The sequence below is a fragment of the Paenibacillus sp. 79R4 genome, from assembly GCF_013393165.1.
In the GTDB taxonomy this organism is placed as follows: domain Bacteria; phylum Bacillota; class Bacilli; order Paenibacillales; family Paenibacillaceae; genus Fontibacillus.
In genome coordinates, this window is sequence record NZ_QJOT01000009.1 from 172,334 (window position 1) to 230,004 (window position 57,671).

Annotated in this window: 45 protein-coding genes and 3 tRNA genes (2 of these 48 running past the window's edge); 40 read left to right on the forward strand and 8 right to left on the reverse strand. The window is 49.1% G+C overall.

The annotated features are described in order from the left end of the window. A protein-coding gene (locus DMN77_RS14860; RefSeq protein ID WP_179015549.1) for an MBL fold metallo-hydrolase crosses the window boundary here: on the forward strand, window positions 1-603 show its 3' portion. The gene continues 408 nt to the left of window position 1, outside the view; only the last 603 of its 1,011 coding nucleotides appear in the window; its start codon lies off the left edge, out of view; its stop codon occupies window positions 601-603. A 50-nt stretch (window positions 604-653) separates the two neighbouring features. Here the strand turns inward: DMN77_RS14860 and DMN77_RS14865 are convergent, their stop codons facing one another. After that, the gene (locus tag DMN77_RS14865; protein ID WP_068778176.1) at window positions 654-1,223 is read right to left on the reverse strand and encodes a phosphatidylglycerophosphatase A family protein; all 570 of its coding nucleotides are present in this window, start codon (window positions 1,221-1,223) and stop codon (window positions 654-656) included. Window positions 1,224-1,367: 144 nt separating this feature from the next. Here DMN77_RS14865 and DMN77_RS14870 point away from each other — a divergent pair, with 144 nt between their 5' ends. The 4 genes from DMN77_RS14870 to DMN77_RS14885 all read left to right on the forward strand — a co-directional run bounded on the left by DMN77_RS14870 (window position 1,368) and on the right by DMN77_RS14885 (window position 8,433). Beyond that, complete coding sequence (locus DMN77_RS14870; protein WP_179015550.1) at window positions 1,368-2,429, forward strand: GerMN domain-containing protein; 1,062 nt, start codon at window positions 1,368-1,370, stop codon at window positions 2,427-2,429. 334 nt (window positions 2,430-2,763) lie between these two features. Further along, window positions 2,764-3,525 (forward strand): ribonuclease PH, encoded by a 762-nt coding sequence (gene rph, locus DMN77_RS14875; protein ID WP_068778174.1) that lies wholly within the window; start codon window positions 2,764-2,766, stop codon window positions 3,523-3,525. Continuing rightward, entirely contained in the window at window positions 3,525-4,157 is a 633-nt protein-coding gene (locus DMN77_RS14880; RefSeq protein WP_068778173.1) for an XTP/dITP diphosphatase, read from the forward strand. The genes rph and DMN77_RS14880 overlap by 1 nt, the downstream gene beginning before the upstream one ends. 520 nt (window positions 4,158-4,677) lie before the next feature. Continuing rightward, window positions 4,678-8,433 carry a glycosyl hydrolase family 18 protein gene (locus tag DMN77_RS14885; protein WP_256872415.1) on the forward strand — a complete coding sequence of 1,252 codons (3,756 nt, stop codon included), beginning with the start codon at window positions 4,678-4,680 and terminating at the stop codon, window positions 8,431-8,433. A 92-nt stretch (window positions 8,434-8,525) separates the two neighbouring features. Here DMN77_RS14885 and asnB read toward each other — a convergent pair whose 3' ends face one another. Next, window positions 8,526-10,370 (reverse strand): asparagine synthase (glutamine-hydrolyzing), encoded by a 1,845-nt coding sequence (gene asnB, locus DMN77_RS14890; RefSeq protein WP_179015551.1) that lies wholly within the window; start codon window positions 10,368-10,370, stop codon window positions 8,526-8,528. A 154-nt stretch (window positions 10,371-10,524) separates the two neighbouring features. On the opposite strand from asnB, the gene DMN77_RS14895 reads away from it, so the two are divergent. From DMN77_RS14895 to DMN77_RS14915, 5 genes are all read left to right on the forward strand, one after another. Continuing rightward, on the forward strand, window positions 10,525-10,833 hold the full coding sequence (locus DMN77_RS14895; RefSeq protein WP_068778169.1) for a hypothetical protein: 309 nt from the start codon (window positions 10,525-10,527) through the stop codon (window positions 10,831-10,833). Between the two features lie 23 nt (window positions 10,834-10,856). Then, on the forward strand, window positions 10,857-11,237 hold the full coding sequence (locus DMN77_RS14900) for a hypothetical protein (protein WP_179015552.1): 381 nt from the start codon (window positions 10,857-10,859) through the stop codon (window positions 11,235-11,237). A 68-nt stretch (window positions 11,238-11,305) separates the two neighbouring features. Further along, a tRNA-Arg gene (locus DMN77_RS14905) sits at window positions 11,306-11,379 on the forward strand. A gap of 794 nt (window positions 11,380-12,173) precedes the next feature. After that, window positions 12,174-12,854: an N-acetylmannosamine-6-phosphate 2-epimerase gene (locus tag DMN77_RS14910; RefSeq protein WP_179015553.1), complete on the forward strand. Its 681-nt coding sequence runs from the start codon at window positions 12,174-12,176 to the stop codon at window positions 12,852-12,854. A gap of 100 nt (window positions 12,855-12,954) precedes the next feature. Next, on the forward strand, window positions 12,955-13,896 hold the full coding sequence (locus DMN77_RS14915; protein ID WP_179015554.1) for an ROK family protein: 942 nt from the start codon (window positions 12,955-12,957) through the stop codon (window positions 13,894-13,896). A 60-nt stretch (window positions 13,897-13,956) separates the two neighbouring features. On the opposite strand, the gene DMN77_RS14920 is transcribed toward DMN77_RS14915, so the two are convergent. The 4 genes from DMN77_RS14920 to DMN77_RS14935 all read right to left on the reverse strand — a co-directional run bounded on the left by DMN77_RS14920 (window position 13,957) and on the right by DMN77_RS14935 (window position 15,687). Further along, window positions 13,957-14,634 carry a phosphatase PAP2 family protein gene (locus tag DMN77_RS14920; protein ID WP_179015555.1) on the reverse strand — a complete coding sequence of 226 codons (678 nt, stop codon included), beginning with the start codon at window positions 14,632-14,634 and terminating at the stop codon, window positions 13,957-13,959. Between the two features lie 154 nt (window positions 14,635-14,788). Beyond that, window positions 14,789-14,862, reverse strand: a tRNA-Gly gene (locus DMN77_RS14925). A 57-nt stretch (window positions 14,863-14,919) separates the two neighbouring features. Then, window positions 14,920-15,402, reverse strand: coding sequence for a glutathione peroxidase (locus tag DMN77_RS14930; protein WP_068778164.1), 483 nt, complete (start codon window positions 15,400-15,402; stop codon window positions 14,920-14,922). 84 nt (window positions 15,403-15,486) lie between these two features. After that, window positions 15,487-15,687, reverse strand: a complete 201-nt coding sequence (locus DMN77_RS14935) for a DUF6199 family natural product biosynthesis protein (protein WP_068778163.1) — start codon at window positions 15,685-15,687, stop codon at window positions 15,487-15,489. A 227-nt stretch (window positions 15,688-15,914) separates the two neighbouring features. Here DMN77_RS14935 and DMN77_RS14940 point away from each other — a divergent pair, with 227 nt between their 5' ends. From DMN77_RS14940 to DMN77_RS15005, 14 genes are all read left to right on the forward strand, one after another. Then, window positions 15,915-16,610 (forward strand): response regulator transcription factor, encoded by a 696-nt coding sequence (locus DMN77_RS14940; RefSeq protein WP_068778162.1) that lies wholly within the window; start codon window positions 15,915-15,917, stop codon window positions 16,608-16,610. After that, window positions 16,603-17,712 (forward strand): HAMP domain-containing sensor histidine kinase, encoded by a 1,110-nt coding sequence (locus tag DMN77_RS14945; protein WP_179015556.1) that lies wholly within the window; start codon window positions 16,603-16,605, stop codon window positions 17,710-17,712. Before DMN77_RS14940 ends, DMN77_RS14945 begins: the two co-directional genes overlap by 8 nt. Window positions 17,713-17,822: 110 nt before the next feature. After that, entirely contained in the window at window positions 17,823-18,701 is an 879-nt protein-coding gene (locus DMN77_RS14950) for a M15 family metallopeptidase (protein WP_068778160.1), read from the forward strand. 120 nt (window positions 18,702-18,821) lie between these two features. Continuing rightward, window positions 18,822-20,405, forward strand: a complete 1,584-nt coding sequence (locus DMN77_RS14955; RefSeq protein WP_179015557.1) for a multicopper oxidase family protein — start codon at window positions 18,822-18,824, stop codon at window positions 20,403-20,405. Window positions 20,406-20,585: 180 nt separating this feature from the next. Next, window positions 20,586-21,743: a winged helix-turn-helix domain-containing protein gene (locus DMN77_RS14960; protein ID WP_179015558.1), complete on the forward strand. Its 1,158-nt coding sequence runs from the start codon at window positions 20,586-20,588 to the stop codon at window positions 21,741-21,743. A gap of 60 nt (window positions 21,744-21,803) precedes the next feature. Then, window positions 21,804-23,114: an MFS transporter gene (locus tag DMN77_RS14965; protein ID WP_179015559.1), complete on the forward strand. Its 1,311-nt coding sequence runs from the start codon at window positions 21,804-21,806 to the stop codon at window positions 23,112-23,114. 1,790 nt (window positions 23,115-24,904) lie between these two features. Continuing rightward, on the forward strand, window positions 24,905-25,831 hold the full coding sequence (locus tag DMN77_RS14970) for an ABC transporter permease (RefSeq protein WP_068778185.1): 927 nt from the start codon (window positions 24,905-24,907) through the stop codon (window positions 25,829-25,831). Between the two features lie 17 nt (window positions 25,832-25,848). Then, window positions 25,849-26,730: a carbohydrate ABC transporter permease gene (locus DMN77_RS14975; RefSeq protein ID WP_068778156.1), complete on the forward strand. Its 882-nt coding sequence runs from the start codon at window positions 25,849-25,851 to the stop codon at window positions 26,728-26,730. A 164-nt stretch (window positions 26,731-26,894) separates the two neighbouring features. Further along, complete coding sequence (locus tag DMN77_RS14980; protein WP_372775975.1) at window positions 26,895-28,469, forward strand: extracellular solute-binding protein; 1,575 nt, start codon at window positions 26,895-26,897, stop codon at window positions 28,467-28,469. A 77-nt stretch (window positions 28,470-28,546) separates the two neighbouring features. After that, complete coding sequence (locus DMN77_RS14985; RefSeq protein ID WP_179015560.1) at window positions 28,547-29,584, forward strand: response regulator transcription factor; 1,038 nt, start codon at window positions 28,547-28,549, stop codon at window positions 29,582-29,584. Next, window positions 29,584-31,440 carry a sensor histidine kinase gene (locus DMN77_RS14990; RefSeq protein ID WP_179015561.1) on the forward strand — a complete coding sequence of 619 codons (1,857 nt, stop codon included), beginning with the start codon at window positions 29,584-29,586 and terminating at the stop codon, window positions 31,438-31,440. Before DMN77_RS14985 ends, DMN77_RS14990 begins: the two co-directional genes overlap by 1 nt. Further along, window positions 31,437-32,204: an SDR family NAD(P)-dependent oxidoreductase gene (locus tag DMN77_RS14995; protein ID WP_179015562.1), complete on the forward strand. Its 768-nt coding sequence runs from the start codon at window positions 31,437-31,439 to the stop codon at window positions 32,202-32,204. Before DMN77_RS14990 ends, DMN77_RS14995 begins: the two co-directional genes overlap by 4 nt. A 303-nt stretch (window positions 32,205-32,507) precedes the next feature. Beyond that, the gene (locus DMN77_RS15000; protein ID WP_179015563.1) at window positions 32,508-34,814 is read left to right on the forward strand and encodes a DUF4962 domain-containing protein; all 2,307 of its coding nucleotides are present in this window, start codon (window positions 32,508-32,510) and stop codon (window positions 34,812-34,814) included. A gap of 73 nt (window positions 34,815-34,887) precedes the next feature. Further along, the gene (locus DMN77_RS15005) at window positions 34,888-35,205 is read left to right on the forward strand and encodes a cupin domain-containing protein (RefSeq protein ID WP_068778149.1); all 318 of its coding nucleotides are present in this window, start codon (window positions 34,888-34,890) and stop codon (window positions 35,203-35,205) included. Between the two features lie 187 nt (window positions 35,206-35,392). On the opposite strand, the gene DMN77_RS15010 is transcribed toward DMN77_RS15005, so the two are convergent. Then, window positions 35,393-36,853 carry a phospholipase D-like domain-containing protein gene (locus DMN77_RS15010; protein ID WP_179015564.1) on the reverse strand — a complete coding sequence of 487 codons (1,461 nt, stop codon included), beginning with the start codon at window positions 36,851-36,853 and terminating at the stop codon, window positions 35,393-35,395. Between the two features lie 662 nt (window positions 36,854-37,515). Continuing rightward, window positions 37,516-37,589: transfer RNA gene (locus DMN77_RS15015), tRNA-Arg, on the reverse strand. 184 nt (window positions 37,590-37,773) lie between these two features. Here DMN77_RS15015 and DMN77_RS15020 point away from each other — a divergent pair. The 16 genes from DMN77_RS15020 to hemL all read left to right on the forward strand — a co-directional run. Beyond that, window positions 37,774-38,658, forward strand: coding sequence for a hypothetical protein (locus DMN77_RS15020; RefSeq protein ID WP_372775978.1), 885 nt, complete (start codon window positions 37,774-37,776; stop codon window positions 38,656-38,658). A gap of 196 nt (window positions 38,659-38,854) precedes the next feature. Beyond that, complete coding sequence (gene tig, locus DMN77_RS15025; RefSeq protein WP_179015565.1) at window positions 38,855-40,201, forward strand: trigger factor; 1,347 nt, start codon at window positions 38,855-38,857, stop codon at window positions 40,199-40,201. Between the two features lie 283 nt (window positions 40,202-40,484). Then, on the forward strand, window positions 40,485-41,069 hold the full coding sequence (gene clpP / locus DMN77_RS15030; RefSeq protein WP_068778145.1) for an ATP-dependent Clp endopeptidase proteolytic subunit ClpP: 585 nt from the start codon (window positions 40,485-40,487) through the stop codon (window positions 41,067-41,069). 19 nt (window positions 41,070-41,088) lie between these two features. After that, window positions 41,089-42,345, forward strand: a complete 1,257-nt coding sequence (gene clpX, locus DMN77_RS15035; RefSeq protein WP_068778144.1) for an ATP-dependent protease ATP-binding subunit ClpX — start codon at window positions 41,089-41,091, stop codon at window positions 42,343-42,345. 114 nt (window positions 42,346-42,459) lie between these two features. Then, on the forward strand, window positions 42,460-43,605 hold the full coding sequence (ispG, locus tag DMN77_RS15040) for a flavodoxin-dependent (E)-4-hydroxy-3-methylbut-2-enyl-diphosphate synthase (protein ID WP_068778143.1): 1,146 nt from the start codon (window positions 42,460-42,462) through the stop codon (window positions 43,603-43,605). Window positions 43,606-43,838: 233 nt separating this feature from the next. Continuing rightward, window positions 43,839-45,560 (forward strand): ATP-dependent protease LonB, encoded by a 1,722-nt coding sequence (gene lonB / locus DMN77_RS15045; RefSeq protein ID WP_068778142.1) that lies wholly within the window; start codon window positions 43,839-43,841, stop codon window positions 45,558-45,560. Window positions 45,561-45,684: 124 nt separating this feature from the next. Continuing rightward, window positions 45,685-48,021 carry an endopeptidase La gene (lon, locus tag DMN77_RS15050; protein ID WP_068778141.1) on the forward strand — a complete coding sequence of 779 codons (2,337 nt, stop codon included), beginning with the start codon at window positions 45,685-45,687 and terminating at the stop codon, window positions 48,019-48,021. 16 nt (window positions 48,022-48,037) lie between these two features. Further along, window positions 48,038-48,655 carry a ribosome biogenesis GTP-binding protein YihA/YsxC gene (gene yihA, locus DMN77_RS15055; protein ID WP_068778140.1) on the forward strand — a complete coding sequence of 206 codons (618 nt, stop codon included), beginning with the start codon at window positions 48,038-48,040 and terminating at the stop codon, window positions 48,653-48,655. 205 nt (window positions 48,656-48,860) lie between these two features. Beyond that, window positions 48,861-49,448, forward strand: coding sequence for a non-ribosomal peptide synthetase module (locus DMN77_RS15060; protein ID WP_068778139.1), 588 nt, complete (start codon window positions 48,861-48,863; stop codon window positions 49,446-49,448). Window positions 49,449-49,763: 315 nt separating this feature from the next. Continuing rightward, on the forward strand, window positions 49,764-50,162 hold the full coding sequence (speD, locus tag DMN77_RS15065) for an adenosylmethionine decarboxylase (RefSeq protein WP_068778138.1): 399 nt from the start codon (window positions 49,764-49,766) through the stop codon (window positions 50,160-50,162). A 393-nt stretch (window positions 50,163-50,555) separates the two neighbouring features. Then, entirely contained in the window at window positions 50,556-51,947 is a 1,392-nt protein-coding gene (gene hemA, locus DMN77_RS15070; RefSeq protein WP_179015566.1) for a glutamyl-tRNA reductase, read from the forward strand. 579 nt (window positions 51,948-52,526) lie between these two features. Next, the gene (locus tag DMN77_RS15075) at window positions 52,527-53,174 is read left to right on the forward strand and encodes a precorrin-2 dehydrogenase/sirohydrochlorin ferrochelatase family protein (protein ID WP_179015567.1); all 648 of its coding nucleotides are present in this window, start codon (window positions 52,527-52,529) and stop codon (window positions 53,172-53,174) included. A gap of 3 nt (window positions 53,175-53,177) precedes the next feature. Next, window positions 53,178-54,143, forward strand: a complete 966-nt coding sequence (gene hemC / locus DMN77_RS15080; RefSeq protein ID WP_179015568.1) for a hydroxymethylbilane synthase — start codon at window positions 53,178-53,180, stop codon at window positions 54,141-54,143. A gap of 7 nt (window positions 54,144-54,150) precedes the next feature. Next, the gene (gene cobA / locus DMN77_RS15085) at window positions 54,151-55,707 is read left to right on the forward strand and encodes a uroporphyrinogen-III C-methyltransferase (RefSeq protein ID WP_179015569.1); all 1,557 of its coding nucleotides are present in this window, start codon (window positions 54,151-54,153) and stop codon (window positions 55,705-55,707) included. Between the two features lie 29 nt (window positions 55,708-55,736). Then, entirely contained in the window at window positions 55,737-56,741 is a 1,005-nt protein-coding gene (gene hemB / locus DMN77_RS15090) for a porphobilinogen synthase (RefSeq protein ID WP_068778133.1), read from the forward strand. Between the two features lie 46 nt (window positions 56,742-56,787). Further along, window positions 56,788-57,671: the 5' portion of a glutamate-1-semialdehyde 2,1-aminomutase gene (hemL, locus tag DMN77_RS15095; protein WP_068778132.1), read on the forward strand. It continues 418 nt past the right edge of the window; 884 of the gene's 1,302 nt are visible here — the first part of the coding sequence; it begins with the start codon at window positions 56,788-56,790; its stop codon lies off the right edge, out of view.

A 57,671-nucleotide genomic window follows, 5' to 3' on the forward strand; every position in this document is an offset into this window, starting at 1 on the left:
CCGGCGCATATGGAGAGCTTCGTACCTCAGGTCAGTCCATCCGCAGAAGTTACCTATATTCATGAGGGGGATGAGTTTCTTATGGGAGGGCAGCGTTGGCGGGCTATCGAGAGCGCTGGACATGCGCCGGGGCATCTATCCTTTTATGATGTTCGGCGAGGTTTGATGCTGTGTGGAGATGCAGTTCTGCCGCAAATCTCCCCGAACGTAAGCCTGATGCCCGGAAGCGACCCACAGCCGTTGCAATCATTTATAAATTCACTAAGAAAGCTAGGGAAATATGAAGTCGCTCAAGCTTTTCCGGGGCATCGCCGCCCGTTTACACACTTTACTGAGCGGACCGCCATGTTAATCCAACATCACGAGGAACGCCTTGAGACAGTGCAAGCGTTGCTGGCGAAGCAGCCCATGAGCGGATTTGCGGTATGCAGCGCATTGTTCGGAACCGAGCTGGGAATTCATCAGATGCGATTTGCCATGTCAGAGGCGCTTGCTCATTTGATTGAACTGGTAAGACGAGGACAAGCTGTACAGATTTCCGGTGATCGTATAAGTAATGCTTCCTGCGGAGTAATCGAGACTTATTTATTCGCTGAAAAATAAACGAGGCTGCTGGTGAAATCCATCGATTCCACGAGCAGCCTCTTCTTTTCTCATTTATGGTCCTCTTCAATGAAATCCTCGCCATTATCACGCTCTCGTTCCGCTTGCTTGCGGTGGGCAATGCGGCTGCTGGCGGAAGCGGCGATGGCGCCAACGATATCGTCCAGGAAGGTATTGACCGGACCCAGCGATTTATCATTCAACCGCTCCAGAACCCCCGGCTTCAGCTTATCGACATAGCCATAATTGGTGAAGCCGATGCTGCCATAGACGTTGACGATAGAGAAAGCAAGGATTTCGTCCACTCCATACAAGCCCTCATCATTGGAGATCATATCCTGGAGCTCGGGAATCAAGGCTCCCTGTTCAGCAAGAATATCCAGTTGAATACCTGTCAGCACCGCGTTCTGAACCTCTCTCTTGGTCAGCACCTGCTCAACATTATGGATACATTCTTCCATCGTTAGATTCGGATAGTATTTCTGTTGGAGAAATAGAACCAATTCGGCAATTTCCTCCATCGTTACGCCGCGTTTATGCAGCCAGGCTTTGGTGGCGTCAGCGACTTTTTTACTGTTAAGACTATAAGGCGTTTTTGCTTTTGGTTGTTCCAAATTCATCACCTCTACTCCTTGATAGTTCCATCACACAATTGCATGATGCAGTATGTCCAGTTCCCGGAAAAATATAGTTATTTTTCGCAGGGAGGGCTCGTATATATAGTAATACAAACCTTAGTAAATTGTTAGGGAGGAACCCAGGTTATGAAATGGAACCGCCAGATTCGAAATTCGGCTATGGTCAGCGTGCTGGCCCTGCCGATCGTGTTATCAGGCTGCAGCATGTTTGGTACAGGCCCCTCATCGCAGATCGACCCTCCGCCTTCAGATATTGAAGCGCAAATGATGCAAGGAGCTGGCGACGGCCAGACAAGCCTTACGGCAGGAGGAGCAGTATCGACGGTATATTTGCAAAATGATCATGGTCTGCTCGCTCCGATCTCGCTGCATTTGCCGCAGGGAGAGGATGCTGCGGCGAAGACGAAAGCGGCGCTGGAAGCGCTAGTCAGCGAGGGCGCTTACGCCAAGCTGCTTCCCGCCGGCTTCAAGGGTGTGCTTCCGAAGGGTACGGAAGTGAAGGCGGTGACGCTGAAGCCGGAGGAGAAGCTGGCAGTCGTCGAGTTTAGCAAGGAATTCGCTAATTACCCTGCTGTGGATGAGCGGAAAATTGCCGAGGCGTTGACCTGGACCTTGATCGACAATCCCGAGATTCAAAATGTGCAGGTATGGATGGATGGTGCCAAGCTGAACGAAATGCCGGTGGGCGGCATGCCGCTGGACAGACCGCTGAATCGCTCGCTTGGAATCAACCTGCAGCTCGACAATGAGGTTAATCTGTCGCAATCCAGTCCGGTAACGATCTACTTCTCCGCAGCAACGCAGGATGGGACCGCTTATTTCGTTCCGGTCACCCGGTTTGTACCTTATGGCAGCGACTTGGTTGCTTCCGCTGTTGATGAACTGATCAAAGGCCCGCTCAAGGGGGATGGACTCGAGAATGTGTTGACCCAAAATACATCGTTTGATGGGGTTGAACGTTCTGACAACGGGGTAGTCACCGTATCGATCGAGGATGATATGTTTGATCCCGGGGAGAAGCTGCCAGTGCAAATGATGCAATCACTGGTTCTTACGGTAGCGGAGAATTCGGCACAGGACAAGGTCCGGATCTGGTTCAACGGGGAGAAAGAAGTATTCGCAACGGACAATCAGGACTATGGGCAGCCGGTACTGCGGCCGCAGGTAATCAACGATTTACCGCTATAAATGTCTGTTCAAAAAGGCCGGGTTTCGGCACCGGGAAGTTTGATTTGCAGGCAGGGCCTGAGGAACGGAGACTTTTAGAACAGCCTCTATAAAGTGTTAAATACTCGAAGCTTAGGAGGGCACCATACAGGTCCCTCCTTTATTTTGCAATATAGTTCAGGATCTAGTCTGGGGAGGAAGGATTCGCTTCGGATAATCGCCGGATAATTGGTTATGGTAAAGAATGGTCTGAAAATGGAGCTTTCCATAAATGAAGGCGAAAAGATGCTTTTATGTTTGTGTTTTGGTAGAATAGGGAAGCAAACAGACAGCATGAAAAATGTAGGAGGCAATTATGATGAGACCTAACGGACGTGAAGTGAATGAGCGGCGGCCAATGAAATTGACCGTAAACATAAATAAATACGCAGAGGGCTCTGTGTATATTGAGGTCGGTGATACGAAGGTAATCTGTACGGCGACTGTTGATGAGAAGGTTCCCATGTTCATGAAAGGGCAGGGCAAAGGCTGGATTACAGCGGAATATTCGATGCTGCCGAGGGCGACGCAGACCCGTAATCAGCGCGAATCGGCGCGCGGCAAGCTCAGCGGCCGAACGATGGAGATTCAGCGACTGATCGGTCGTTCACTGCGTTCGGTCGTCGATCTTCATGCCCTTGGAGAGCGCTCCGTTACGGTTGACTGCGATGTCATTCAAGCGGATGGCGGTACGCGGACCGCATCGATTACCGGTGCATTTGTCGCGATGGCATTTGCTATCAATAAGCTTGTACAGAAGCATAATCTGCCTGTGTTCCCGATTAAGGATTTCTTGGCTGCTGTCAGCGTCGGGATTGTCGGAGAGAATATGGTATTGGATCTTGAATATGAAGAGGATTCCAAAGCCAAGGTGGATATGAATGTAGTTATGACCGGACAAGGCCAATTTGTTGAAGTGCAGGGAACCGGGGAGGAGAGCCCGTTCTCACGGCGGGAGCTTGACCAGATGCTAGCTCTCGCGGAACAGGGGATCAATGAGATGGTAATGCAGCAGCAGGAAGTCCTGGGGCCCATTGCCTTCAAAATTCGCGGTGATGAGACTGGAGGACAAGCATAGTGGGCCTGGATGGGAATGTAATTATTGTGGCTACCCGTAATCAGGGCAAGGTTCGTGAATTTGCGCATGCGCTTGGATTTCTGAACAAGCCGGTGAAGAGTATGTACGATTTCCCCGATGTGCCGGAGGTCATTGAGGATGGAGAGACGTTTGCGGATAATGCGCGCAAGAAGGCCAAGGAGGTAGGCGACCGGCTTGGGCAGCCTGTACTCGCGGATGACTCCGGCTTGTGTGTGGATCAATTAAACGGAGAACCAGGCGTTTATTCCGCCCGCTATGCCGGGGAAGCGGCTTCGGATGAGGACAACAATGAGAAGCTGCTGAAGGCGCTGGAACGCATCCAGCAGGGTGAGGATACCGATCAGCCGCTGCTGAGCACGGCGAGGTTCGTCTGTCATCTGGCCTTATACGATCCGGCTACCGGTCAATGCATTGAGGCGGAAGGCTCCGTTGAGGGCTGGATTACGGCGGAGCGTGCAGGCTCGGGAGGCTTCGGCTATGATCCGCTGTTCTATCTGCCGGAGTACGAGAAGACGATGGCCGAATTGAGCATTGAAGAGAAGCAGGCGATCAGCCATCGCGGTGCCGCATTAAGACAATTGACGGAGAAGCTGGAACAGCGTTCACGTTAATATATAAATTGACGACGGGGCTTGATTCGAGAGAATATCTTCTTTCGGGTCAGGCTTTTTTGGTTTTGGAAGATTCTTTGATCCGGCCGAAAAGATTGTTGTGTCCTCAATAAATGAAATGAAGTTTGTCACAAAAAGTCGATTTTGTAATTTATTCCCCCTAAATGATATGAATTTATCCCTTCCGTTCTTATCTTTGAGGTCTCATGATTTAATATAACTCATATCACTTCTCAGATACTCTTATCTGCAATCCTCTTAAAGAAACAAAGAGAAGAGGCAATGAATGCAAAGCAGGATTTATGTAAGGAAGGGAGGCGAGGCGTTAATATACCGCCTATGGTAACCGCTTTCAATATGCTGGATTTTGAAAATGATGATACAAACGAGATCATGTGCAGCAGGCAAAGACATTATTCTTTTAAGCGTTATGTAGATCAGACTCTACAATACTTCCAAGAATAACACTTCACTTGAACAAGCACTTATTTTCAAAATTTAGTTAGAGGGGTGACCGGATTTGCTTTTTCGATTTCGTAAAAAGTTTATTAGGGCTGCAATTATTTTTTTAGCCCTCCTCTTGGCCTTTGGGCCATTGCTTGATTCCTCGCAAGTCGATGCTGCCGAGCAGGAACCTACGGATCAAATGATTGAAATTGTCCAGCTTGAAGAGCAAGAACCTTCCGAACCTGTAGTTGAAGAATTAACCCCATCTGAGAACGAAGCTGCAGATGCAGCGTCTGAATTAAGCAGTGATTCAGATTCCGAAGTGAAGTCGGGTCCAACAAATCTCGCGATCGAAGAGTTGTCCCATAACCAGGTCGTATTAAAGTGGGACTTCATCGAAGGCGAAGCTAATGATATCGATATCTGGAATGCTGATACCGGAAGCTATATCACTTGGGGAAACCTCTGGACCAGATCTATTCCGGGTCTTACACCGGAGACTACGTATAGAGTGTATATTACCTGGAATAAAGATAGGCCTTCGAAAGAGTACAAAAGCAATATTCTGGAATTCACAACCCTCCCCGATACGAGTGAATATAAGGATCCTCCTTTGACTCCGCCAAGTTATTTAAGAATAACCGATATAACGAATCAAGATGTAACTTTGAACTGGGGTGCCAGCCCTGAGGCAACGGGCTATGATCTGTATGTGAACGGAGCTTGGAAAACAGGGACCTGGGAGAATACAGCAACTTCCGTCACATATTCTCTAGGTGATCAGATTGAAGCAGGCACCAAGTTCACCTTCACTGTCGGGGCCCAGAAAGCGGGGGTTCTGCCGTCAGTGGACAGCAATGCGGTGACGATCAGCTGGGGGACGCTGGACTCTCCGCAGGATCTGCAAGTGATTACAGCGACTCGTCAGACCGTCTCCTTGGGATGGGCGCCCGTACCGGGAGCGACGTCTTATGATATCTATAGGGATGGCGCCTTCCTGGGCAGCAGCGAGGTTAATCGTTATGTTGCCCGCGGTCTTGTGGAAGGAAAGTCCTACTCTTTTGCCGTGGTGGCCAAAAATAAGCTGTGGGAATCGCCTATGAGCGCTGCGACAACAGCCGTACCAGGCAGTGATTATACTTTAGTGAGCTATTATATGGCCTGGTCTGTATATGAGAGAGAGTATGATCCGGAAGATGTTGATGTATCAAGGATGACTCATATCAACTATGCTTTTGCAGATCTCTGCTGGAAAAAGTCCGGCTCCGGGGGCGCTGAATGTCAGAACGAAGATATTCCCCTCCAGCAGGACTATGTTTTTGACGGTGAGATTATTGTAGGTGATACCGAGGTTGACCTGGATAATTTCGCTAAATTTAGAGCTATCCGAGATGAGCACCCGACTCTGAAGCTGATGGCCTCTGTTGGAGGTTGGTCTTGGTCGAAGAACTTCTCTAATATGGCTGCAGATGAAATTACACGCCGCACGTTTGCCAACTCAGTAGTGAAGTTCCTGAGAGAATATCAGCTGGATGGAATTGATATTGACTGGGAGTACCCGGTTGAAGGGGGAGAAGAATCGAACTCCAGAAGGCCGGAAGACAAGCAAAATTTCACTCTGATGATGTCCGCAGTACGGGAGGCGCTGGATGCGGCCGGGTCTGAGGACGGAAAGTATTATCTGCTGTCCATGGCCTCGGGCCAAGGCGATAACTTTGTTATCAATGCTGATTTTGCCAATTCGGCGGCTTATCTCGATTACATCAACATCATGACCTATGACTACGGCGGCAGCTGGCAGACGATGGCGAACCATAATGCACCGCTGTATTATGACAAGAAACTGCCTGGCTCAAGCGCTCCAAGAAATAATGTACAGGGCGGGCTGCTGGGTCACTTGAACGGCGGTGTGCCGAATTATAAGCTGGTTGTGGGTATTCCTTTTTATGGAAAGGGTTGGGAAGGATGTCCTGCCAACGGTGAATATCAGACTTGCACCAAGTCTTCAACCTCCTTCGGCAGCTGGGAGACGGGAATCTTTGATTATTCCGATCTGGACAGAAATTACGTAAATAAGAATGGCTATGTCCGTTATTGGAATGATGCAGCCAAGGTGGCCTATCTGTACAATCCGGAGAAGCAGATTTTTATTACCTACAATGATGAGAACACCATGTTATATACCGCCTCACTGGTAAAATCGCTCGATATCGCCGGTACGATGAACTGGGATATTAGCGGGGACCGGGACAATAAGCTGGTTAAGGTGTTGAACGAGGCCTTGTCGCTTGAGGGCAAGGTCAATGATCGGGAACTGTCAGCACCCAAGCTGCCGACAGTCGTATCTAAAACCACAAAGTTGGTACAGGTAAAATGGGATGCCGTAGAAGGGGCAACTGCCTATGAGATTTATGTAGATCATCAATTCACAGGTTATTCCGAAACAACAAGCTATACGGTAGGGGGATTAACACCTGCTACCCAATATCAAATTCTTGTTCTGGCGATCGATCGGGATGGCGAGAAGTTCAATAAAGTTTCCGCAGCATCGGAGATTCTGAATGTGAAGACAGATACGGATTCGGGCTCGACCTCTCCATCCGGAGGCGGTTCCAGTTCCGGGGGAGGAACGGCACCCGCACCTCAACCGGAATCCAAAGACAAGGGAGCACTACCGATGAAAGTCGTTAAGGAAGGCGAGAAAGCTATCGTCACTCTTCCCGTTGCAGATACGGTAAAATCGATTAAAAATGCACAGACGACCTCCTTCAAGCTCATTCTTGAGCAAGGATTAAAGCAGGCGGAAATTACCTTGCCGCAAGAGGTGACCGCGGCGCTTGCCGAACTCGACGATTCCAATCTAACCGTCGTCTTGAATGGAATGGAATTCAGCCTCCCAGCGTCCATGTTCCCTAGCGGGACTTCAATTAAGTTGACGTTAGGTGCGATTGATCCTGCGTTAGAGGGAGCATTGCAGGCGCTGCTGGCTGGTAAGAAAACCTATGGTCAGCCTTTTGAGCTCAAGCTAGAGAGTTTATCTGCGGATGGCAAGACAACCGAACCGCTCTCCTTCGGCAATATTTATGTGAGCGGTAAAGTAAGCTTCAATGCAGCGGGCGTAGATACCGGACGCATCGCCGGGGTGGCCTATATACCGGGCAAGGATCATTTGCATGCCGTACCGGCCTTGTTCGGAAAAAATGCCGATTTGATTACGGCTGAGCTGAAATTAAATGCTAACGGAATTTTCACACTGATCGATCATGGGGGCTCCGGCTTCCAAGACAATCTGGACTGGGCTGCTCAAGATATTTCAGCGGCTGTCACGAAGATGATCGCTTCCGGAGATTCGGCTGATCAGTTCGGGGCGAAGCGCAGTATTACGCGTGCCGAAGTGATCGCCATGATTGTCAGAGGGCTGGGGCTTATCCCACAAGAGAACAGTACAGCGCCTTATGCTGACGTAAGTCTGGATTCCTTATTCGCTGAGGAAATTGCTGCAGCGAAGCAGGCAGGCCTGGTCCAGGGGAGATCCGCAGACCGCTTTGATCCGGATGCGGCGATTACCCGTCAGGAACTGGCGGTAATGCTGGCTAATGCGATGAAATACGCTGGTCAGAGCAGTACAGCTAATGTCTCTGTGCTGGCAGGCTTTAAGGATAGCCAAGAGATCGCAGCCTATGCGCAGAGCTCGATGGCCCTGATGGTAGAGCAGAACATTATGAAGGGAGTCTCTGCAACCTCCTTGTCACCTGGTACGAATGTAACGAAAGCACAAATGGCCGTAACAGTCATGAGAATGCTTCGGTCGCTTGGCTTATCGAATTAGTTGAGTATTTTTATAAGAGAGGGACTGTCCGTCCGGCTAAGTTCATGATGAACTCGGCCGGGGACAGTCCCTCTTGAATTTCTTCTCCTTGATTAACGGATGGTGACACGGTAATGCGAGAGCCAGTAATTCACTTGTGTCAGATAGGCGAATAGCTGAGGTCCGGACATCAGCTGGCCGAACCAGGGTAGATTGCTGGACGCTTCTGGCGAGGCGGCGATGGAACGTATTTTATCCGCGTCGATCAGAGGAAGAATCGGCGATGCCGGATTATCGAGAATGTCGAGCATTTGTCCTTTTACTTTGGCTAGATAGTCGGGATGATGCGTCTTTGGATAGGGGCTTTTTTTACGGTAGAGAACGTCCTCGGGAAGAAGGCCTTCAAGCGCTTTGCGCAGAATGCCCTTCTCGCGGCCGCCAACGGTCTTAATCTCCCATGGAATATTCCAGACATATTGGACGAGGCGATGGTCACAGAAGGGAACGCGAACCTCAAGTCCGGCCCCCATGCTCATCCGATCCTTGCGGTCCAGCAGCGTGGGCATGAAGCGGGTAATGTTGAGATATGACATCCGTCTCATCCGGGCTTGGTCTTCAGTTTCCCCGTTTAAATAGGGGACTTCCGCCACGGCCTGGCTGTATCTGTCCGCAACATACTGCTCGGGGCGAATCCAGTCTCTAATTTCAGGGGACAGCAGGCTTGCGCGGAGCTCAGTGGCTACTGACCAAGGGAAGGTGCCGGACTCCAGCAATTCCTTACGATGGAACCAAGGGTATCCGCCGAACACCTCGTCGGCCGCTTCGCCGGAAATCGCAACGGTCGCTCCTTTTTTGATCTCTCTGCAAAATAACAACAGCGAGGCATCGACGTCGGCCATGCCAGGCAGATCGCGAGCCAAAGTAGAGTCCGTCAGGGCGTCAACCAGCTCCGGAGTATCAAAGGTAATCCAGTGATGCTCAGTTCCAAGCTCCTCTACCATTCGCTTGATCCAGGGGGCGTCCGCTCCGGGCTGGAAGCTGTGAGCCTTGAAATATTGGTCATTCCCTTCGTAATCCACCGAATACGTATGCATCTGTCCCTGGCCGCTTCTGCGGTAATAATCGACGGCTAACGCAGTCAGGGCGCTGGAGTCAAGCCCTCCTGACAGGAGGGTGCAGACGGGCACATCGGAGATGAGCTGCCGATCCATTGTGTCCTGCAGCAGCGTGCGGACATGAGCAGCCGTCTCCTCTATGCTGTGTTCATGAGCCTGTGCTTCAAGCTTCCAATACGAGAAGCGGCGCAGTCCCGAGCGGTTGAAGATCATAACCTGTCCGGGCAGCAGTTCCTGGATGTTGCGGTAAACCCCGTGTCCCGGCGTTCGGGCCGGACCGATAACGAATATTTCCGCCAACCCTTCAGGGCCGACCGAGGCCTCGACCTTCGGGTGCTGGAGCACGGCTTTGGGTTCGGAACCGAACACCAGAGTACCGCCTGCTTCGCTATAGAAGAGAGGTTTCACACCGAGGCGATCCCGGGCAAATAATATTTGCTCGCGTACACTATCCCATATGGCAAAAGCAAATATTCCGTTAAGGCGTTCTACCGCATCGGGTCCCCACTCGATATAAGCCTGGAGCAGAACTTCGGTGTCGCAGTTGGTCCTGAAATGGCGTCCGCGTTGCCGCAATTCTTCCTTTAGCTCCGGGGCGTTATAAATTTCACCGTTATATACAATAGTAAAGACCGCCTGTTCCTCCTGGAGGGTCATCGGTTGAGCTCCGTTCTCCGGGTCCATAACACTGAGGCGGCGATGACCGAAGGCGCAGGGACCTGAAATCCATGTGCCTTGTGCATCAGGGCCCCTTGCCTCAAGGCAGGAGGTCATGGATAGAACCAGATCCAGCTCTCCGCTCAGATCCCGGTTCCATTCGATAAAGCCGGTAATTCCGCACATATGTGGTTTCTCCTCTCTATGATGGCTTCCGTTCCCGTTCGTTAAACCGGGCGAAAAGTAATAACACATTATGCCGGAAGGAGGCATAAAATGTCTGTCCCTTACGGAAAACTATGACTAAAATAGATGACCAGGCTTGAAGGGAGCGGAATAAATGGAGAAAAAAACATATTATGTGTCCGTACACGGGCGTTCGGTACTTGATGACCCGCAGGCAACCTCTTATGAATGGGTGATTCAGGCTACGCCGGAGGAGGTTGATGCGATCAGTCATATGCTGGAGCTGCTTGGAGAGAAGGAGGAGAGTACCTTCCTCGCTTATACCTACCCATGGCCGGACAGCCCGGAGGATACGGTGAATAGCAGCTATCAGAGCGTGCTGGACGATTTGTACCGCGAGATTTGCCGTCTTGGCACGGAGGAGACAAGGCAGCTGCTGAGTCGCATAGGATATGAGAATTAAGGAGTCGGGAGGATAAGAATGAAATGTATTATATAAAAGAGGCCAAGGTTACCCGGTTAACAGAAATAGAGGGAGTGGTATGTGCGGAAATCGCAGTGAGTCCCGGTGCGGTAGATGACCCCGAGCTGCTGGTGTATGTATCTCGTTCTGTTGGGAATGGCAGTGAGGCGCAATATGAGATCATCAGAATGCTGTGGAGCGATGCGGGAATGGAGACCGATTGGTTCAACAATGATCTGCATCAGGCATACGGTGTCATTGCTGAGGAGCAGTTCGGGGATGAGGGATGGCCCGAGCCCGCGGTTCAGCGGGAGCAGTTCAAGCAGTTATTGCTTGAATATTCAGGGGTCACCGAAAGCTTGAAAGAGAAGTTTTCTTCCTCCTCAAAATCCCATAAAATGTAATTTAACGTCAAATAAAACCTCTTGAAAAATAAGCCAAATGCGATATAATAAATATCGCATTCTTTTTTGTCCCAGTAGCTCAGCAGGATAGAGCAACGGCCTTCTAAGCCGTCGGTCAGGGGTTCGAATCCCTTCTGGGACGTAGATGTAAAGAGCTCTCCATTATGGAGAGCTCTTTTTTGCGTCCTGTGGGATGGAGAACCCCATGGGTGTACGTTGAAGTGAACCCATTTGCGGACGTGTGAAAGGGAGGGGCAGTCTCGCGCCGTGGAGCGAATCCCCGACAGGGGCGTAGCCTCCGAAGGCCAGTTTATCAGCGTAAGCGCCTGATCGGTCCGCCCATGTCTTGAGCGGATTACTCGGGCATGATTGACAGGCTGATAAGTACGACCACGCTAGTATTAGAATTCCTGCCCCCTGTGCCTTAGGTTAGGGGAGAATACCGGACCGCTTTCGTTCGCCTAGAGAGCTAGATCGTTGGAGGCGTCCAGCCTTTTGCCTATATGCTTTGTTAGCACTAATCGGGACATATTTTTATTTTTTTCCCATCCCTCTGTTTGCCGTTTGCGGGCATCTCCTTTTCAGCATTCTTTGGGTGAGAGTCTCTGGGGGGCGTACGTATTCCCCTAAAATCGTTCTCACTCTTTTTTTGTGCATGGTGTGTGGCTCGTGGGCACGATTATGGCTGTCAAACATATAGGTTATCCAGTTGAACAAAAGTTTGCTCTTTCGGCGCTCTTTACCTAAATCAAGGTTTTTTTGTATTTATGAGGAAGTCGAATCAGTGAATAGGTGTTTACAAAGCTGAGGTACACAACTATAATTGAAGAAAATAACCTTTATTTATTTTATAAAAGGAGATTATATCCTAAAATTAAAGAAGTATTGAAATCCAATCCAAGATAAAGAAAAAATCGGTATAAGGAGAGTTGTACTATGCTGCATTCCATCATTCAATCTCTTAAGGGGGGGCTTATTGTGTCCTGTCAGGCCCTTGAGGGCGAGCCTTTCTATGGTAGCGACTATATGGCACGTTTTGCTATAGCGGCAGAAATGGGCAAAGCGGTAGGAATTAGAGCGAACACGCCACAGGATATCAGGGCCATCAAGCAGGTGAGTCATTTACCTCTAATCGGCCTATGGAAGCAAGATTACAGCGGTTCTGACGTTTACATAACCCCTACGTTGCAAGAGATCGAAGGTGTGATCGCGGCCGGAGCAGATATTGTAGCTATGGATGCAACCTTGCGCCCCAGACCAGGAGGTATGAATCTAGCGGAGATCGTGGAAAAGATCAGGGAGAAACATCAGGTTTTATTAATGGCAGATGTATCCACCGTTGCCGAAGGGGAAGAGGCGGAAAAATTAGGGTTCGATCTCATCTCCACCACTTTGTCTGGTTATACGGACTATAGCCCGCAGGGTGAAGAACCGGATATTCAGTTGGTTGCAGATCTCAGCCGGAAAGTCGGCATTCCTGTGTTAGCTGAGGGAAAGATTTATACTCCTGGGCAGGCATCACAGTGTATCCAAGCAGGGGCTTACGCCGTAGTCATTGGTGGCGCTATTACCAGACCACAATTAATTACAAAGAAATTCACCGATGCTATACGATAATAATAGGTCTTATTAATTTAAACCATTGATATATTATGCACAGCGGGGTTTGCACCATTCAACATTGTATGATGAACCGATAGAGATGGAGGCTGAACGAATGCGGCATACAGAAGAAGTGGCCATCGGTTTGGATATTGGCGGTACGAACATTAAATCAGGAATTGTAAATGCCCGGGGAGAGGTTCTCCATCACTTAAGCCTTCCGACGAAGGCGCATGAAGGCGGAGAGGCATTATTAAGCCGAATTGCTGAAATTACGAAAGAAATGGCGCTTTATTCCGACAGCAGGGGTTGGAAGGTAGCGGGTGTTGGCATTGGCACAGCGGGACAAGTTAATAGGCGTACAGGCGTCGTTATGGGGGCCACAGCCAATTTGCCGGGATGGTCCGGAATGGAGCTTGGCAATCGGCTGCAATCTCTATCCGGCTTGTCCGTAATGGTCGATAATGATGCGAACGCGATGGCTTTCGGGGAAGCATGGGTAGGATCGGGGAGAGGCTGGAAGGATTTCATCTGCATTACCTTGGGTACAGGTATAGGAGGCTGTCTGATTATCGATCATCGGCCATATCCGGGGCGCGACGGGTTTGCCGGAGAGATAGGACATCATGTTATTAGCATTGATGGCTATCCGTGTAATTGTGGCAGAACGGGCTGCTGGGAGCAATATGCTTCTGCAACAGGCTTGATGAGATTGGTGAAGGAGGCCGGGCCGGAAATGGCGGAGATCCATAAGCCGGAAAGGGTATTCGCCTTGGCGCAGAGCGGGAGCGAAGCAGCCATGCACGTTCTTGAGCAGTATACGCGTTATATTGCGGCAGGGTTAGCCAATATGGTCCATATCTTTAATCCGGAAGGAATCGTCATTGGAGGGGCCATTACCGGTCAAGGAGACTTCTTGCTGAAGCCCGTCCGTGATCAGCTATCGCTGCAATTGCTCCCCGTGTTCAGGGAGAGAGCAGAGGAGATTGAAGTTGTTGCGGCATCTTTGGGGGATCATGGCGGAGTCGTTGGAGCTGTCGCAGGTTATTTTATTTAAAATCATACAAAGAATCAAAAAGCTCTCCCAATAGCGGAGAGCTTTTTCTGTATCTGACAATTAGGCATTGATCCCGCGCTGATGCACCTGTCCTTTGGAAGAACGACTGCGATATAAGCTGGGGAGCCGGAACAATACCAGAATATAAAATTCAACAAGGGCGATACCTGCGATCGCATCGGCAAGGACATGCTGCTTGATAAGCAGGGTAGAAGCGATAATGATCAAGGACATGCCGCTGATAAGAAGCGTATTTACACGGTTGCGAGCCGGACTGGTCCAGATCAACCGCATCACCATATAACTGGAGAAGCAATGAATGCTTGGAAAGCAGTTAAACGGCAAATCACGATTATAGATATATTTTACAATTAGACTGAACGGGTCATTTCCGGTGATGGTTGGCCGGGGCACCGTAGTCTGAAACATTAAGTAAATGACGTAACATGATAAGGCCGAGATCGTGTACAGCAGCAAGGAGCGGTAATACGACTTACGGTCTTTGAAGAAGAAATAAACAATACATACATAGATAAAAAATATCCAGATTCCATAAGGAAGCGCAAAATACTTAACGAATGGAGTCGCCTGATCAAATGAGGTGCCAAGGTAGTAGACCTGCGCTTTCGGGCGATTTACAAGTTTGTACAGAGCGCCAAGCACTGGAAAAATCAGCATGAGCAACAAAGGCAGCCAGCCTCTCCATTTCTCTGGAAGCCGCTCAATCAACTTATTCACATCATCAAAGCCTTTCTGTGGGATAGTATGCTTAGAAAGCATGCTACCTATTGTACATCGGTCCGTTACTTACTTCAACCTTTTTATTAGGATATTATTGTAAAAACAACCAAAAGGCCCCTGGATCATCCAGAGGCCTAACCTTGTATAAATATGGAGCGGGTGAAGGGAATCGAACCCTCGCCTCAAGCTTGGGAAGCTGGCATTCTACCATTGAACTACACCCGCATTCAGCATTATTTATTATAATCCTATGCAGCGGGAAGATCAAGGGGGAAGCTCAGCTTATTGCTCCAGCAGTTGCTCAATATCAGATCGGATCGCCTCAGGCTCGGTGCGGGCGCTGTACTGCTTCATTATATTGCCGCTGCGGTCGATCAAAAATTTTACGAAATTCCATTCGATGTCTCCAGTACGGTAAGGCTCGGGTGTATGCTCCACAAGGTATTGATAGAGGGGATGCGCATGCTCGCCTTTTACATCAATCTTGCTGAATAACGGGAAGGTCACCTGATAATTAGTCTCGCAGAAAGATTTAATTTCTTCTTCTGTACCGGGTTCTTGTCCAGCAAATTGATTGCAGGGAAATCCCAGAACAGCAAAGCCTCTTTCCGCGTATTCCGTGTATAGCTCCTGCAGCCCCTGATAATGGGGGGTCAGGCCGCAGCCGCTTGCCGTATTGACGATCAACAGCACCTTTCCCCGATAAGGCTCCAGGGTTGTGATTTCGCCGGAAATGGTTCGTACCTCATAATCGTATATGCTCATGATCGCGCCTCCTATATTTTCATCTTATTGTCAGTTTAACCCAATACAGCTGAGAATGCCAAAATGATATAGGAGGCGGACAGGTTAGGAGGAGCAGCTGACTGCGATCATGGCAAGGCCGATCAAAGACAGCAAAATGCCGCCAATGCGCTGAGTTACAAGTGCAGCTTGGCTGGGAGCATGATCTCTATACCTCCATCCGTAAGACAGATACCAGGCCGAGCCCGGAAAGAGAGCGGACATGGCCCCCAGAGCGATACATAGGACTGCGATTATCCAATTCATTTCTTCTCCACCTTTGCGGTGTTGTAAATAGGCGCTATTGCTACATCATATTCACCGTCCTTTGGATGTTCGCTTCCAAAAGCGATTATTTTCAGATATGGAAGAAGGCATCTGCGTGTCCGCGTATAATGCGCCATGTAAATGGACCTTGCCAGCCCTTAATCTTGAATAAGCCGGAGAAATCATAGAGAATAGTAGGAGATGTAAATTGATGAGGGAGTGGAATAGTGGAACGTATATCGATTCTGGTGGCCGATGACGAGGTAGAGATTGCCGATCTGATCTCGATTCATCTGGAGAAGGAAGGCTACCATGTCATCACAGCCTATAATGGACTGGAAGCGATGCAGGTCATTCAGTCGCAGCCGATCGATCTGCTCATATTGGATATCATGATGCCGAAGCTGGACGGCTATGAGGTAACGCGCCAGGTACGCGAACAATACAACATGCCGATCATCTTTTTAAGTGCGAAGACATCCGATTTCGATAAGGTGCACGGTCTGGTGATCGGAGCCGATGATTATATGACGAAGCCGTTTACACCAATCGAATTGGTGGCCCGTGCTAACGCGCAGCTGCGCAGATACACGAAGCTGAACCAGCCCCGGGTAGAGCAATCTGCCGTGCTTGAATTCGGTGGGCTAGTGATCTCTGTCGACCGCCGAACTATAACCCTATATGGCGAGGATATCGTCGTCACACCGAAGGAATTTGATATTTTGTATTTACTGGCCAGTCACCCGAAAAAGGTATTCAGCGTGGAAAATATTTTTGAACAGGTATGGGGCGAGGCCTATTTTGAGGGCAGTAATACAGTTATGGTTCATATTCGTACCCTGCGGAAGAAGCTGATGGAAGATAAGCAAAAAGACAAGTGGATCAAAACGGTATGGGGGGTAGGGTATTCATTCAATGGCTAGAATCAAACGCAGTTTCCGTTCTAAGATGCTGATGTTGTTTGCGGCCAGCATGGGGTTGTCTGGAGCCATCACCTATACCATCTATAAGATTCTGCAAATTTATTATCGCAATAACGTACGGCTTGAGGATTCCATGGCCTATTATCGTAAATGGATCCGGAGCATCGGTGATGTCAACTTTTTCCTGATCCTTTTTATACCGCTTTCCATTCTATTTTTTTATTTGCTCTCAAGACCATATTCGATCTACTTCAGACAAATTTCCGAGGGGATCAATCATCTTGCCCGTGGCGATTTCAAACAGCGCGTCCAGATTTCAACCCAAGATGAATTAGGAGCTATTGCGGAGGACATTAATTTAGCCAGTGAGCAGCTTAGACAAGCCGTTGAAAGAGGGGATTTCACGGAGAGCAGCAAGGATCAGCTGGTCGTCAACCTGGCGCATGATTTGCGTACACCGCTCACATCGGTCCTGGGATATCTCGATTTAATCTTGAAGGAAGAGCAGTTAACACAGGAGCAGGTCAGGCATTACTTAATGATTGCTTTTACCAAATCCCAACGTCTGGAGAAGCTGATTGACGAGCTGTTCGAAATCACGCGGATGAACTACGGGATGCTGAGGCTTAAGAAGACGCCGATCAATATTAATGAACTGCTGATTCAGCTAAGTGAGGAATTGTATCCCGTCTTTGAGAAGAATGATTTAACGGTCCGGCTAAATATTGCTACACCGCTTGCTATGATTGGGGATGGAGATTTGCTGGCTCGCGTATTTGAGAATCTCCTGACCAATGCAAGCCGATACGGAACGGACGGCCAGTACGTAGATATTAACGGTTATATAGAGAGCGAAGATACGATTATCGTCCAAATTGTAAATTACGGGGATATAATCCCTGCTGAAGATATGCCGCATCTCTTTGATATGTTCTTTCATGGAGATAAAGCCCGCTCGCACCAAGAGGACAGCAAAGGACTTGGCTTATTTATCGCCAGAAATATCGTGGACCAGCATCAGGGAACGATTACTGCGGAGAGCAGCTTGACTAGAACCGTGTTTGAGGTGCGCTTGCCGCTAGAGAGTAAAGCGATTGAATAACTTCGGATATGCGGAAAATTTAAGAAATATTTTAAGAATACCCTAATCTTTATTTTATAAGTTCCTTCTATTCTTAATGGGCAAGCAGATTTCAAGGAGGAAGCCAGAGAATGAAGAAGAGGGTATTTGTTGTACTATTCATGCTAGGGTTATGCTATCTACTCATTAAAATAGAGCCGGTCTTGAAAGATAATGTGAAGATCCAAAGTCTTAGACAAACGTATAATTCTGATTCGTCCCAGCATCTTGTGTCTCAGACCACGAGTCAAATACAAGTTGAAAGAAGCCAAATATATCAAGGAAATCTGCTTCTGGTTAATAGGCAATTTGCAGTCCGAAAGGAAAGTGTCAGAACAGATATTGTTAATTTATTCGATTCCCCTGACTTGATGCAGGGTTTCGGGGTGTATGATCGCAACATTCGTCTGTCCGAAGAAGTGGCAAAGAGGTTTGTGGATATGGTCGCGGCTGCGTCTAAGGATGGAGTTAACCATTTTCTGATCAGCAGTGGCTATCGCGATTTCGAGCAGCAGGACGTATTATATGAAGAAATGGGTTCGGAGTTTGCCTTGCCCGCGGGGAATAGTGAGCATAATTTAGGATTATCACTGGATGTTGGATCGACTCAATCGAAGATGTCCGAGGCCGCTGAGGGACGATGGATTGAGAAGAACGCTTGGAAATACGGATTCATTTTGCGTTATCCGAAGGACAAGATCGATATTACCGGTATCGAATATGAGCCGTGGCATATTCGTTATGTTGGCCTGCCTCATAGCGCTATTATGTATGAAAAGGGCCTTGTATTGGAGGAGTATATCAGCTTCTTGCAGGAGGAAGGAAGGATCTCCGCCGAGGTCGATGGCAAAAAGTATACGATAACCTACTATCCGGAGTCCCATAACAAGACGGTTGAACTTCCAGGGAGTAAGCAGTATGAGCTCTCCGGCGATAATGAGGGCGGACTTATTATGACGGTGCACGAGTAATGATTGTAAATTGAAATTATTTAAAATAAACAATTAAAAGTTAAACTTCCTCCATTATTTCCACACATTTTCTGGGTAAAGTAACATTTATCAGGATATCCAGAGTGGAGGATTGGAAGGATGAAAAATAAATTGAAAATCGGGTTGGCGATTGGAGCGATCAGCATCGTGGCGGTGGGCTGTGCCAAGTTTGAGGCTACGGAAACTGCCAGCCAGCCTGTGGCCAGTCTGTCAACTTCAACTAGGGCAACGCCGGTTGTCGGCGGCAAGGAGTACACGATTACAGCAAAAGCCAGCCATCTGCAGGTGTCCGCAGATAAAACTCTGCCGGTATGGACGTTTAACAATTCTGTGCCGGGTCCACAAATCCGTGTGAAGGTCGGTGACAACGTCAAGATTAAGCTGCAGAATGAACTCGAGGAGCCCGTCTCTATTCATTGGCACGGTTATCCTGTACCGAATGGAATGGATGGAATCCCTGGGGTCACACAAGATGCAGTTGTACCGGGCAAAACCTTTACCTATGAGTTCAAGGCCACGATCCCGGGCACGTATTGGTACCACTCCCATCAGGACAGCGTTAATCAATTGGATCGAGGACTCTACGGCTCGTTCATTGTGGAGGGGCCAGACGAAGCTTACGACCGTGACTATACACTTGTACTGGATGAGTGGATGGGCGCTGACGGCATGGAGCCGGGTAGCCAACATGCAAACCACGCGAATAACGGCGGGATGGAAGGCATGGATCATGGAAGCATGGATATGGGCGATATGGAAGGCATGGATCACAGTCAAATGGATATGGGGGACATGCGTGGAATGGGGCATGACATGAGCATGTATGATCTCTATACCATCAACGGCAAGACAGGTGACGCGATTGATAAACTGACAGTCAAACAGGGCGAGAGGGTTCGAATTCGCTTGATCAATGCCGGTTATCTGACACATACGATGCATCTGCACGGCCATGAGTTTAAGATTGTCGCCTCTGATGGACAACCTGTGAACAGCCCAGCGGTGATTACCGATCAAGGAATTGCAATTGCTCCGGGTGAGAGATATGACCTTGAATTTACTGCGAACAATCCGGGGAACTGGCTGCTGGAGGAGCACGGTAATGAAGCTCGAATGTTGAATATGAGAGCGGTCATCGCTTATGAGGGCGCGGAGAATAAGCAGACAGACGCCTCTAATGCCTCAGAGGAATTGCCTCAATTCGATCTGCTTAAGTACGGTAAACAAGCGGAGACTCGCTTCTCTCTGGATCAATCCTTTGATCAGGAGGTTTTACTGAAGTTAAATACGGAGATGAAGGATGGCGAGATGGTCTATACCATTAATGGCAAAGTATTTCCTGATACTGACCCGATCCGGGTCGATAGAGGGGGGAAGGTCAAGGTCACTTTTATCAACCAATCCTCAAAAGACGATCATCCGATGCATTTGCATGGCCACTTCTTTCAAGTGCTTAGCAAAAATGGGCAGCCGCTTGAAGGAGCTCCCGTGATCAAGGATACTTTAAATGTGAAGCCGGGCGAGAAATATGTAGTTGCCTTTGAGGCGGATAACCCAGGGGACTGGATGTTCCACTGTCATGATCTGCACCATGCTTCGGCGGGAATGATGACTGATCTGAAGTATAACGGTTATCAGAGCGGATACACACCTGATCCGAATGTAGATAATAAACCGGAATAAAGCAATATGATCTGAATGGATGGAACGCCGCTTGTGCTTGAGGTACGAGCGGTTTTTTTGTCTTTGCAGGAGGCTATAAATTCGCACTGTAGGTTGAGGGACGTTTCTTAAACGTGCTTTAATAGGAATAAGAAGAATATGAGACGATCTTGTACTGAGAAAGAAAGGAGGAGGAGCTGGATGGCCGCGCTTGAATTTGACCCTCGTGATTATTCCGTCAGCTTTCAAGCGGAGAACATTCATCTACTGGCAAAAGAGTATGCGCTGCTGCAGTTTCTGTACCGGAATCGCGGTCAGCTCTTCAGCCGGGAACAGCTGCTCGATCAGGTGTGGCCGATGGAATATCCGGGGGAACGCACCGTGGATGATCATGTATACCGGCTCCGTAAAAAACTGAAGGCATGGAGTGGGAAGGTGCAGCTCCATACGGTTCGAGGGCTGGGATACCGGCTTACGCTTGAAGAATCGCCGGGACTTGCAGTCCCCTCCTTGACAGATAACGGAGTTAAGCAGCAGATTGGACAACTGCTCGACACTTATCTCAGACTGGGGCAGAGCCAATCGATGCAGGCCCTTGTCAATCAGCAGGAAATGCTTGGCGTGAGTATCGATCCCATGCACCAAATGTTCCTGAAGTTTGTTCGGGCAGATCTGGACTGGTTCCTGGCGAGCGACGTTGAAGACTGTGGAAAACTATATTGGCTGTTGAATTTTTATTGTGTTTTTTACCTCGAACCGGAAAAATGCTTGGATTATTATGAACGGACCATTGATTTAGAGATATTGCCATTTGAAATGCATCGGGAGCTGAAAATACTAAATATTCTTGGCCTATATGCCAGAAACGGACGGGTCGAAGAGGATCTGCGGCGTGTGCAGGAGGCATATCGCGCTGTAGAAGAAGAAAATGGCGAACTGGATATTTTCAAAATTCATATTGCAACATCGGAGATGCAAATTCATTTGCACGCAGGCCATATCGCCGAGGCGGAACGCTGCTCATCGCAGATTGAAGAAATGCTGGTGCAGACCCCTTATTTGCGGGAAATCGGAGCTTACTACAGCTTGAAAGGCAGATTGCTGCTTCTTCAGGATCGGCGCCAAGAGGCCGTAGCCGCCTTGGAGTACGGTCTGAAAGCGGCTGAGACCGCGCATAATATCCCGTTGCTTATCGGGGTGGTCGTAGGCATGCATCATTTTTTACAGACGACATATACGGATGCCAAACTGCTTAAGGTATTCCAAGCCCGATATGATGAATTGGGAAGGACCTATAAACTCACAGTACATAAGCGACCCATCGAGCAGATGATCGAACGGATATTGGATGCTGTCTGATATTCCTCTGATATTTCTCCGTTAGAGTGGATTTAAATCTTGATAGCGGAGGAATTATACATGTCTACAGCAACATCTGTCTCAATCGGCTCGCAGGCCTCTGTCTGGCGCAATCGCATCTTTACAAAAATGTACTCGGCTTATGCTATTTCATCCTTTGGCGACTGGTTTGATGCCTTTGCCATTGAGATTCTGGTCGCATTCCGCTGGCGCGCTGATCCGCTCATGATCGCTCTGATCCCGGTAATGCTCGCGCTTCCTGGAATTCTGTTCGGTTCATTTGCCGGCGTCATCGCTGACCGGTGGAAGAAGGTTAATCTCATGATGCTGGCCGATGCAGCCGAGGCGCTGCTTACCATATCGCTGCTCTTTGCCCCCGGTATGTACTGGCTGCTGCCTTTGCTTGCACTTCGGGCCACCATGGGAGTGTTCCGTGTTCCTGCGCATCAGGCGTTAACGCGACAGGTTGTCAGAGAGGATCAACTGCTCAAGGCGACTTCGTACAATGGGCTTGTCAATCAATTCTCCAAAATTATCGGCCCGCTTCTTGGGGCGGTAGCCTTGACGGTGATCTCACCGCAATTATGCATTCTGGTGAATGCTGTGACGCGCTTAGTCTCTTGTATACTGCTGTTCACATTGCGGCATATCGACCAAAACGATCAGGCCGAGAAGTACGAGAAAGCTGAAAAAACAGGGTCTAATGAAGGGGATAAGCCAGGATTTATCTCATTATGGAAGCAGGGTTGGGCGGCGATCGTCAAGACCCGGGCTCTTTATAGCAGCTTTATTGTGAATCTGCTTATCATGCTGATCATTCTGATGGTTGATTTTCAATTTCCAACATTGTACCGGGAGATTGCTCCCTATAACGAATCCCTGCTGGGCTGGGTGCTGGCAGCTACCGGAGTTGGAGCGTTTATTACCATTTTGCTGCTGAACCGACTTGGCAAAGTGAGCTATGGGCTTGGCATCGGAGGAGGGGCTGCACTGATCGGGGGTGCCCTTGGAAGCATGGGGCTGCTGACCGCAGGCTCGCAGGAGATATGGAGTATTATACTGGGTTTTGTAATTGGTATCGGCAACGGGCTTTGTATCGTAACTTATAATTATCTGCTGCAGAAGGAAACACCTGAGGGCATGACCGGCCGGATTTTTGGCATTCAAAACATGTCCACCAGCACACTGATGATCGGTGCGCCTTTAATCGGCGGTTTATTGATTCGCAACATGGGAGTCAGCAGTGTGTTTTTCTGGTTAGGGCTGGTGATCCTCCTCATCGGCATTATAAGTTTGGCTATGCGGCGGGTTTTGTGGCCAGTAGAGCTTCAGTCCGTCCAGCGGCAGGAGATAGGCGAGGTATCCGGTTAACCGGGGTTCAAAGAGGATGAATCGCTCTGAATAAAGCCTGCTTTAAGAGGAGTCAGTCTGGTCATTCAATGTTTAACGGAAACGCGGATTGTTGCTCGGTCCGTTAACAGCGGCCATTGAATCTGACGAAATTACAGAACGCTATCTCGTCAGTAACAGTATGAACTTGAATTTATCATAATCTCGGATCGCTGTGCAGAATGTTTTTTCGCCAAAACCAGTGGCAATATGAATCTAACGAAACTACAGAACGCTATCTCGTCAGTAACAGCAGAAGCCTGAATTTACTATAACCCCAGATCGCCACGCAAAATGCTATTCCGTCAAAACCAGTGTCAATTGAATCTAACGAAACTACAGAACGCTATTTCGTCAGTAACAGCAGAAGCCTGAATTTACTATAACCCCAGATCGCCACGCAGAATGTTATTCCGTCAAAACAGTGGCAATGGATTCTAACGAAACTACAGAACGCTATTTCGTCAGTAACAGCAACAATTTGAAATTACCATAACCGCAGATCGCCATGCAGAATGTTATTCCGTCAAAACAGCGGCAATGGATTCTAACGAAACTACAGAACGCTATTTCCCTCAAAACAGCAGCAATCTAGATCTAACGAAACTACAGATTGTTATTTAAGAGAAATCCCGTCTCAAACCCCCAATTTGACCTAAATAACGATCCCCAGTTTCGTTAAAATTTTTTTGGGCCCAATTTAGGGGAAATAGCGATATAGTGTTTCGTTAGAGTAGTGTTTCGGCTGGATTTGCCAATGATTCACCAGTGATCCATCAATGATCAACCTCTCTGCGCTACAAGGCCAATCGGTCTTGCAGCGTTTTTCCGTCAGTAACGTTAACATAGCCGTAGATTGCTGTGCAGAATGAAAACCAGCGGCAATATGAATCTAACGAAACTACAGAACGCTATTTCCCTCAAAACAGCAGCAATTTAGATCTAACGAAACTACAGAGCGTTATTTAAGAGAAATCCCGTCTCAGACCCCCGATTTGACCTAAATAACGATCCCCAGTTTCGTTAAAGTTTTTTGGGGCTCAATTTAGGGGAAATAGCGATATGGTGTTTCGTTAGAGTCGTGTTTCGGCTGGATTTGCCAATGATTCACCAATGATCCATCAATGATCAACCTATCTGCGCTGCAGGGCCAATCGGTCCTGCGGCGTTTTTCCGTCAGTAACGTTAACATAGCCGTAGATTGCTGTGCAGAATGAAAACCAGCGGCAATATGAATCTAACGAAACTACAGAACGCTATTTCCCTCAAAACAGCAGCAATCTAGATCTAACGAAACTACAGAGCGTTATTTAAGAGAAATCCCGTCTCAAACCCCCAATTTGACCTAAATAACGATCCCCAGTTTCGTTAAATTTTTTATCGGCTCCATTTAGGGGAAATAGCGATATGGTGTTTCGTTAGAGTCGTGTTTCGGCTGGATTTGCCAATGATTCACCAATGATTCACCAATGATCCATCAATGATCAACCTCTCTGCGCTGCAGGGCCAATCGGTCCTGCGGCGTTTTTCTTTCCGCACCGCGCGCAGCTCCCAGCGCGCGGTGCTTCGCTGCATGACGGCGTCGGTTGACCACATGTTATGAACAACGATTGGGCGTGCAAAAAAACACCTTAAAAAATCACCAGACCACAGCATATGACACCATGCAGTGTCGCCCTTCTCGGCAGTACTATTAAGAAAAGCCAGAAAGGAGGCAAAGAAGACTAGTGATGCATAACAAAATGGACACAGCGGCAAGATTGCCCGCGGGCATGGCGCCCAGACCAGGCAAGGAAGGCAGCACATGGCGCTTGATATGGAAGTATAAGGCGCTTTATCTGATTTCCATTCCCAGCATCCTTTATTTTCTGATCTTCAAATATATTCCGCTGGGCGGCTCAATCATTGCATTCCAGGAATATAACATTTTCAAAGGCTTCGGCGGCAGCGAGTGGGTGGGGTTTGCTCATTTTGCCGAAATGTTCAGGCATTATGATTTTTTGCGGATTTTAAAAAATACGGTGCTGATCGGGTTATATGATCTCGTTTTTGCTTTTCCCGCACCGATTATTTTGGCGCTCCTGCTTAATGAGCTGCGGCTGGTGATGTTCAAACGAGTGGTACAAACCGTGGTATATATGCCGCATTTTCTCTCTTGGGTAGTCATCGCCGGTATGTCAGTAGCGATTTTATCGCCGGCAACGGGAATTTTAAATCAGCTGCTGGGCTGGTTTGGTCTCGATCCTCTATATTTTCTCGGAGACAATAAATATATCCGCGGCGTCCTTATCGGATCCGGAGTTTGGCGCGATACCGGCTATGGCACCATTCTATATTTAGCAGCCTTGGCGGGGATCAATCCGGAACTGTATGAAGCAGCGCAGATCGACGGGGCCAACCGCTGGAAGCAAACGCTAAGAATTACCCTGCCAGCACTGCTGCCGACAATCATGATTTTATTTTTGCTTCATATCGGGAAATTTCTCGACTTCGGGTTTGAACGGGTATGGGTGTTCCTGAATGCGCTGAATACCGAAAGTGGGGAAATTCTGGATACTTATATTTACCGGGCGGGGCTTCTATCGCAGCAGTATAGCTATACGACAGCAGTGGGCATTTTCAAGTCGCTTGTGGGACTGACGCTGGTAATGACCGGGAACTTCTTCAGCCGGAAAACGACGGGCGAGAGCCTGTATTGATAGGGAGGGAGAACAGAATGCATCCGAAATTGTCAACAAGCTATAAACTATTCAATATATTGAATATCCTGTTCTTGACTCTGATCGGGCTGATGATGTTTCTGCCGTTTCTGAATGTCCTCGCCCAGTCGTTCAGCTCATCCAGCGCCATTACCGAGGGGAAGGTCAGCTTCTGGCCAATAGAGTTCACCCTGATCAATTACGATTATGTATTCAATGATGCCTCAATCTGGCGGGCGTTTGGAGTATCGGTGTTCGTGACTATAGTTGGTACGATGATCAATCTGATCGCCACAGCGACGCTGGCTTATCCGGTATCGCGGCAGGAATATGTGGGCCGAAGGGTGATTGTACTCATGGTCCTGGTGACGATGATATTCAGCGCACCGTTGATTCCGAACTTCCTGCTAATCAAAAATCTACATTTAATGAATACGCCATGGGCATTAATTCTTCCCGGCGCGATCAGCGCCTTTAACTTCTTCGTCATGCATTCTTTCTTCAAGCAGCTGCCGCCGGAAATTATCGACTCCGCACGAATCGACGGCTGCGGCGAGCTGGGCATCATGATCCGCATGGTGACGCCGTTGTCCAAGCCGGTGATGGCTTCGCTTGGCATCTTCTATGCGGTCAGCCATTGGAATGCTTATATGGGGGCGCTCTACTATATTGATCAGCCCAAATGGTGGCCGCTGCAGGTCAAGCTGAAGCGGATGTTCGAGACGGATGACATCAGCATTGATCCGGGAGCCTCGCAATTCAGCGACCTGGCCCATACCTCGCCTGAGGGAATCAAGATGGCCACGATCATTATCGCGACGCTGCCGATCATTATGATCTACCCATTTTTGCAAAGGCATTTTGTGAAAGGGCTTACAATAGGAGCGGTAAAAGCATGATTTGTGCTGGACTTTATAAACTCTCATTTTCTATAATCTTAAAAAATGACAGGTAAACATGAAGTAGCAACCTCACGCTTGCTAGAATTTTAAGGATACAATTTTCTTACAAAATGAAGCTACCCGCAAATGTAAATTCAATTATCGGGAAAGAGGGGATCGGTTTGAAGAAGTGGGCAAGCTTGATGTTAACCTGTATGTTCGCCATCAGCTTATTGGCAGGATGCGGGGGGAAAGAGGAAGCGAAGGAGCAGGCTCCGGGAACTGCCGAGCAGCAGGGCGAATCGGGGGAAGCGGTGACGAAATTCTCAATATCGCTGCGGACGCTTAATTTCGGGTATGTGGAGCAATCGCCGGACATCAATGCGGATAAATGGGTGAAACGGCTGGAGGAGCTAACCAATACCGATATGGACATCCGCCTCGTGCCGCATAAGGAATATGAGCAGAAGATGGCGCAGATGTTCGCCACCAATGATATTCCGGACGTAGTGCAGGGTGGGGGCGGCACGACCGGGAAAGAAATGGCCGGCTCTGTGGAGGCGGGGGTTTTTATGCCGCTGGACGATCTTCTGAAGGAGTACGGTCCGAATCTGCTTAAGAAAATTCCGCAAGAAGCATGGAATCGGATGAGCTATCAAGGTAAAATCTATGGTATCCCGGAGTGGCTGGGCAACCCTTCCCGCCGCGCTACATGGATCCGTAAGGATCTGCTCGACAAGACGGGATTGCCTGTACCCGAGACGGTGGACGATTATTTGAATGTAATGCGCGCCTTCAAGGATTTGGGGGTGGAAAATCCGTATATGGGACGGCAGGATTTCAAATATGCCGATACGTTTTTCGGAGCTTATGATGTGTTTCCGTATCTGAGTCAGTTTGAGGAGGTAGATGGCAAGATACAGCCGAAATTCCTCGACGCAGACAATATGATGAAAGCGCTATCTACTTATAAAACGATGTTTGACGAAGGGCTGATCAATAAGGAGTTCGCCACCATTAATCCGACGACATTCAAGAATACGATCCTGGCCGGTAAAGCGGGCATTTGGTCCATGAATGCCAATGAGCTGATCCAGTGGCAGACGCAGCTGAAGGAGAGTGTGCCGGAGGCCGAGCTTGCCATCATCGCTTCTCCGGTCGGACCGGACGGCAAGGGCGGATATTATCTTTATGGCGATGTGGCCCGCTCCTACTTTATTAACGCGAAATATGAGCATCCGGAGAAGATTATTCAGTTCTTCGATTGGATGGTATCCGATGAAGCCGAGCAGTTCTTCACCTTCGGAGTTGAAGGGGAAGATTACACGATGGATGGAGACAAAATTAATTATAAACAGCCCACCGATGTTCAGGCCGTTGACGAAGAGCGTTATCGCCAGGCATTTCTGTGGATGGTCCAAGATACAACCTACAATAAAGGCTCATTAAGCCTGACGGAGGAAGGCAGAAATCTGATGAGCGTGTTCGACAACACGCTGGCTAATGAGGGCCGGGACGGAATTGAATTCGATCCGCGGCTAGAAGCGTTAAAGAAGAATCCGGATATTACACCGCTATCCGATACACCTCCGCCATTGCTCATTACCCATATGGTGAAGATGGTGTACGGCCAGGAGCCGATCGAGAATTGGCCTAAAGTTATTGAGGAATGGAAGTCCAAAGGGGGAAATGACGTCCTTAAGGAAGCGAATGACCGTTATCAGTCCAAAGAAGGTGTATTCCTGCCGAGAAAGTAGACGTGAATCGCCTCGCAGACGGTTATCTGGCTAACTGCTAAGCAAAATCCGAAATCGAAAGGAGCTGCTACTTAAGCATGTACCGAATTCTGATTGTGGACGATGAACCTATGATTCTAAAAGGGTTGACGGTATTTTTGCAGCAGTCCGGGATAGATATCGCTTCGATCCGCCAGGCCGCGAACGGTGAGGAGGCGCTTGCCGCGATTCAGGAGGAGCTCCCCGATTTTGTGTTTACCGATATCCGGATGCCGGTGATGGATGGTCTGGCATTGTGCGCACAGATTGAGGAGATGAATGTACCGATTCAGACGGTGGTCATCTCGGGTTACGGTGATTTTACGTATGCGCAGACCTGCATCAGTTACGGGGTCAAGGAATATTTGCTTAAACCAATCAGTAAGCGAGATTTGCAGGATACGCTGCGCAAGCTTGTACAGCGATCGGAAGCCGCCAAGACCGCTTCTTCGTATCTGTCTGTTGCCAAAGCCGATGAATGGATCCAGGAGATGGAGCAAGCGGTTTATTATTTGAACCAGGAACGAGTGGAGGAGCTTCTGCGAATCCGGGAACAGGAAATGGGCTCCTATCAATGGCCGGATGCGGAGCGGACCAAGATGCTGGCAGAGCTCCACGCCCTGCTGGAGAAGAAATTAAAGGCCCGGGATGTAAACATTCTGCTGCCTCCGTTCAAACCTGAGCAAGGTATGTTGTTCCCCACGGCCTATCGCTATTTTGTCGATGGAATCCGGGAAACCGTATGCTTTTTACAGAAACGGCGGAAGGGGAAGCTAAAAGACCCGATTGAAGAAGTGAAGAAATATATCGAGCAAAATCTGGGCAGTGAAATATCCCTGGAGGAGGCTGCCGAGCTGCTTGGGCTTCATCCGAATTATTTCAGCGTCATGTTCAAACAGATGACCGGCGAGACCTTCGTACAGTACCGGACAAAACGGCGAATGGAGCATGCCAAGCGAATGCTGGGCGAAGAGCGGTATCGAATTACGGATATTTCCTATGCGGTTGGGTATGCCGATCACTCCAACTTCACCAAGACCTTCAAAAAATACGAAGGCATCTCACCTTCGGAATATCGTCAGAAGCTGGGAATCTGATGCCGCGTTTTTTTCGCAGAAGCATATCCAACCGTATTTTCGGTTATTTCATGATTCTGATCGTTGTCTCTTTATCGGTGGTCGGCACCATTACCTATTTCCAATCCTCCAAGCTTCTGGATCGTCAGCTCGAACGGTATCTGTCACAAATGATCACTCATGCGGCCTATCACACGGACCTATATTTGCAGACGTTTGATAATGCCAGCAAGACGATTCTATCGAGCAGCGATGTCCTGAAGTTCATGGAGATGGACCCGGACGATGGCTATCAATATTACGAGCTGTCGCAGAAAATCCAGAGCGAAGTTTTCGATTCGGCTTTTATAGTGTACCCGCAGATCGAGCTGATCTATATCATTAATCAGGATGGCAAAGCGATCACAACCAAAGATATGATCCAGAGCGAAGTGAAGGATTATAAATCCTATTATGAGTTGATAGAACAAAGTCTCCCGGAAAATGGCATGGGAGCGCTTATTAATTCGGCGTCAGTTGCCCCGGAGGATGAGCAGTATATTACCTTTGTGCGGCGGGTACGCGGCATCGTATCGCATAAGCCGAGGGGAATCCTCGGCATGAAGCTGAATACGCGGGAGATCTCCAAGCTGTGGGGCCAGATGGATCTGGGGGAGCAAGGTTATTCCTTCATTATTGATGCGAAGGGGAACTTCGTTGACAAACCACATCAGGTAGAGGCCGATGAATATATGGACGAAGTGATTAAACAAAGACTGTTGGCGGGAGAGGATACCTTTACCGAGCGGATTGGCGGACAGAATCGGATGTACGTCTCGCAGCAGCTGCAGGCCGCCGATTGGCGTATGGTCATATCCGTACCGGTCAGCGAACTGCGCCAGCCGATTATGAATATTCGCTATACGACCGTTATTGCCGGGGCGGTCACCCTGCTCGTTGCGCTTTGGATCGCCGGTCGATTTGGCAAGTCGCTGGTGCAGCCGCTGAGGAAGCTGGTACGAAATATGCGTCTGATGGAAAAGGGGGAATGGCAAACGATCGATCCAGGCGATCGTGAGGATGAGTTCGGTTATTTGATTCACAACTATAACAAAATGCTGACCCGGCTGTCGGATATGATCGAGCAGGTCTATGAAGCCGAGCTAAAATCCCAGAAAGCTGAGCTGAGCGTGCAGCGGATCGCCTTGGAGCAGCATAAGGCGGAATTCCAGGCGCTGCAGCTGCAAATTAATCCCCATTTTCTCTACAACACGCTGGAAACGATTAAATGCTATGCGGTAGTACAGGACTCCGAGGAGATTATGGAGATGGTCGAGGCCATGGCGTCGATGCTGCGTTATGCCATTCAGACGAGTCTGACGGAGATCACGGTCGTTGATGAGCTGAAGCATGTGCTGAATTATATGAAAATTTTACAGTATCGCACGCAGAGGCAATTTGAGCTGGAGGTAGATATACCGCCCCATCTGCTGCTTCATAAAATGGTGCGCCTCACCTTACAGCCGTTGATCGAAAATGTGTTTCAGCACGCTTTCCCGAACGGAATTCAAAAACATCACTTCATCGGGATTCGCGGATATACGGAAGGAGATCGCTTCATCCTGGCCGTAGCTGATAACGGGGTAGGGATATCCGTGGATCAGCTGCATGCGGTCAGGGAGAAGCTGCGCTTGAACCAGTTGGCCGAAGCTGATTCGCAGACGACGTATCATCAAGGCGGACTGGGGCTGATGAATGTGCATCGCCGGATTCAGATGGTATATGGGGAGACGTATGGCTTATCAATCGATAGTCTCATAGGTCAGGGAACGAAGATTATAATGTCGCTGCCATCGGATGGCAGCATCGTCTGCAGATATGAGGAGGGTACGGGATGATGATTCAGTTGCAAGGGAAAATCGCTTTGGTCACCGGCGCAAGTGCCGGAATCGGACGGCAGATAGCTGAGACGCTGGCCGCGTCGGGAGCGGCTGTTGCTGTGCATTATCGCAAGGGCAAAGAGGAGGCCGAGGCCGCAGCCGCGAGCATTATTCAGGCCGGCGGCCGCGCGGTGGCATGTTATGCCGATTTGACAAAGCTAGAGGATATGACCTCTTTGGTTTATGAGGCACAGGAGCGGCTTGGCGGAACGGTAGATATTCTAGTAAACAATGCCGGAGATTTGATCAAGCGCATATTAAATGGTGAGATGACCGAGGAGCATTATAGCCGCGTCATGGATGTGAATTTCAAGTCCTGCGTGTTCATGAGCAAGCTTGTGATTTCAGGGATGCAGTCCAAGGGCGCAGGGAAAATCATTCATTTGACCTCGGTAGCAGCGCATGACGGGGGTGGTCCCGGAGCCTCGATCTATGCAGCGAGTAAAGCTGCGGTCATGGCTTATGCCAAAGGCCTGGCTAAAGGGCTTGCTCCGAACGGCATTCAAGTGAATTGTATCTCGCCGGGATTTATCGGACGGACGGCGTTTCATGCTACGCATACCTCCGATCAGGGGAGAGAGGCAACCGTGGCGAAAATTCCGCTTGGCCGGGAAGGAGCGCCTCAGGATGTGGCGAATGCAGCCTTGTATCTGGCTTCATCCCTATCCGATTATCTGACAGGAGAGACGATCGAGGTTAATGGTGGATTATTTATGCGCTAGCTGTTGAACTCATTTGTACGGATGAAGGCAGCCAGGTGAAATGTTCTCGCGATCGCTGTCTGTTACAGATTTTCTTTATGAAGTATTTGCATCCAATAAGGCAGAAATCCGTTCACAAAGGCGAAGCCCGCTTCGCTTCGAAGCAGCTTTCTTACAGCAAGCTTGCTGCTTCTTCTGAATCACTTCACCTGGGATCAATCTCCAAAGTGGTTCTTCTTTTGAAGATTGTACCCGCTTGCCTATTTTCGCTCTGCCAGCAGTTCAACATATATCAATAATAAGAGGATGGAGGCATGCTTTCTGATGAGCACCACGAATGCGTTGTACCAGCCTTTAAGTGGAGATTTGACGGTTCAATACCAGCCCGACGAAGAGACGGAAATCTATGAGAATCCGCCGCGGTTCACCTGGATTCCCGCCAAGCTGGAAGAGGATAGATATATGCTGGAGATTTCCGCGGCTCCGGATTTTAGCCAGGAGCACACTCGCTCGTATGGACCGGTTTCCTATAATTTTTTCACCCCTGATGCAGCGCTATCGCCGGGGGATTATTATTGGCGTTATGCGCTGATAGAGAGCACGGGCGAGCGGTCTGACTGGAGCCAGGTACGGAGGTTTATGGTTCCTGTCGGGCTGCCGGAGACCCCTCTGGCTTCACGGGTCGACCGATATGTACAGGCTCAGACTGCACATCCTAGGTTATGGCTTCAGGCTCATCAGCTGGAAGCTTTTCGTGAAAGGATAGAGCATAACGCAGCGGACGCTGGCTGGTCTGAGTTTTACGAACGGTCCGTGTTGCCCTGGGTCAGCCGGGATTTAATCGCGGAGCCGAAGCCATATCCGGGCAATCAGCGGACGGCTGCGCTGTGGCGTCAGAGCTATCTGGATTGCCAGGAGGTTCTGTATGCGATTCGGCATTTGAGTATTGCTGCTGTCGTGCTGAAGGACGAAGAACTATTTGATCAGGCTAAACGCTGGCTGCTGCATGCCGCTTCTTGGGATCCCGATGGCCCAACCAGCCGCGATTATAACGATGAGGCTGCCTTCCGCATCGCCGGTGCGCTTGCCTGGGGGTATGACTGGCTCTTTGAAGAGCTGTCGGAGGATGAGCGGGGACTTGTGCGGAATCAACTCCTGCGCCGCGCCCGTCAGGTTGCTGTACATGTGATAGAACGCTCCAAAATCCATCATGTGCCTTATGACAGCCACGCTGTCCGCTCTCTTTCGTCGGTGCTGATTCCTTGCTGCATCGCTTTATTGGATGATGAGCCCGAGGTGAGGGAGTGGCTCGATTATACGGTAGAGTATTACTATACGCTGTTCTCTCCTTGGGGAGGAAAAGATGGCGGTTGGGCCGAAGGCCCGCATTATTGGACTACAGGCATGGCTTATCTGACTGAAGCGCTCGATTTGCTGAGAAACTTTACCGGGCTGGACGTATTCCGGCGGCCCTTTTTTCAGCGTACGGGAGATTTTCCGCTATACTGCTACAGCCCCGTCACATCGACCCGTGCTTCATTCGGTGATAATTCTTCGCTGGGGGACGGCTTCATCAAGAAAGCGGGCTATAACATGCGCCAGTATGCGGGGGTGACCGGCAACGGTTGGTATCAATGGTATTATGAACAGCTCAAGGATCGGAACCCGGAAGCGGATAAAATGTTTTATAACTATGGTTGGTGGGATTTCCACTTCGACGAGCTGTTGTATCGCTATAACTATCCGATAGTTCAAGCGGTAGAGCCTGAGGGGATTGAGCCGGTCAAATGGTTCCGAGATATCGGCTGGGTAGCGCTACATCATCGGATGCATAATCCTGAGGAGCAAATCACGCTGATTGCCAAGAGCAGTCGTTACGGCTCTGTTAGCCATAGCCACGGTGATCAAGGGGCATTCCTGCTGCATGCCTTCGGCGAGCCGCTGGCGATAGAGAGCGGGTATTATATTGCTTTTAACAGCTCGATGCATGTGAAGTGGCGCAGACAGACGCATTCCAAGAACGCCATCCTGATCGATAATCAAGGCCAGTTTGCAGATATGAATAAGCCGCTGAATATTGCTGCCCGGGGCGAAGTGGAGGACGCCTTTCACCACAAAGACTATTGCTATGTGCGGATGAATCCGACACCAGCTTATCTTGAGCACGTACCCTATTTAAAACAATATAAAAGGGAAATTTATTTTGTGCAGAACGCTTATTTCGTGATCGTCGATTCGATAGATTTGGAGCAGCCAGGACGTGTAGAGTGGCTCTTTCACACGCTCTATGAGATGGAGCTGAAGGGTCAGGCATTTCATGTTCATGGGTGCAAGGCGGATATGGAGGGCCGCTTTGTGTTCAGCTCTGCAGGGGATTTAACCTTGACCCAGTCTGACGAGTTTACAGGTGTTGATTCGGCGGAAATTGAAGGGCTTGCCAGGCACTGGCATTTGCGTGCCGAGACGCCGCCTGCGGCCTCGCACCGGATCGCTACATTGCTTGTACCGAAGCGGCATAGTGAACGCGGAAAATATGTGTCCTACTTTATGGATGACCAAGGCTTCAGCTACAATCTTTATTTTACGGATCAGGGGCAGACGCAGAAAATAGAGATCGGCAAGGCTTTTTGATAGGAATGGTTAAAAACAGGCTGAAATTATTGTCCTAGGTCCAAGGAATTACGCATGGAGAGGAGGAGCGGAGATGAGCAATATCGGAAAATGGGAGAATGCCGAGCCTGGTGTCACACGCAAAATTATGCAGCCCGGTGCTGCATTGATGATGATGGAGGTTCATTTCGAAGCGGGGGCAGAAGGATATGAGCATGCGCATCCGCATGAGCAGATGTCCTACTGCCTGAAGGGCAAGGTTGAGTTTACGATTGATGGAGAGAAGAGGGTTATTGCGGCCGGGGAAACCATGGTTATTCCGGGTGGAGCCAGACATGGCGCCAAAGCCTTGGAGCCAAGCGCGCTGCTGGACTGCTTTACACCAGTACGGGAGGATTTAGTCAGAAGGTAGCAGGTTCCAGGGTAGAAAGCGGTATATCTATCGTGTCATGCTTGAAGTTGCTTAGCCGTGGTCTTGTCATATGACAGCCATCAACCGAGACGACATTCACCAAATAATAAATTCGTTAGCCTGCACAGAGGTAATATGTATAGAAATATGAATAGAAGAGGGGGCGCCTGCCCCCTTGTTTTATTTTTTATAGTAAAAACTTATACAGCCAAGATATTTTCTGCAGCGGGTAGGAGATCCATTTTTTGTACCACGGGATGTCTCTTGGGGGGATTTGCGAGCTATCGGAATAGCCATTCTTTTTGTCGTATACCAGAGAAGCGGTTTGGTAAGCACTCATATGATCTTCAAGCCGATCATGGAACTGACGACCGTGAACCACCAGCATGACCTCGGTATTAATATAGGTGCTTCTTAGATCCAGATTGTAGGAGCCGACCAAGGATAGATCGTCATCAATTATATAGGATTTTCCGTGTAAGGAATGATCGCCTTGATATTCATAGATTTGATCAAAGGTATCTGCCAGAGCCGTCCGTGAGGCCAGGTAACTGGAATAAGCAAGCACATTTGGTGAAGAAGCCTGTGAGTTCGTGAGCAGACTGAATTGCTCAATTTTATTTCCAACCTGCCTCAAGGTATTTTCCATGGTCCGATTCAAGACGGTGTAAGGGCTTTGGATAGTCACTTTATGATCGGCGTTCAGGATTAGTTCACTGAGTTGATACCATAGAAGGGGTTCTTTTTTCAGCGTATGGCTTGGATTGTGGATGAAGCTGATTTTTGCTGTAGGTACGGTGATCTTCTCCGCATTAATATGCTCGGATACAAGATAAGGTTTGTTCTCGATGAAATGCTGATAAGTTTCAACCAATCTCTCCGTCTGCAGCTGTCCAGCAGCGGTTTGCACCGCTGATAATTTGCCGTAAGTATGCTTAGAGGTGTTCAGGCCCCATATTTCCCCAAAATACAGTTTTACCCGTGGAATGACGCTTTGAGCTGAATCAGATGTTCCGGCAGCCGTGTTGTAGACCAGTACGTCCCGATCCAGACTGTATGACTTGTTGTATCCTTCCATCTCAAAGTATTTGTCTCCGATATTCCGTCCGCCAAGCAACACAAACGTATCATCCACGATGATGTATTTGTCATGCAGCCTCCCATTGAAGGTCCATGGTTTAAGCAATTGCACGGGATTATAAAATTTCAACTCAACATTTGGATTCTGCACCAATGCATAGGCCGTTGTTTTCGCTTGGCTTGTCAGGTGATGGGCAACTCCGTCAATCAGAAAGCGGACTTTAACTCCACGGTTCGCAGCATCAAGCAGAGCGCCGAAGAAGACTTGGGTGCTGTCGCCCCAATGGGTGGAGTAATACGATACATCTAGGCTGCTTTGAGCGGCATGAATCAGGCCAACACGCGCTTCCAGCCCGGCCTCTCCCATCTCCATAATTCCTGCTCTGTCCACTGAAGGGGCTTCAGAGCCGTAAAAGGATGCTGAATCAAAGCTGTCCTTAAACTGTTGGTTTACTTCAGGGAAAAAAGCATAAGGTATGAGGCCGAATGCGACTATATAGAGCAAGTACAGCGTCAGACCGACCAGTCCGTATTTTAGCGTCCGTCGCTGCCATGTTTTCTTTTTCATAGTAACCTGCCTTTCTTGATTACGATCTTCCCGGTCGGGAAATACAGTTTCTTACCCCCTAGTGGAGTTGAGATAGCTTTGCCCTCCAACATAGCTTTGAATCAGGGGACTGACTTGTCACGGACATCCGTGATGTTAATATGCAAAAAAACAGTCGTTATTTTAAGTGTTACCTGATCCTTTTCAATGCTGAAAACCACTGCCGAAAAGGGTGTTTTATCAGATAACATGCGGCTATGTGTGGCCTGTGAAAATTCATAACGATCAAAAATACCATTCCAGGGGCCGCTGTAACCATTACAACCCTTTGCATTACATGCACCGCTAATTTAATTTTCCGAAGTCTATTCGGTAATCTCTTCTATAGAGCAAAGCGCCTCTTAAGGCGATGATCTCATTCGTAATGGACGCCAGTTGAAAAGTTTCTGTTCAGCATAAATGACGATAGGGTGTTTTGTTAGAGGCGGTCTGCCTAGTTTTAGTTATACTTCAGATCGCAAGCGGCTATTCGTGTCGCGCGTCGATAGATCAATAGAGAGTTAACCGCAAATGTGGCTGGTGGCTCGTACTCTTACTATTAGAATCGCTTGGGCTATGTAGATGGGGTTCTCATTGCAAAGAACGCAAAAAAGTCCAGTTCATTGAACTGGACTTCTTCTATACGTCCCAGAAGGGATTCGAACCCCTGACCGACGGCTTAGAAGGCCGTTGCTCTATCCTGCTGAGCTACTGGGACAAAACAAAGCAAGCAAAAAGTATCATAACATATCGAGGGCGAGTTAGGCAACAATAGATTTTAGGCGGATTTTGAGGCTAATTTTTTGCCCTGTACAAAGTCTATGCTATAATTTCAAATAAATTGCTTCGGAAGAAAGGGGGCTGCTGCTATTAACAACTTACGGCCCGATGAAAAGGATAATGTGTTTCTATTCCCGAAAACTTTGGATTATTACCAAATTGAACTGACCAGGATGCTGGAACGGGAACAATACAAAGAGGCAGCAGGCCTTCTGCGTTTTTTACTGCAGTGTCAAGGAATGGAACAGAGGAACTATGATGAGTGGCAGGCTTTGCTGGACTGGCTGATCAGCGCTTTTCCAGGATTGCAGGAAGAATCATTGGAGGCTGAGGAGGCCGGCTTCTCCGACCAGGCCGAAGAGGACATGGCCAGACAGCATGTTCAGGCCAAAGCGGCCGAGGACAAGCAGTATGCTGCCAAGCTGCTTCAGACCGTAACAGGCCAGCCGTTGTCGGAACAGACCTTCTTAGCGCTGGATCAACTCTCTTATCTGGAGTCGTCCGAAGTGGATGAAGTTCTCGTTCAATGGCTTGGACGCCAGAAGCTGCATCCCTTGCTGCAATATAGAGTGCTGCAAACACTTCGACGCAGAGGCAAGACCGGGCACGTTGCATTCCTGCGCACAGGAGAGCGGGTTGAGATCGATGTGGAATCCGTGCCGTTAAGACCGGAGGATTTTCCGTCATCGATTCAGAGCATTTTGGAGCGGGTTGGCAACCAGACCCAGGTTCATGACCCCACGCTTTTTTATTTCGCCCAGGAGCTGTGGTTCCAGTTCGTAATGGCTATTTACGGGACTTTGGATTATCGTTCCATGCTGGCCGAAGAGGATGATATGATCGATATTTGGGCCGCCGCTTTGCATCAGATCGTATCGGATACCCTGCCGGGCGGTCAGGATGATGAGGAGATTCGTGCTTTATATGGGATCACGGATCATTTAAGGCTGCGCTTTGAACAGGCGTATCGTTCGATGCGCCAGTTTGCAAGTTTCGGGTTGAAATAAGCCAAGTTGATTGGGGTGCGGTGGCGATCCTTTCCAGGCTTTTGCAGGCTCTTGTAAAAAGATACATTGTTGTTTATAATGGAATGGTTATTCTGAACGTGGAATAAGGACAGCTATACTGGAACCTTGATAGCTGCTTTATCGCGATTCGGTTTCAGTACTTTAGTATATATGAATTTTGGAGGGGAAGGCATAAATGAAAGCAACTTGGGAGAAAATAGAAAAAAACCTCGGCGTTCTCGAGGTTGAAGTTGAGGCAGAACGCGTAGCCTCTGCATTGGATAAAGCTTTTCAAAAAGTAGTGAAGAAGATCAACGTACCTGGATTCCGTAAAGGTAAAGTGCCTCGGTCGATCTTTGAAGCTCGTTTTGGTGTAGAAAGCTTGTACCAAGATGCAATCGATATTTTACTTCCAGAAGTGTACACAGAAGCGATCGATGAAACTAACATTTTCCCGGTGGATCGTCCAGAAGTAGACGTAGAGCAATTTGAAAAGGGACAACCTTTCAAGTTCAAAGCAAAAGTAACGGTTAAACCTGAAGTTACTCTTGGCGATTACAAGGGAGTCGAAGTAGCAGCGATCAACATTGAAGTTAGTGAAGAAGAGCTGAACGAAGAGCTTACTCGTATGCAGGAACGTCATGCTGAATTGGTTGTTATCGATGAAGAAGCAGCACAAAATGGCGACGTTACAGTTATCGACTTTGAAGGTACCGTTGATGGAGTTCCTTTCGAAGGCGGCAAAGGCGAGCGCTATTCGCTTGAGCTTGGAAGCAACTCGTTCATTCCTGGCTTTGAAGACCAAGTTGTTGGTATGGCAACTGGCGACTTCAAGGATGTAACGGTTACTTTCCCTGAGACTTACCATGCAGAAGAGCTTGCTGGTAAGGAAGCAGTATTCAAAGTGAAATTGCATGAAATCAAACGTAAACAACTGCCTGAGCTTGACGATGAATTCGCTAAGGACGTTAGTGAATTTGATACGCTTGACGAGTACAAGGAAGATTTGAAGAAGCAAATCGCCGCTCGTAAAGAGAACGAAAGCAAGGCAGCTCGTGAATCAGCTGTTGTAGAAGCTGTTGGAGCTAACGCTGAGGTTGAGATTCCTGAAGCTATGGTTCAAACAGAAGTACAAAACATGGTTCGCGACTTCGACAACCGTCTTCGCGCTCAAGGTATGAACCTTGACCTGTTCTTGAACTTCTCCGGCCAAACGATCGAAGACCTGCAAGGACAAATGAAAGCTGACGCTGAGAAGCGCGTTCGCAACAATCTCGTTCTTGAGCAAATCGCTAAGGCTGAGAAGATTGAAGCAACTGAAGAAGAAATCACTAAGGAGCTTGCGGACATGTCCGATGCATACAAACGCTCCCCAGAAGAAATCCGCAACATTCTTGCAGCAAACGGTGCTTTGAACAGCTTGAACGAAGAGGTGCTCTTGCGCAAGACGATCGAATTCCTGCTTGCTAACAGCAAGGAAGTTCCTGCTGAGAAACTGGCTGCAAAGTCAGAAGCTAAAGAAGAAGCGGCGCAAGAAAACTAAGGCGAATATCGATTCCCTTGGGCATCCAGATAACGGCGATCCTTCGTCGTAACATAACAGCGCAACCTTTAAATGTTAAGGCACGTATATTAAATGCGTGCCTTAATTTTTCACCTTTTTGTAATACATTTATTTCCAGTTGCTTTTAGACGAGCTCCAGGGTATATATTCCCTTTCAGAGGTCATAAACTGTATCGTGTGAAAAATGACATAGACCTTTGAACGTGATAAAATACTTGATGAGAGCAGCAAAGAAAATTGAAAAAGAAATGAGGTTGGTCGCATGAGTCTGGTTCCAATGGTCGTTGAACAAACAAATCGGGGTGAACGGTCTTACGATATTTACTCAAGACTGCTCAAGGATCGCATCATTTTTCTCAGCAGCGCGATAGATGATGAAGTTGCCAATCTCGTGATTGCCCAATTGCTGTTTTTGACAGCGGAAGATCCTGAGAAGGACATCCATCTGTACATTAACTCGCCCGGTGGGTCAGTTACGGCCGGAATGGGTATATATGATACAATGCAATATATCAAGCCTGACGTCTCCACGATCTGTGTGGGAATGGCTGCAAGCATGGGTTCATTGTTGCTTACGGCAGGCGCGCCTGGCAAGCGCTTTGCGCTGCCGAACAGCGAGGTAATGATTCATCAGCCGCTTGGAGGAGTTCGAGGTCAAGCCACTGATATCAAAATACATGCTGACTGGATTATTAAGACCAGAGAGAAGTTGAATCAGATCTATGTGGATCGTACGGGTCAACCCCTGGACAAAATTCAGCGCGACACGGACCGCGATTTCTTCATGAGCGCGGAAGAAGCGAAGGCTTACGGGATTATTGATAAGGTGATTTATCAAGCCCATTAAACGTTAAAGGGGTGTTTACATGTTTAAATTCAACGATGAGAAAGGGCAGTTGAAATGTTCTTTCTGCGGCAAATCGCAGGATCAGGTTCGTAAGCTCGTTGCCGGACCTGGCGTTTATATATGTGATGAATGTATTGAACTCTGCACGGAGATCGTTGAGGAAGAATTGGGACATGAAGAGGAATTGGACCTCAAAGAGATCCCAAAACCAAGAGAAATTCGTGAAATCCTTGATCAGTATGTAATCGGTCAAGAGCAAGCGAAGAAATCTCTATCGGTAGCGGTATACAATCACTACAAGCGTGTTAACACGCAAAGCAAGATTGAAGATGTAGAGCTGCAGAAGAGTAACATTCTGCTTCTCGGACCTACAGGTTCCGGTAAAACTTTGCTTGCACAGACCATGGCCAAAATTTTGAACGTTCCGTTTGCCATTGCAGACGCTACTTCATTGACTGAAGCCGGTTATGTTGGTGAAGATGTAGAGAATATTCTGCTCAAGCTGATCCAGGCTGCTGATTATGATGTGGAGAAGGCAGAACGCGGAATTATTTATATCGATGAGATCGATAAAGTAGCGCGCAAATCCGAGAATCCATCGATCACTCGCGATGTATCCGGGGAAGGTGTGCAGCAAGCGCTCTTGAAAATTCTTGAGGGCACGGTTGCTTCTGTTCCGCCGCAAGGTGGACGCAAGCATCCGCATCAGGAATTCATCCAGATTGATACCACGAATATCCTGTTTATTTGCGGCGGGGCCTTCGATGGTCTTGAGCAAATGATCAAACGCCGGATTGGCAAGAAGGTTATCGGTTTTAATGCGGCTAGTGAAGGTCAAAAGGACCTGAAGCCGGGCGAATATTTGTCCATGGTATTGCCTGAGGACCTGCTTAAATTCGGGTTGATTCCAGAGTTTGTCGGCCGTTTACCGGTTATTTCAACTTTGGAGCCGCTCGATGAGAGCTCTTTGGTTCGCATCCTTTCCGAGCCGAAGAATGCCCTTGTGAAGCAGTATCAGAAGCTGCTGGAGCTAGACAACGTGAATCTGAGTTTCGAACCGAAGGCTCTGGAAGCGATCGCGCGTGAAGCCATTAAGCGCAATACCGGTGCGCGCGGACTGCGGGCAATCATTGAAGGCATCATGCTGGACGTGATGTATGAGGTTCCGTCGAGAGATGATGTTGAGGATTGCGTTATTACTGAGCAGGTCGTAGAAGAGAAGACGATTCCTGAACTCGGAGCGAAGAAGAACAAGAAGCAAGAAGAGAGTGCATAATCAGAATAATATAGCGCCTACGCGCTGCTAAATAAAAGTCAATTCCTCCACCTTTGTAATTCGGGCGCGTCCCTTAACAGGGGTGGAGCTTTGACGTTATGGGAGAGACGTGAAATGACATTCTTGAGACAAGATACACGTCCGGTCAAAGTAGGCAATTTGACGATCGGCGGTAGCGACGAAGTAATCATTCAGAGTATGTGCACAACCAAGACGGCCGATGTTGCTGCAACGGTAGCCGAGATTCTCCGTCTCGAGGAAGCTGGCTGCCAAATGGTGCGCGTAACCGTTAATAATGAGGAAGCGGCGGCTGCCATCAAGGAGATCAAGAAGCAGATTCATATTCCTCTGGTTGCTGATATTCATTTCAATTACAAGCTTGCGCTTCAAGCTATAGAGAACGGAATTGATAAGGTTCGTATTAATCCCGGCAATATCGGGCGACGCGAGAAGGTTGAAGCGGTTGTAAATGCCTGTAAGGAGAAGGGGATCCCCATTCGTATCGGCGTAAATGCCGGATCGCTGGAGCAGCATTTGCTTGATAAGTATGGCTATCCGACACCGGAGGCTATGGTGGAGAGTGCGCTGTATCATATTGGAATTCTGGAGGAGCTGGATTTCCACGACATCATCGTATCCTTGAAGGCTTCGGATGTGCCTATGGCGATTGAGGCTTATACGAAGGCGGCTGAAGTCATTCCGTATCCACTGCATCTGGGGATCACAGAAGCGGGTACCTTGTTCGCAGGGACCGTAAAAAGTGCAGCCGGGATCGGCGCTTTGCTCTCGCGGGGAATCGGATCGACGATGCGGATTTCGCTTAGTGCGGACCCGGTGGAAGAAGTCAAGGTAGCCCGTGAGCTACTGAAGTCGTTTGGTCTTATTGCCAATGCGCCTACACTTGTGTCCTGCCCAACCTGCGGACGACTGGATATTGACTTGTTCAGTATTGCTAACGAAGTGGAAGAATATCTCTCGAACCTGAAGGTGCCTATTAAGGTGTCGGTGCTGGGTTGTGCGGTCAATGGTCCGGGTGAAGCTCGGGAGGCGGATATCGGGATCGCCGGAGCGCGCGGGGAAGGTCTGCTGTTCCGTTACGGGGAGATGGTTCGCAAGGTTCCAGAGGCGGAATTAGTCACCGAGCTGAAAAAGGAGATCGACCATATCGCTAAGGTGTTTGAAGAGACAGGGGAGATTCCTGGACGCAAGGAACATCAGGCGAAGATCGCAGCTAAAATGAAAGAAAACGCCGGTGTATAAAATTAAATAAAGTCGCTGATTAGCCGTAAGCTGCAGGATTGCAGCTTACGGTTTTTGCTTTTAGTGACATTTTAAAGCTGATCTGCGTTTTATGACTGAGCGAAAGGGCAATACTACCCTTATAATGTAAGTTCAGCAAGTCCGGTTTCAGCTGCCGAGAAGGTCGGCTGAATCTTGGAATGACTTATTGAACTACCTCATGTATCAGTCGAAGTGTGGGAGGCTTACGAATTATGGAACTAAGTGTCATTCTGATGTCCGTGCAAATGTTTTTTGCGGTAGTGATCGGGTTATACTTCTGGAATCAGCTGCGCAGCCAGAAGGGCAATCGCAGTGCGGTTGACCGCGAGTCGCGGAAAGAGATGGAGAAGCTGCGCAAGCTGCGGGCGATTTCGTTAACAAAGCCGCTGGCTGAACGGACAAGGCCTGCTTCATTAGGTGATATTGTCGGTCAGAAGGACGGGCTTCGCGCGCTGAAAGCGGCGCTGTGCAGTGCGAATCCGCAGCATGTGATTATCTACGGGCCGCCTGGAGTTGGCAAGACGGCTGCGGCTCGCGTTGTGATGGAAGAGGCCAAGAAGAATCCTGTCTCTCCCTTCAAAGTGGATGCTAAGTTTTTTGAAATTGATGCGACTATCGCCCGGTTTGATGAACGTGGCATTGCTGATCCGCTGATCGGTTCGGTTCATGATCCGATCTACCAGGGAGCCGGCGCTATGGGAGTAGCTGGGATTCCCCAGCCTAAGCCGGGAGCAGTGACAAAGGCGCATGGCGGAATTTTGTTCATAGACGAGATTGGTGAATTACATTCGATGCAGATGAATAAACTGCTAAAAGTACTAGAGGATCGCAAGGTGTATTTAGAGAGTGCCTATTACAGCTCTGAGGATTCGAATACACCCGCTTATATCCATGATATTTTTCAAAATGGGCTGCCTGCGGATTTCAGGCTGGTTGGAGCAACGACCCGTTCACCGCAAGAGATCCCGCCAGCGCTTAGATCCCGTTGTATGGAAATTTATTTCCGTCCGCTTCTCCCTGAGGAGATTGCGCAAATAGCTGACGATGCGATCAAGCGAATCGGCTTCCAGCCTTGTCCTGAGGCAGTTGAGGTAATTACGAAATACGCGACGAACGGGCGCGAAGCGGTGAATATGGTACAGCTGGCGGTGGGACTGGCGTTGACGGAGAAGCGGGATCATTTGCTGGCCTCTGACTTAGAGTGGGTGGCAACCAGCAGCCAGCTATCGCCAAGACCCGAACGGAAGATTCCAACCCGCTCCGAGGTAGGGGTTGTAAATGGTCTGGCTGTTTACGGGCCAAACCAGGGCACTCTGCTGGAGATCGAGGCGACCGCAATACCGGTGGAGAAAGGGCAAGGCAACTTCACGATCACAGGGGTTGTGGATGAAGAGGAGCTTGGCGGCGGAAGCCGAACACTGCGCCGCAAGAGCATGGCCAAAGGCTCGGTCGAGAATGTCCTGACGGTTATGAAACGAATCGGCCTTGATATTAGCAAGTATGATATTCATATCAACTTCCCCGGAGGAACACCGATCGATGGTCCATCTGCAGGGCTTGCTATTGCCACGGCTGTCGCTTCGGCCATCAAATCGATCCCGGTCGATCATCGGATTGCGATGACCGGGGAACTGGGGATCTACGGCAACGCCAAGCCGGTTGGCGGTGTGGTGGCCAAGGTAGAGGCTGCTTTCCAGGCAGGTGCAACGACCGTTCTGATTCCGAAAGAAAATTGGCAGTCTTTATTTGAAGGTTTGGATGGGCTGAGAGTCATACCAGTTGAATCAATTAACGAGGTGTTCCAGCATGTATTCGGGCCAGAAATGCAGAAGGATCTGGGGCTTATATCCGAGGAAGAGGAGATCTTCGCTCCTGTACCAACGCCAGCTCCATTCCTTCATGCCGAGTCGCCTTCTTCGAACACTTCCATGTAAATGAGTTTATGCGACACTCCTCTTGGCGGCTGCCTTTGTGCAGCCGTTCTTCATTGGTGTTTTCATGTAACATTTGCTAAAATATGAATGATATCTTACGAGAACGACTGGAGGTGCGAAAGCGATGGGACCTCATAAAAACAAAGGCCGTCGTTTTCCTCTATTGCCTTTGCGCGGTTTGCTCGTCTATCCAAGCATGGTATTGCATTTGGATGTAGGACGGGAGAAATCCGTAAAGGCGTTAGAAAAAGCGATGGTTGACGACAATTTGATTCTCCTATGTTCTCAATCTGAAGTGAACATTGAAGAACCAACGCAAGAAGATATATTTCGAATCGGCACAGTAGCAAAGGTCCGGCAAATGCTGAAGCTCCCGAACGGAACAATCAGGGTTCTGGTTGAAGGTATGGAACGTGCTGAGGTTATGGAATATTTGGATAATGAGGAGTATTACGAGGTCATCGCGGTCGAGAGACCGGAAATCGAGCCTGAGGAGCCTGAAGTGGATGCTTTAATGCGTACGGTGCTGACTCAATTCGAACATTATATTAACTTATCCAAGAAAGTAACACCCGAGACGCTAGCGGCGGTTTCCGATATTGAAGAAGCCGGACGGCTGGCTGACGTTATTACGAGCCACCTGTCGCTCAAAATCAAGGATAAGCAGGAAATCCTCGAGACGATCGATGTAAGAGAGCGTCTGGAGAAGCTGCTCGATATTCTGAATAATGAGCGCGAAGTGCTTGAGCTTGAACGGAAGATCAGCCAGCGTGTCAAGAAGCAGATGGAGAAGACGCAGAAGGAATATTATCTGCGGGAGCAGATGAAGGCGATCCAGAAGGAGCTTGGCGAGAAGGAAGGCCGTGCCGGAGAGGTCGAGGAGCTTCGCTCTCAACTGGAAGAGAAATCTCTGCCGGAAGCGGTTCGAGAGAAGATTCTCAAGGAGATAGATCGCCTGGAGAAAATGCCGATCAGCTCTGCGGAGGGCGGAGTAATCCGCAATTACGTCGACTGGCTGTTGAGCCTTCCTTGGGATCAACAGAGTGAAGATGATCTGGATCTGGCCAAGGCAGAGCAGGTGCTTGATGAGGATCATTACGGTCTGGATAAGCCGAAAGAGCGGGTGCTTGAATATTTGGCGGTGCAAAAGCTCGTCAAGAAGCTGAAAGGCCCGATTCTATGTCTTGTTGGTCCGCCAGGGGTCGGGAAGACCTCGCTCGCTCGTTCGATCGCCCGATCGCTCGGACGCCAATTTGTACGCGTCTCGCTCGGCGGCGTGCGCGATGAAGCGGAAATTCGCGGACATAGAAGAACCTACGTAGGTGCTATGCCGGGCAGGATCATTCAAGGAATGAAGACGGCGGGTACGTTAAATCCGGTGTTCCTGCTTGATGAGATCGATAAGATGGCCTCGGATTTCCGTGGCGATCCGTCAGCCGCTCTGTTGGAAGTACTCGATCCGGAACAAAATAATACGTTCAGCGATCATTTCATCGAGGTTCCCTTCGATCTGTCCAACGTGATGTTTATTACGACAGCTAATGCTGCTCATAATATTCCGCGGCCGCTGCTCGACCGGATGGAGATGCTGTTTATTCCGGGTTATACGGAGCTTGAGAAGCTGCAAATTGCTACGCGTTATCTTCTGCCGAAACAGAAGCGCGAGCATGGGCTAGACCCGGAGCAACTGAAGATGGATGAGTCCGCATTACTGAAGACGATCCGTGAATATACACGGGAGTCCGGAGTGCGGAATCTGGAGCAGCAGGTAGCGGCTTTGTGCCGTAAGGCGGCCAAGAAAATCGTCTCCGAGGGAATTGAATGCCTGGAGATTACGGAGAATCAGATTAAGGATTATTTGGGGATTCCCAAATTCCGCTATGGTGTAGCCGAGCTGGAGGATCAGATCGGCATGGTGACCGGTTTGGCCTGGACCGAGGTTGGCGGAGAGACGCTGCTGATCGAAGTTACGGTTGTTCCGGGCAGCGGCAAGCTGATTCTGACCGGGAAGCTGGGCGATGTGATGAAGGAATCGGCACAAGCGGCCTTTAGTTATACCCGTTCCAAAGCGGAGGAGCTGGGGATTCCGGCTGACTTCCATGAGAAGAATGATGTTCATATCCATATCCCGGAGGGGGCGATTCCCAAGGATGGACCTTCAGCGGGAATTACGATTGCCACAGCTCTGATCTCAGCTCTGACCGGGCGTCATGTCTCCAAGGATATCGCGATGACCGGCGAGATTACTTTACGGGGCCGGGTTCTGCCAATCGGTGGGTTGAAGGAGAAGTCATTAGCGGCTCACCGGGCCGGTTACAAAAAAATATTGCTGCCAAAGGATAATGAACGCGACTTGCGCGATATCCCGGACAGTGTGAAAGAAGATATTGAATTTGTGCCTGTGGCGCATATGGACCAGGTTTTGAGGCATGCGCTCGTTGAACAAAGCGGGTTGCAATAGAGAGGAATTTGAATGAATGAAAGTTACGAATGCAGAATTTGTGATTAGCGCTGTGGGCCCGAGTGGTTACCCTCAGGACGCCTTGCCAGAGATTGCTCTGGCAGGGCGTTCCAACGTGGGCAAATCATCGCTTATTAACAAGATGATTAATCGCAAGAATTTGGCCCGAACAAGTTCGACGCCAGGGAAAACTCAGCATCTGAATTATTATCGGATCAATAATGAGCTCTACTTCGTTGACTTGCCGGGATATGGCTATGCCAAAGTCTCCAAGACTCAGCGTCAGGTATGGGGGGCTATGATCGAGAAGTATTTGCTTGAGCGTGAGACGCTGCGTCTGATCATCCTGGTGATCGATCTGAGGCATCCGCCTAGCAAGGATGACGAGATGATGTATGACTGGCTCAAGCATTATGATTCGCCGGTGTGCGTCGTCGCCACAAAAGCGGACAAGATCCCGCGTTCCCGTTGGCAGAAGCATATCAAGGTCATCAAGGAAGCGCTAGTTATGCGCGGCGGCGATAAACTGATTATGTTCTCCTCAGAGACGGGGATCGGCAAGGACGAGCTATGGGCGCATATTGCCGGGTTTACCCGTCCGAACGAGCCTGAGGCAGAGAATATCGAAGAATAAACGAAAGCCGTTTTCAACGGATTAAGAAGGGATTCGGAGAACACTCGGTAGGAAAGTGAGAATGCTGGGGGATTTTTGCAGTAAAAAACTGCTTATTCCGTTTTTTTCTGAAAAATGGCTGGAATTCACGGTTTAATAGCTGAGCAAATTCTTCAACGAGTAGTGTATAATTATTATAATCGTTAAAAGAATTGAGGAGATTTTTATGGCTCAGCGGTTAGCCACAGAATATGTCAATGCCAGTTTGCGTTTGTCAGAAGCTCAGATGTCACAGTTTGTTCATAAGGTTTATGATCCCCATGTCCGTCAGAAAGTGAAAGTGCTTGAGAACGGAAGCCACGAGGTTGTACTTGAGGATGACGGGGGTGAAGAAGTCTGTTTGCCTTTTGACCGTAGGGACGGTTATTATGTCTGTGAACTGTCTTTCCGCTTGGAACAACCACATTTAACGAACGTAATGAGACTTTTGTTCTCTGCTTTCAAAGGTTCTGGCCTGGTAACCAGAGTATATAGTGGATTCATGATGATGTATTATTATCAGGAAGGCCGCGTTCGCAAGATCGTGGAATATTCCCGGGACTCTTATAAGCTCGTGTTCGAGCATAAGGATACGGCGGGTAGGCTGCAGCGACTGTACCACAACAATGATGTGGAGCAGGAGATCAGTGGTATTCAAGAGAGCATCAATGCTTTGCTTGATTCGCGTTTTGCAGCGAATGATCCCGTGGTGGTTAATCAAATTGACGATCAGCTTCGCGAGCATTCACGTCGATTGTTCGTCCTGGAAGCCTAGAGCTTTCAAGGGGTAGGATCATCTTTTTGACCTAGTCACCAACAGAACTGCAATCACATAAATTACTATTGTAGGCTACCCTTTAGTTAGGGTAGCCTTTTTGCTGGCATGAACTGGGCACAGCTGTAAAAAAAAGTGTTGCAATTGTCTACAATAGATGTTATTTTTAATCTCGTTGAAAACAATATAGGAACCAGGATTCACTCAGGACATGGAGATGTTGCGAGACATTTTTCCCTCGAGCAGTGAATGACGTAGGTCCTAGCGGATGAAATTTTTTCAAACATTTTATTCCTAGGAAGGGGGAACCGGAAGATGGATTATTCAACTTTCGGAAGACACGTTGCTGTTGATACTTGGGGAGTAGATTTTGAGTTGCTGAATAATGCTGAGCTTCTTCAGGAGTATATGGTGGAAGCAGCCGAAGCTTGCGGTGCTACCGTGTTATCCATGCAATCCAGGCAGTTCGAGCCTCAAGGTGCTACAGTACTTGTATTACTGTCGGAGAGCCATCTCTCGATTCACACGTATCCTGAGAGAGGGTTTGCTGCAATTGATTGTTACACTTGTGGTGAATGGGTTGATCCACAATTAGCTGTCGATTACCTGGTGTCCGTTTTGAAGCCGGAGAAGACCTTTGCCAAGAAATTGGTTCGCGGCATGGGCGAGATGGAAGTAGCCACACCTGAGATCAATAAAGTAGAATTCGTCTAAAGATAAATTTAATCCTGTTCTATAAAAGCCAGAAATGGGAAATATAGAATAACCATGGGACATTTCCATGGTTATTTGTTTATTTGTGGAAATTCATAAATAATTCAAAAATCTCTGCTTATTTTGCCGAGTAACAGACTGGCCCTGTGATATAATTAACATTGTTTGTGTTGGAATCATGCTTTAGGTAGGAGTTCAAAAAGGTCGATTTAACAGCACCGAGAGGGTTAAAGGAAGCTGGGACTGAGAAGTGGAACGTACCTTTTGGGTACATGAGCAACAGAAATCCCGATAAATTCAAACCTCGATGCCGAGTTATTTCATGATTCACTTTAAGATCCAAGTGGACCTTTTGAATATCCTCTTAAGTCTTGTGGAGGCAGGTGAACTTCTATGCACATTGTCGTTGTCGGACTAAATTATCGGACGGCACCTGTGGAGGTCAGAGAACGTTTTGCATTTTCAGAACAGGATATGCCGCAGGCGCTGCTGGAATTAACACGTACCAAAAGTGTGATGGAAGGAGTAATTCTTGCGACCTGCAACCGCACGGAAGTCTATGTAGTTGTTGATCGGCTGCATATGTGCGGATATTATATCCGTAGTTTTATGGAGAAATGGTTTGGTATTCCACGCGAGGAATTTACCAAGCATTTATATATGTATGAAGAGGAGCAAGCGGTTCGTCATTTGTTCAGGGTAGCCAGCGGGCTGGATTCCATGGTGCTTGGGGAGACGCAAATTCTTGGCCAGGTACGCAGTGCGTTTTTGCTTGCACAAGGGGAGAAGGCTACCGGTAAATGGTTTAATATGTTGTTCAAACAAGCGATTACTCTTAGTAAACGTGCTCATTCAGAGACGGCGATTGGCGAGAGTGCGGTCTCGATTAGCTATGCGGCTGTGGAGCTCGGCAAGCGTGTATTTGGCAGCTTCTCCGGGAAGCGGGTTCTGATCCTTGGCGCCGGAAAAATGAGCGAATTGACAGCGAAGCATTTAAGCGGCGGGGGAACGGAAGAGGTGCTCGTTGCAAACCGAACCTTTACTCGGGCGCAAGAGCTGGCTAGTAAGTTTGACGGAACGCCATGCACAATGCAGGAGGCGATGCGGCGACTATCTGAAGTGGATATTCTGATCAGCTCCACCGGGGCAGAAGGATATGTGCTTACTTCCGCGCAGGTAACCAAGAGCATGGGGCTTCGTCCGGATCGTCCGTTGTTCATTATTGATATTGCTGTACCGCGTGATATCGAGCCGTCGATTGGCGAGCTTCCGAATGTGTTCCTCTATGATATTGATGATCTGGAGGGAATCGTTGAGAGCAATATGGAAATGCGCCGCGGAGAGGCCATCCTTATCGAGCGGATGATCGAAGAGGAGATTGCTGCTTTTACCGGCTGGTTGCAAACCCTGGGCGTTCAGCCTGTTATTCGAGCGCTGCAAGAGAAATCGTCTGCGATTCATGCAAGCACATTGGACAGCTTGTTCAACAAGCTGCCTGACCTGGGTGAACGGGAACGCAAAGTAATTGCCCGTCTAACGAAGAGCATCGTGAATCAGATGATGCATGATCCAATTAAACGGATCAAGGAAATGAGCGGGGAGGAGAACGGTCTGGCGGCGCTGGATATGTTTACCAAGATATTTGCTCTGGAGGAGCAGCTTGAGGAGCAGAGCGCATCTATGGAGGCGTTGGCTGTGGAAGCCCCGGTTCCGGAGCCGATTGCAGTTGGCGTGGAAGTTAGTCCGGATAAGGTGCCTGTTCCGATGATGAAGGCTTCGGTCTGAATATTTTATCCGTTTAAAGTTTGTATCTAGAAAGTCTTATTTCAGCACGGAAGCATATGGTTCTGATGCGCGTTTCTCCAAAACGCTTCAGTTGCTTGAAGCCAGGGATAAGGCGCGATACGTTTTTATGAAAAACGGCTTCGTAGACCTGTGTTTGTAGCAGCAACATGAGTACCTGAGATGTTTTTGGGATAAACATGACCTCGTTAGTATTCGCTTAGCTTGTAGCTCGGCTGAATTCAAGACTCAACGGTTGATCAAGCTGCCCGTGCTGCTTCGTGATCAGAGGGGAACTTGTTAAATAACCTCTTAAAGAATGCTATGCCCTGAGGCCACTGCTTTGATTCTGATTGCCACCGCACCATTTGCAGGCAGGAAGGTCAGGCGGATCGGCAACGGGGCTTGTTTTTTTATTAAAGAACATTTACAGGTTGAGTCTTCGTACTCAAAAGCTCGATGGCAAAATACGACAGGGTAGGGTATCCTATACTCATTATTATATTTTACGTTGCGAGTTCAAAAAAACTGAACTCGACTATTGATTGGCTTGTTAAAAGCGGACTCGGGAGTGGGTGTTGGATGACGCATTATGTCCCTGTTATGCTTGATCTTCAAGGCCGCAAATGTATTCTGGTGGGCGGAGGGCTTGTTGCAGAGCGGAAGGCGGCGGCACTACAGCCCGCTGAAGCCGAGATCCAGGTCATCAGCCCTAAGCTAACCCCTAAGCTCCTTCGAGCTTGGCAACAAGGGCAGATTAGCTGGAATGCGCGCTGTTATAAGCAAGGTGACTTGCAGGGAGCTTTTATGGTTTTTGCCGTAACGGATCAATTGTCTGTTAACGATCAGGTTGCCGCTGAAGCCCATAAGCTGGGAATTATGGTTAACCACGCTGGGGAAGGTGCCCGGGGATCATTTATTACGCCTAGCTCCTTCAGGCGAGGAGAACTGATCGTTGCTGTATCTACTTCCGGTGCGGCGCCAGAGGCGGCCAAGAGAATAAGCGCCGAGATCGAAGAGCAGTTCGGAGATGAGTACGAGGAGTATATCCGTTTTTTGTCATGGGCCAGACTGGTGATTAAGAGGCGAGTGATTGATGTCGCTCAAAGGAAGCGATTATTTCAGAAGTTGGCTACGATCGATGTTTTGAAGGGAATAAGGACCGGTGATTTTTCGCTAAGCAGTGAGGAAGAACTGTTGTCTTGGATAAATGTTCAGCAGGAGGAGTAGGGAATGACGAAGCGTACGATAGTTGTCGGAACAAGACAAAGCCAATTAGCTCTAACCCAGACGGGACAGGTTATCGATGCCTTGGAGAAGCTCTGCGCGCAGCATGGGCTCCCGTTCCAGTTTGAAATTCGCAAGATCGTGACGAAGGGTGACCGTATTTTAGATGTGACTCTGTCCAAAGTAGGCGGTAAAGGCTTATTTGTCAAAGAGATCGAGCAGGCTATGCTCGAGAAGGAGATTGACTTAGCGGTACATAGCATGAAGGATATGCCTTCCGAGCTGCCGGAGGGGCTCATCAATGGGGCCATTCCGCAGCGGGTTGAACCCAGGGATGCATTAATCTCCAAAGAGGGGCTCTCCCTGGAGGAACTGCCGCATGGCGCTAAGGTAGGTACTAGCAGCTTGCGTCGTTCCAGTCAGCTTCGTGCGAAGCGCCCCGATTTACAGCTGGAGTCGATTCGTGGAAATATTGATTCCCGTCTGCGCAAGCTGGGGACAGAAGGTTTCGACGCGATTATTCTAGCAGCGGCCGGGCTCACACGGATGGGCTGGGAAGATCGGATTTCATCATTGCTGCCGGTTGATATCTGTCTTCCGGCGGTTGGACAAGGAGCTCTTGGACTAGAGTGCCGTGAAGATGATGAGGAACTTAAAGCTCTGTTGTCTTTGTATAACGATCGCCTGACTTCCCTTACCGTTACTGCGGAACGGCGCTTCCTCGCTGTATTGAACGGCGGCTGCCAGGTACCGATTGGAGCCTTTGCAGTGTGGAATGGAGCGGCTGATGGTAAGGCGGCTGGCCCGGGAACAGGATCGATTACTCTGACTGGAATGGTCGGTGCGCCTGACGGAAGCCTGATTCTAAAAGAAAGCCTTACCGGAGACGACCCGGTTCAGCTTGGGGAAGATGTAGCACAGAAATTGATTTCACAAGGTGCAGATCGAATATTGGCTGCGGTCAGGGAGTGATGGAGAAGTGGCTGGAGCTGGTAAAGTATATTTAGTTGGCGCAGGCCCAGGCGATGCGCGCTTAATTACGCTGAAGGGGCTGGAGTGCCTGGAAAAAGCGGACGCAGTCGTATATGATCGACTGGCCAATCCGAGCCTCTTGACCCGGGCGAAGCGCGGCGCCGAGAAGATTTATGTAGGCAAGACGGTGAATCGACACACGATGAAGCAGGAGGAAATTAATCAACTGCTTGTTGATCTCGCGCTGTCGGGCAAGATCGTCGTTCGTCTCAAGGGCGGAGACCCGACGATCTTTGGCCGCGTTGGTGAAGAAGCCGGATTGCTGCGGCAACACCGGATTCCGTATGAGATTGTTCCGGGCATAACCGCGGCAATTGCTGTCCCTGCATATGCTGGTATTCCCGTTACCCACCGAGATATTGCCTCATCCTTATCGATCATTACCGGGCATGAGAGCCAAGACAAGCTGGACCTATCGATTGATTGGGCCAAGCTGACCCAGGCTACGGGGACGCTCGTCTTTATGATGGGACTGGCCAAAATCGGCCATATATCCGCACAGCTAATCAACCACGGCAGACCGCCGGAGACGCCGGTGGCTCTTATTCGCTGGGGGACCCGCGCGGAGCAGGCCGTTTTGATCGGCACGCTGGAAGATATCGAACAGAAGGTACTGGCGGCGAAATTTGAATCACCCGCTGTAATCGTCGTCGGCGAGGCGGTCCGGCAGCGCGAGCTGCTGAAGTGGGCCGAGGATATGCCTCTGTTCGGCGCGAGGTTCCTGGTCACCCGTTCCCGCTCCCAAGCAAGCGAATTAGTGAAGCAAATCGAGGAGCTGGGCGGAGAAACCTATGAATTCCCGGTCATTGAGACGGTGATGCCGAATCCGGAATATTTACATGCAACGGCTAAGGATCTGGAGGATCTGGAGCAGTATGATTGGGTATTCTTCACAAGCGTCAATGGGGTAGAGTATTTCTTCAGGCATCTGGACAGACTTGGGAAAGACATTCGCGCATTGCACGCCGCCCGCATTGCCGCGGTGGGTCCAGCGACCAAGGAAGCGCTGCGCCGTTACGGAATTGCTGCTGAGGAGCTGCCTGGCCATTTTCAGGCTGAAGGTTTGTTCGAAGCTTTTGATCAGCAATTGCTGGCCGGTCAGAAAGTGCTTCTTGCCCGTGGCAATCTGGCGCGCTCCTGGCTGGCTGAGGTGCTTCAGAACAGAGGACTTAACGTGACGGATGCGGTTATGTATGAGACGGTACCAACCGCGGATGAAGACGATGAATTGCTTAAGCTGCTGGAGCAGGGCGGAATTCATGCCGTTACCTTTACCAGCTCGTCGACGGTGACCAATTTGCTGTCGGCTTTGAGCAGGATGGGGGTGCCTGACCCTGTTCAGGCCCTTGCAGGCGCTGCAATTTGCTGTATCGGTCCAGTTACTGCAAAGACGGCAGCGCAAGCTGGATTAAACGTGGCGGTGACCGCTGAGGAGTCCACGATTCCAAGTCTGGTGACCGGGTTATGTGCCTGGAAGCAAGCTCAAAATTTATACAACCGTTAACCATCTTATAGAACTAGGAGGAATTATATATGGCTTTTCCAATTGTAAGACATCGCCGTTTGCGTCAATCTGCGGGCATTCGTGGCCTCGTGCGTGAGACGGTATTAACTGTGGATGATTTCATTCAACCGATCTTTGTCGTTCCTGGCAGCGGCATTAAGAAAGAAATAACCTCAATGCCTGGGGTATATCAATTTTCGCTGGATACGTTGGAGCAAGAGGTTAAGGAAATTGCCGAACTGGGAATCCGTGCGGTATTGCTGTTCGGTATACCGGAGTCCAAGGACAGTGTGGGCTCGGGAGCCTATGCCGAGGACGGCATCGTGCAGCAGGCTACGCGCAAGATCAAATCGTTGTATCCGGATCTGCTTGTTGTGGCTGATACTTGCTTATGCGAGTTCACAGATCACGGGCATTGCGGCATGGTGCATACGTATGAGCGCGACGGCCATGTATGCGGCGATGTGCTGAATGATGAATCGCTGGAATTGCTGGTTCGCACGGCGGTCTCGCAAGCGGGGGCAGGAGCTGACATTATCGCTCCATCTAACATGATGGACGGCTATGTTGCAGCGATCCGCGCCGGATTGGATGAAGCTGGCTTCAGCCAGGTGCCGATTATGGCATATTCCGTGAAATATGCTTCCGCATTCTACGGTCCATTCCGTGAGGCTGCTGATTCAGCTCCACAGTTCGGTGACCGCAAGACGTATCAGATGGACCCGGCTAATGTTCGGGAAGCATTGCGCGAGGCCGAGTCTGATGTGCTGGAGGGAGCGGATATGCTGATGGTGAAGCCGGCTCTGGCTTTCCTCGATGTGCTTCGTGTCGTTCGCGATCAATTTGACCTGCCGCTTGTCGCTTACAATGTTAGTGGAGAATACTCGCTTGTAAAAGCTGCGGCCATGCAAGGCTGGATTAACGAACGCGCCATTGTAACGGAGATGTTGCTTGGCATGAAGCGGGCAGGCGCGGATATTATCATTACGTATTTTGCCAAGGATGCTGCGCGTTGGCTGCGTGAAGGCAAATAATTGGTTTCAATAGATTCTACCGAATAAGGTGAGGAGTGAAGCTGCAATGAATGACAAGCTCGGACGCAAGCAGGATGGACGTTCCTTTACGGCTTTTGAGGAAGCGAAGCAATATTTGCCTGGAGGTGTAAATAGTCCAGTGCGGGCTTATAAGTCCGTCGGATTAACACCGATCTATGCGGAGCATGCCTCCGGTTCAAGAGTATATGATATCGACGGCAACAGCTATATCGACTATGTAGGCTCCTGGGGACCGCTCATTATGGGCCATGCTCATCCTGAAGTGGTAAAGGCGCTTCAAGAGGCTGCTGCCAAGGGGACGAGCTTTGGCATGCCTACATTGCTGGAGACGGAGATGGCGAAGCTGGTTGTAGAGCGCGTGCCATCCATCGATATCGTACGGATGGTTAACTCAGGTACGGAAGCGACGATGAGCGCTATCCGGCTAGCGCGGGGATATACAGGCAGAAGCAAAATTTTGAAATTCGAAGGCTCTTACCATGGTCATGCGGATAGTCTGCTGATCAAGGCTGGCTCCGGGGTTGCTACATTAGGCCTCCCGGACAGTCCCGGCGTCCCCGAAGGGGTGGCTTCCAACACGATCGCTGTGCCTTACAATGATCTGGAATCGGTTGAGTTGGCATTCAAGCGCTTTGGCGAAGAGATTGCGGGTGTCATTGTTGAGCCGGTAGCCGGCAATATGGGCGTTGTGCCGCCGCAGCCAGGCTTCCTTGAAGGTCTGCGTCGTCTGACGACAGAGTATGGCAGCGTGCTTATATTTGATGAAGTGATGACCGGATTTCGGGTAGGCTTGAACTGTGCACAAGGTCGCTTCGGCATCACACCGGATTTAACCTGTCTGGGCAAAGTCATCGGAGGCGGCTTGCCTGTCGGCGCATATGGCGGCAAGAAGGAGATCATGGAACAGAT

Excerpts from the sequence above, each read along its gene's own strand:
- rph (WP_068778174.1), top strand. The coding sequence starts at position 2,764 with ATGATGAGACCTAACGGACGTGAAGTGAATGAGCGGCGGCCAATGAAA.
- DMN77_RS15060 (WP_068778139.1), top strand. The coding sequence starts at position 48,861 with ATGGCTCAGCGGTTAGCCACAGAATATGTCAATGCCAGTTTGCGTTTG.
- DMN77_RS15010 (WP_179015564.1), bottom strand. The coding sequence starts at position 36,853 with ATGAAAAAGAAAACATGGCAGCGACGGACGCTAAAATACGGACTGGTC.
- DMN77_RS14870 (WP_179015550.1), top strand. The coding sequence starts at position 1,368 with ATGAAATGGAACCGCCAGATTCGAAATTCGGCTATGGTCAGCGTGCTG.
- DMN77_RS14965 (WP_179015559.1), top strand. The coding sequence starts at position 21,804 with ATGTCTACAGCAACATCTGTCTCAATCGGCTCGCAGGCCTCTGTCTGG.
- hemA (WP_179015566.1), top strand. The coding sequence starts at position 50,556 with ATGCACATTGTCGTTGTCGGACTAAATTATCGGACGGCACCTGTGGAG.
- speD (WP_068778138.1), top strand. The coding sequence starts at position 49,764 with ATGGATTATTCAACTTTCGGAAGACACGTTGCTGTTGATACTTGGGGA.
- ispG (WP_068778143.1), top strand. The coding sequence starts at position 42,460 with ATGACATTCTTGAGACAAGATACACGTCCGGTCAAAGTAGGCAATTTG.
- DMN77_RS15075 (WP_179015567.1), top strand. The coding sequence starts at position 52,527 with ATGACGCATTATGTCCCTGTTATGCTTGATCTTCAAGGCCGCAAATGT.
- DMN77_RS14915 (WP_179015554.1), top strand. The coding sequence starts at position 12,955 with ATGCGGCATACAGAAGAAGTGGCCATCGGTTTGGATATTGGCGGTACG.
- DMN77_RS14865 (WP_068778176.1), bottom strand. The coding sequence starts at position 1,223 with ATGAATTTGGAACAACCAAAAGCAAAAACGCCTTATAGTCTTAACAGT.
- DMN77_RS14985 (WP_179015560.1), top strand. The coding sequence starts at position 28,547 with ATGTACCGAATTCTGATTGTGGACGATGAACCTATGATTCTAAAAGGG.
- DMN77_RS14900 (WP_179015552.1), top strand. The coding sequence starts at position 10,857 with ATGTATTATATAAAAGAGGCCAAGGTTACCCGGTTAACAGAAATAGAG.
- DMN77_RS14960 (WP_179015558.1), top strand. The coding sequence starts at position 20,586 with ATGGCCGCGCTTGAATTTGACCCTCGTGATTATTCCGTCAGCTTTCAA.
- DMN77_RS14975 (WP_068778156.1), top strand. The coding sequence starts at position 25,849 with ATGCATCCGAAATTGTCAACAAGCTATAAACTATTCAATATATTGAAT.
- asnB (WP_179015551.1), bottom strand. The coding sequence starts at position 10,370 with ATGTGCGGAATTACCGGCTTTATCGAATGGAACCGGGATCTGAGCGGA.
- DMN77_RS14895 (WP_068778169.1), top strand. The coding sequence starts at position 10,525 with ATGGAGAAAAAAACATATTATGTGTCCGTACACGGGCGTTCGGTACTT.
- DMN77_RS14990 (WP_179015561.1), top strand. The coding sequence starts at position 29,584 with ATGCCGCGTTTTTTTCGCAGAAGCATATCCAACCGTATTTTCGGTTAT.
- lon (WP_068778141.1), top strand. The coding sequence starts at position 45,685 with ATGGGACCTCATAAAAACAAAGGCCGTCGTTTTCCTCTATTGCCTTTG.
- DMN77_RS15000 (WP_179015563.1), top strand. The coding sequence starts at position 32,508 with ATGAGCACCACGAATGCGTTGTACCAGCCTTTAAGTGGAGATTTGACG.
- DMN77_RS14950 (WP_068778160.1), top strand. The coding sequence starts at position 17,823 with ATGAAGAAGAGGGTATTTGTTGTACTATTCATGCTAGGGTTATGCTAT.
- DMN77_RS14970 (WP_068778185.1), top strand. The coding sequence starts at position 24,905 with ATGGCGCCCAGACCAGGCAAGGAAGGCAGCACATGGCGCTTGATATGG.
- DMN77_RS14945 (WP_179015556.1), top strand. The coding sequence starts at position 16,603 with ATGGCTAGAATCAAACGCAGTTTCCGTTCTAAGATGCTGATGTTGTTT.
- yihA (WP_068778140.1), top strand. The coding sequence starts at position 48,038 with ATGAAAGTTACGAATGCAGAATTTGTGATTAGCGCTGTGGGCCCGAGT.
- DMN77_RS14930 (WP_068778164.1), bottom strand. The coding sequence starts at position 15,402 with ATGAGCATATACGATTATGAGGTACGAACCATTTCCGGCGAAATCACA.
- DMN77_RS14955 (WP_179015557.1), top strand. The coding sequence starts at position 18,822 with ATGAAAAATAAATTGAAAATCGGGTTGGCGATTGGAGCGATCAGCATC.
- tig (WP_179015565.1), top strand. The coding sequence starts at position 38,855 with ATGAAAGCAACTTGGGAGAAAATAGAAAAAAACCTCGGCGTTCTCGAG.
- lonB (WP_068778142.1), top strand. The coding sequence starts at position 43,839 with ATGGAACTAAGTGTCATTCTGATGTCCGTGCAAATGTTTTTTGCGGTA.
- DMN77_RS14910 (WP_179015553.1), top strand. The coding sequence starts at position 12,174 with ATGCTGCATTCCATCATTCAATCTCTTAAGGGGGGGCTTATTGTGTCC.
- DMN77_RS14935 (WP_068778163.1), bottom strand. The coding sequence starts at position 15,687 with ATGAATTGGATAATCGCAGTCCTATGTATCGCTCTGGGGGCCATGTCC.
- hemB (WP_068778133.1), top strand. The coding sequence starts at position 55,737 with ATGGCTTTTCCAATTGTAAGACATCGCCGTTTGCGTCAATCTGCGGGC.
- DMN77_RS15005 (WP_068778149.1), top strand. The coding sequence starts at position 34,888 with ATGAGCAATATCGGAAAATGGGAGAATGCCGAGCCTGGTGTCACACGC.
- clpX (WP_068778144.1), top strand. The coding sequence starts at position 41,089 with ATGTTTAAATTCAACGATGAGAAAGGGCAGTTGAAATGTTCTTTCTGC.
- DMN77_RS14995 (WP_179015562.1), top strand. The coding sequence starts at position 31,437 with ATGATGATTCAGTTGCAAGGGAAAATCGCTTTGGTCACCGGCGCAAGT.
- hemC (WP_179015568.1), top strand. The coding sequence starts at position 53,178 with ATGACGAAGCGTACGATAGTTGTCGGAACAAGACAAAGCCAATTAGCT.
- clpP (WP_068778145.1), top strand. The coding sequence starts at position 40,485 with ATGAGTCTGGTTCCAATGGTCGTTGAACAAACAAATCGGGGTGAACGG.